The organism is Dyadobacter jejuensis (genome assembly GCF_003149085.1).
In the GTDB taxonomy this organism is placed as follows: Bacteria; Bacteroidota; Bacteroidia; order Cytophagales; family Spirosomataceae; genus Dyadobacter; species Dyadobacter jejuensis.
Genome location: NZ_QGDT01000012.1, coordinates 57,672 through 115,342, shown reverse-complemented (window position 1 = coordinate 115,342; position 57,671 = coordinate 57,672). Strand labels below are relative to the sequence as shown.

The window sequence follows — 57,671 nt, the reverse complement described above, 5'->3', positions numbered from 1 at the left end:
TAAGGCTCCCTTACAGCTCAAGGGATATAAGCTCGACTTCTGGCTTCAGCCCTACTTTACGGCCAACTTCGGGAATTTTGATAAACCCGTAGAGAGCAATACCAGCATAGCCATCCAGACTTCCCTGATGCTCTGGCCAGGTATGGCCCTACACACCGGGATCCTCTTTCCGATCACCAACGACCTCGACGGCCGCCCCCGCAACATTCGCCCCGCTCCGAGTTACCTCAATCAGTTTTGGGCACAGGGCAAGCATTTTATTAGTGCCTCCCTGGGTTTCTTTGCCAACGACCAGTATGGGCTAAACATCCAATACCGCCACGCCGACCTCTCTAAACCCTGGTCCATGGGCGTAGAAGCAGGCTATACGGGCTTCTACTACTATCCGAAGGGGGGCATCTATTACGAGTCGCTGGAACATCTGCTGCTACTCGCCGATGTTGCCTACCGCTTCAAAGGGCCCGACCTGACCGCCAAACTTACCGGCGGACAATTTATGTACCAAGACCGAGGCTTGAGAATGGAGCTAATCCGGCAATTTACCAGTATCGAACTGGGCCTATATGCCAGCAAAACAAAAAATGGCTCAACGGTAGGTTTTAATATTGCCGTCCCTATTCCTCCTGGCAAAATACTACAAGGCAAGCATGTGCGGCTCCGAACTGGTGACGAATTCCGTTGGGAATATACCTATACCCGGGGATATAAGATTGGCGAACGCTACCGAATGGGCTACAGCCTCGACCAAAAGTTACGTCAATACCAGGTCGACTATTTGAACCGTCAACAAAAACAATTGGACTAATTGAGGCAGATGGCCTCAATATAGGCTTCTATAACCGAATTATTTTAAATAGAACGATGCTATCCCGGCCTATCTATTCGAGCCTCGATTTCAGGAAAAACCTGACCACCGACAGCCAATTGATGGCAGCATTACCATCCCTTCGTGGGAGAGGTTAACGTATAGTAATAAAAACTTGAAAATAAACCTGAGTTACAACACAATAATAGATGAGAGAAAAATTTATTTATTTTGTTAAATTTGAAATGCAGAATTAATTTATTTTATTTGTCAAACGTTTTTTACAAACAAAGTCCCCGATATCTAATAATAGCCAGTCTTCATGGCCAAATTACTAAGGTAGGGGATCCTCGATATTGTATTTTTACTCAACGTTAAGCATAGTTTAAAGTCCGGAACCATCAGGTGTCGGACTTTTTTTTGAATATATTTGCAAAAGGAAGGGCCTACAAGCCAGTTATCATTATAATTCACCTATTCACTATATACCTATGAAAGGCCTCGTATTGGGAGCTTCAGGGCAACTTGGAAGTTGTCTAAAAAAAGTCGCCGCAGCGCGTCAAATCACCGACATCGTATTTCCTTCGGAAACGGAAGGCAATATATTGGACGAAGGCCTGCTATCGGCCTTAATGGAAAGGGAAAAACCTCAGTTTGTGATTAACTGCGCCGCCTATACGGCCGTAGATAAGGCAGAAGATGAACAGGAGCTATGTAGGAAGATCAACAAGGACGGAGCGGCTAATATCGCCAGGGTCTGTAAGACCTATCAGGCGACCATGATCCAGATCTCGACCGACTTCGTCTTTAAGGGGGATATTCCAAAGGCATTATCGGAAAATGACCTTACTACGCCCGACAATATGTACGGACTTACCAAGCTTGAAGGCGAAAAGGAGATCATCGACATATTGGAGCAGTATTACATACTCCGCACCAGCTGGTTGTATTCCGAATATGGAAACAACTTCGCCAAAACCATGCTGCGCCTGGGCAGCGAAAGAGAGGAGCTTGGCGTGATCGTAGACCAGGTGGGCTCCCCTACCTATGCCATCGACCTGGCCGGGGCTATCCTCGATATCATGCAGGCTCCCGCTCCTGCCTACGGACTATATCACTATAGCAACGAAGGGGCCATTAGCTGGTACGATTTCGCTAAGGCCATTTTCGATATTAAAAAGGTAGACATACGCGTAAAACCCGTGAAGTCGACTGAGTATATCACCAAGGCCACCAGACCAGCATTTTCGGTGATGGATAAGAATAAAATTAAGTCTACCTTTAATATGGCGATCCCCTATTGGAGAGATAGCCTAGAGGAATGCCTGAGCCGCTTATAAGCCAAAAGCCCCCGGTACCTATGGCGCCAATCGCCATAGGTACCGGGGTTGCTACGGCAGTAGCCCAAGGTCCTACTTCGAGGGCTCCATCCTTTACTCAAGCTCCCAGCTAAAAGGAGCTGCACTCTGAGCGCCCAGCCGGGTGACCGACACGGCGGCAGCCTGGCTGGCGAAGCTGCAAGCGGCCACTAGGTCGGAGCCTTTTACCAGGGCTGCAGCCAGGGCTCCATTGAATACGTCTCCGGCACCGGTGGTATCTATGGCGGTTACTTCCTGGGCTGGGATAATGGTTTGCTGGGTATCGTTATGCAGGTACACCCCATCCTTGCCCAAGGTGATCACCACCTGCTGTACGCCTCTTTCGCGGAACCATGCCGCCGCCGCTTCAAGAGAGGGACGGTCCACCGGCCTGATGCCCGTGATAATTTCCGTTTCGGTTTCATTGGGGGTGATCAAATACAAACCTTGAAGCATCTCTTCGGACAAGCCCATGGCGGGAGCCGGGTTTAACAGAACGGGGATTTGGCGTTGGAGGCATTGCTCATTTATGTACCGGACGGTTTCCAAGGGTATTTCACATTGCATCACCACCAGGGCTACGGCGTCGAAAGCGGCGTCGGGGATATGTTCTGGAAGCAAATCCATATTGGCACCGGAGGCCACCACGATCTGATTTTCACCCGATTCTGCCACGGTAATCAATGCTACTCCACTGGCATGTTCCTCCGAAAATGTAAGAAAATCGATGTCAAGGGACTCCTCCTTAAAGTTGATTTCTGCCTGTTTGCCAAAGATATCTTCTCCCAGACGGGCGATAAACCGGACCTGCCCACCCAGCCTGGCCGCAGCTACGGCCTGGTTGGCTCCTTTACCTCCCGGGTTCATCAAAAACTCACCTCCCAACACCGTTTGTCCAGGCCGAGGAAACTCGCTCGTCTTGACGACCATGTCGGTATTCGAACTCCCTACCACCAATATTGTATGCTTCATCATGAATGTATCGTTATCGATTAGGCTTGCTATATAGCAATTTTTAAATAAAAATCCAGCCCCTCTATGCCTAATCTTCCGACTTGTTTTTTAAATACATCAACAGGGCATAAGCCCCCTGCACCACCACCGTTTTGTCGGCAAGTTCGGGGTTCAAAACCTCGATACGACCCTCTATCAACGACCCGACCGTCACCGGCAGCATCCTATATTGTCCTTTAAGCTGGGGAACAAACACATAGGTCTGCCCCTGATAACTGACTACGGCATCCTCGGGGAGTGTTAGCGCCCTATGATCCTTCAGGCGTACTTCGGCATTCATATAGGTGCCTGGGACTAAGTCGGGGTCATATTTTTCGAAATGCGCATGAAGCTCTACCGTTCTTTCTGGCGAGAAGTCCTTCCCGATCAGTATCACCTTACAGTTGTAGAGGGTGCCCGGGTCGTTATTGGTAAAGGCCTGAATGCGTTGCCCAATCTGGAGCCTCTCGAGGTCCTTTTCAAAGACCTTTAGGTTGAGGTGAATGTCGGAAGGGTCTACCAGTTCGAAAAGCACGTCGGTGGGGCTCACATATTTCCCTAGCGTCATATTGGCCTGAGACACGAACCCGTTGATAGGGGAACGAACCGTCATGGTCCTGGAGATATGTTCTAGGGCCAGTTTGTCGGGGTCCACTCCTACCATTTTCAATCTTTCGTAAAGTGATTTATTAGCAATCCGCTGGCTTTGGTAGTCCGCTTCCGCTTGTTGCGCCATTTTCTGACTAGCGGCTTGGGTTTTGCTAAGTTCTTGTTGGCGTAAAAACTCCTTTTCCAAAAATACCAATCGGTTTTTTCCCTCCAGATACTGTTGTTGGAGCTGTATATACTGCTGGTCTTCGAGGGTGGCGAGCACCTGCCCCTTACGAACCCGAGCCCCAGGCAGCAGGTCGGCACTTTTAAGGTATCCGCCCATAGGCACCGACACACTGATTCTGTTTTTGGGTGGGACGTCTATCAAGCCATTGAGCCTTAGCAAGGGGGAACTTACCAGCCATGTAGGCTGAGCCGTTACGATATTGGCATTGCTGATCTGCTCCTCGTTCAATACCGCCAAGGTTTCGTCAACCTGCTGTTGGGGGCCTTCCTCGTTTTTTTCTGAATTGGCGTTACAGGCCCATAGGAAAAACAGGCCCAAAACGAATATTACTGACTTTCTCATGATCGTCTTCTTTTTATTGCTCCAAATAATAATTTAATGCGATAGCAGCATGATTGAGGTTAAACACCGCCTCTAGGTAGGCCTGCTCCACCTCCACCGACTGGTTGGTCAACAGGGTCCATTCCATCAAATTGATATTCCCTGTCTCCAGTTTTTGATGGGCCGACGCTAGGATGGCTCCCGCTTTCTGCAGCGCCCCAGATTCATAGCCCTGCACCATTTTCTGGTACTTGGCATAGGTGGCGGTAGCCAGGGCATATTCTTTGCTAAAACGAGCCTCTTCGGCCTCCTGCTCCTTGGCGGCTACCTCCTTGGCCAATACCGCACTGGCGATTTTAGCCTTTTGTCCACCTTGAAAAATGGGGATCCCTACGCCAAGCTGAACGGCTTGGAACCTTTTGCTGGGCGTATAGGTCCTGTCGTCGGCCCCCATTCCTCGCATACTCATATTAGCGTAAGACAGGTTAAGTTCAGGCAATAACTGCGATTTTTCTACGCCGATGGCGGCATCGGCAACAGCCACTCGCTGGCGCCAATAGGCGAGCTGCGGGTGGTCGTCGATGCCACTCCCCCCAGCATCGCCTACTGGCACGATATCGACGTACTCTCCCAGTTTTGGAAAAACGGTCCTAGGCGATTGGAGGAGGTACTGTAGTTGCATCAAGGCCATTTTCTGATCGGCCTCCAACTCCACCAGCAGGTTCTGCAGCCGTTGCAGTTGCAGCTCGGCAGTATATACCTCTATCCCCTCCGACTCCCCTACTGACAGACGTGCCTGTGCCCGTATTAGGAAATTCTCATACCGTTCCTGCATACGCTCTATCAACTGTTTTCTTTGATACTGGTACCCTAGCAATACATATACGCTGGACACCTGACGGCTCAGTTCTCGGGCCTTCACCTTCACCTGGGCACTGCTGGCAAGCAGTTCCTGGTGGAGCCAGGCGCGGCGCTTTCGATACACTCCTGGCAGGCTAAACGACTGCCCCACAGCGAAACGGGTGTCCATATAGATGCTGTTGATCTGCCCGACTTCGGTGAGCACATTGGTCTGTGGAAGGGTACGGGCGGTGCCCACCAAGGCTTTTTGATAATCGACCCGCTGTTTGTCGACGGCCATATCCAGATTATTTTGTTGGGCTACCCTGATGGCTTCCGACAAGCTAAGGCTGTCGGACTGGGCAGAGGCGGCAGAGGGAGCCAGCAGCCCGAAGCTCAGCAGCACCCACACCACAGCCAGGCCAGCGCTAGCCCCTTTGGGCTTAGAGAAGCCCCCAGCAAAGAAAATATAAAGAATAGGCAATACGAAGAGGGTAAGAAAGGTAGCCACCAATAGTCCGCCAATGACGACCGTCGCCAAGGGACGCTGTACTTCCGCACCGGCTCCATTGCTCAGGGCCATGGGCAGAAACCCTAAAGAGGCCACAAAGGCCGTCATCAATACGGGTCGGAGCCGCAGCTGGGCACCCTCCACCACGCAGTCGACTAGGCTGAGCTCACCCTGTTTCCTAAGCCTGTTAAACTCGGCCACCAATACGATACCGTTGAGCACCGCCACGCCAAACAGGGCGATAAAGCCTATCCCCGCACTGATACTAAAGGGCATCTGTCGGAGTGCCAGGGCCAATATCCCCCCCATAGCCGACAGGGGTATGGCCGTATAGATCAGCAGGCTATCTTTCAAGGATCCAAAGGCAAAAAATAGCAGGACAAAAATTAATAACAGAGAAATAGGTACCGCTATCATCAGTCGCTGGGTAGCGGCGTTCAAATTTTCGAAAGCACCTCCATAGGTCAAATAGTACCCCGAAGGCAGCTGCATCCGCTGTTCGGCCAATTGTTTCAAATCGGCCACGACCGACTGTACATCCCTCCCAGAAATGTTAAAACCCACTACGATACGCCTTTTGGCATCTTCGCGCTGGATCTGGTTAGGCCCTTGGCCGATCGTCACAGCGGCGACCTGGCTTAAGGGGATTTGGTTTCCACTGGCGGTGGGGATAAGTACATTCCGAATGTCTTCTAAGTTACGTTTGCTGGACGCACCTAACCTTACCATCAGGTCGAAGCGCTTTTCGCCTTCAAACACCTGACCGCTGCTTTGTCCCGCGAAAGCGGTATGTACCACCCGATTTACATCGGCGATATGTAGCCCATATTGTGCCATCAGGGGTCTATTGTAAACGATGGTGATCTGGTCGACTCCTGCCACGGCTTCTACATACAAGTCCTTGGCCCCTTCTACCTGGTTGACGAGTACGCCTAATTCTTGGGCATATTTGGACAGGGTATCGAGATCCTCTCCAAATATTTTACATACTACATCCTGCCGGGCTCCAGTCATCAGCTCATTGAAGCGCATCTGAACGGGGAATTGAAAGCCTGTTGTAATGCCGGGCACGGCTTTGAGCGCCGCACCCATTTTCTCGGACAGCTCCGGAAAGGTGGTGGCCGAAGTCCATTCGGACTTGTCCTTCAATATCACCATCAGATCGCTGGCTTCCATGGGCATAGGATCGGTAGGCACCTCGCCACTCCCAATTTTGGTGACGACTTTTTCTACCTCCGGAAATTGACTTTTCAAAATATGTGCTGCCTTTTGGGTAAAGTCGATGGAAGTCTGCAGATTGCTCCCCGTAAGCACCCTGGTGTCGACCGCAAAGTCGCCTTCCTCAAGGGCTGGTATAAACTCTCCTCCCAAGGTCGATAGCACAAAAAGAGAAAAAGTAAAAAGGGCCAAACTCCCGGCTACTATCGTTTTGGGCAAACCCAGGGCCCTGAGTAGCAAGCGCTGATAGCGTCGGGCCAGGCGGTCCATCCATCGATCCGACAGATTGGGAGCGGTCTTAATTTTTTTGCTGAGCACCAGCGCACTCATCATCGGAATATAGGTCAGCGACAATATAAAGGCGCCTAACAGGGCAAAGGCCACTGTCTGGGCCATGGGTTTAAACATCTTGCCTTCAATTCCCTGAAGGGTAAATATGGGCAGGTAGACGATCAGAATGATGATTTGCCCAAAAACGGCACTATTCATCATCCTACCAGCCGTGGTTTTCACTTCTTCATTCATTTCCTGCTGGCTCACCCTATCGCTCCCTTCTATTTTGACATGGTGCGCCATATGGTGCATGACCGACTCGACGATGATCACGGCCCCATCGACGATCAGCCCGAAGTCCAGGGCGCCGAGGCTCATCAGGTTACCACTCACGCCGAATAGATTCATCATAATGACTGCAAATAGCATGGAAAGAGGAATGACCGACGCCACGAGCAAACCTGCACGCAGGTTGCCCAAGAACAGCACCAATACAAATACCACGATCAGGGCGCCCTCCATCAGGTTTTTCTCTACCGTTCCGATGGCGTTATTCACCATTTTGGAACGATCCAGAAAAGGCTCTATCACCACTCCTTCGGGGAGGGTCTTCTGTATCTCAGCGATCCTGTCCTTCACATTCACGATTACCTCGCTACTATTAGCCCCTTTGAGCATCATCACCACCGCTCCCGACACCTCCCCTTCGTCGTTATAACACAGGGCTCCATAACGGGTGGCATAGCTCTGAGTTACCTGAGCCACATCCCGGACAAACAGGGGCTGTCCATCCGACAATTGCTTCAGGGGTATATTATTAATATCTTCGATATCGGCCACTAGGCCCTCGGTACGTATAAAGAGTACGGTAGGGCCCTTTTCTATATAGGCTCCACCGGTATTCTGGTTATTATTGTCCAGGGCCGTAAATACCTCGTCGATCGTCACTCCATACGCCATCAGCTTATTGGGGTTCACTTCTATGGCATATTGCTTGAGCTTGCCCCCAAAACTACTGACCTCGGCCACGCCCTTCACCCCCAGCAGCTGCCGCCGTACGATCCAATCCTGTATAGTCCGCAGCTCTGTTTCGTCATAACGGTGTTCGTACCCCTTTTTGGGGCGCACCACATATTGGTAGATCTCCCCCAGTCCGGTGCTGATAGGCCCAAGCTCTGGAATGCCTATTCCTTTGGGGATTTCGGTTTGCACCTTTTGAAGGCGTTCGGACACCTGCTGTCGGGCCCAGTATACATCCGTATCGTCGGTGAAGACGATCGTCACCAACGATAGCCCAAAGCGGGAGAAACTGCGGATCTCTTTGATACCGGCAATATTGCTATTGGCCTGTTCTATGGGGAAAGTCACCAATCTTTCGATATCGGTAGCCCCATACGAGGGAGCGATGGTGATCACCTGCACCTGATTGTCTGTAATATCGGGCACGGCGTCGATCGGCAGGTGTTGGAGCTCATAGCTCCCATAGGCGATGAGCCCAAGCACGAATAGCCCGATAATGAGCTTGCTTTTAACAGCAAACTCTATAATGGATTTTAACATATCAATTTCTAGGATTCCGTATTAAATAAATCGGAAAAAGCATAGAGAGCCCCTAATAAGGCCCCCTAAAAGGCTCTTTCACACCAATAATTAAACTGATGTGGCTTGAGGAGGCTGCCAGATGCTGGTGAGCAGGTGGGTGGAAGGGAAGACATTCTTATAGAAATACACCGGCCGCTGAAGGAATTGACTAAATCCCGTCTTAAACTGAAAATGAAGGATCGGTATGGGCAAGGAAAAGACCAATACCGTGCTTGTCAATTCGTGATGACCTTTAAAGGGAAGCTGGTTGTCCAGATCCTGGTCGGGATTCCCATCGGGATGGGTAGCATAATGATGTTCTAAAAAGCCCAAAAAAGTTGTATCCTGATTCCAGGATTTATGCACCTGGAAATGCTGCAGCAACACAGGCAGCTTGGTCAGCTCTTTGAGAGCAGACCCAGGAACCAGGTAAAGCACCATTAAGGAAATACAAACTAACTTTCTGAGCATGATAACCGGAATATATGGCAAAGTTAGGTTAAAATATGTTTACATAGGACTATGCAAGCCCACTCCAAGCCAAAATACCCAATATAGAATCAAACTAATACCAATTTTCAATAATGGCCTAATACCCGCTCCAAAAGGCTTCCAGGCCTAGAAAAAAACTTTTAGAGATAAGCTTCTTATTTTTAAGCAGATAGAAAAAACATTAAAAAAAAGAATTAGTAAAAGCTTTTATATTAAATTTGTGTGATTACTTTTGCACCACGATTTACGGATCTGGTAACGGAAAAGTAAAGCACGGTTTGGTAGTTCAGTTGGTTAGAATACATGCCTGTCACGCATGGGGTCGCGGGTTCGAGTCCCGTCCAGACCGCAAAAAGCTCAGAGAAATCTGGGCTTTTTTTGGTGTTTATGAGGAATTGCTAGATCCTGCCACAGGAATGCTATAAGCGGTAAGCCGTATGCTCTAAGCTATAAGCGTTGAATTTAACCTAACTTTCTATAGAATACATGTCTGTCATTCTGCCACGCCCCGCGTGGGCATGGGGTCGCGGGTTCGAGTCCCGCAGGAGGGCCTGCCAAAGGAATGCTATATGCCGTATGCTCTATGCTATAGGGCTATCGGTAGGTTATAAGAATTCAATCATTTCGGAGTCCGGGTTTTGACTCGCATGGGTTATAAAAATGTCATCCCTTCGGGATTTACGTTGGTTTCCTAGCGTGAGGTCTTGCCTCCTATTCTTTCTCGATTCCTCTTAGCCGAAAGCCGACAGCTGACCGCCGACAGCCGACCACCGATGGCCCAAAATAAATTTCCCATCCCCCTACCCAACATTATCCCAGCGGGATAAAACGTTTATAGAATTAAATACAAGGATTCGTTAATAACGATGCCGTAGGTATCGAACAACATAGGCAAAGGCATAATACCTATTCCGCACTAGGAGGTCCTGCTTCCTATTCTTTCTAGACTCCTTTTGGCCAAATGCCGAAAGCCGACCGCCAAATGCCGTCTGCCGACAGCCAAAAAGATAGCATGTTGGTTAGTTTATAACGTTTTGGTTCGACTGCCCTGCAGTCGGTATCCCATCGGATGGCTGTTCGGCTACAAACGTTAGATGCCGATGGCATCTAAACAGATTTTTCAAAATATATAATTTCAATCGAAACCTCTTGTAACATTATCCCAGCGGGATAAAACGTTTATAGAAACAAACACAATAAGAATGCTATAAGCCGTATGCTCTATGCTATAGGGCTAGCGGTAGGTTATAAGAATTCAATCATTTCGGAGTCCGGGTTTTGACTCGCGTGGGTTATAAATATGTCATCCCTTCGGGATTTACCTCGCTTTCCTAGCGTGAGGATCTGCCTCCTATTCTCTCTCGATTCCACTTAGCCGAAAGCCGACCGCCGGTGGCCCAAAATAAAATTCCCATCACAACCCCTCCAACATTATCCCAGCGGGATAAAACGTTTATAGAATTAAATACAAGGATTCGTTAATAACGATGCCGTAGGTATCGAACAACATAGGCAAAAGCATAATACCTATTCCGCACTAGGAGGTCCTGCTTCCTATTCTTTCTAGACTCCTTTTGGCCAAATGCCGACAGCTGACAGCCAAATGCCCTAGGCCGACAGCCAAAAAGATAGCATGTTGGTTGGTTTATAACGTTTTGGTTCGACTGCCCTGCAGTCGGTATCCCATCGGATGGCTGTTCAGCTACAAACGTTAGATGCCGATGGCATCTTTTCAGATTTTTCAAAATATATAATTTCAATCGAAACCCCTTGTAACATTATCCCAGCGGGATAAAACGTTTATAGAAATAAACAATATAAGAAGGCTATAAGCAGTATGCTCTATGCTATAGGGCTAGCGGTAGGTTATAAGAATTCAATCATTTCGGAGTCCGGGTTTTGACTCGCATGGGTTATAAAAATGTCATCCCTTGGGATTTACGTCGCTTTCCTAGCGTGAGGTTATGCCCCCTTTTCTTAATCGATTCCTCTTAGCCGACGGCCGATAGCCGATGGCCCCAAAAAAAATTCCCATCACAACCTCTTGTAACATTATCCCAGCGGGATAAAACGTTTATAGAAATAAATACAATAAGAATGCTATAAGCCGTATGCTCTATGCTATAGGGCTATCGGTAGGTTATAAAAATTCAATCATTTCGGAGTCCGGGTTTTGACTCGCATGGGTTATAAAAATGTCATCCCTTGGGATTTACGTTGGTTTCCCTGCCTTGGGTCCTCCCCCCTATTCTTTCTCGATTCCTCTTAGCCGATTGCCGACCGCTGATGGCCGACAGCCGACCACCGATGGCCCAAAATAAATTTCCCATCCCCCTACCCAACATTATCCCAGCGGGATAAAACGTTTATAGAAATAAACAATATAAAAGGCTATAAGCCGTATGCTCTATGCTATAGGGCTATCGGTAGGTTATAAGAATTCAATCATTTCCGAGTCCGGGTTTTGACTCGCATGGGTTATAAATATGTCATCCCTTCGGGATTTACATTCGTGTCCCAGCCTCAGGCCCTGCCCCCCTATTCTTTCTCGATTCCTTTTAGCCGAAAGCTGACCGCCGACCGCCGATGGCCCAAAAGCCCCCCCCCTCCAACATTATCCCAGCGGGATAAAACGTTTATAGAAATTAATATATGGATTCATCCTTAACGATGCCGTAGGTATCGAACATCATATGCAAAGGCATAATACCTATTCCTCAATATGAGGTCCTGCCCCCTATTCTTTCTCGATTCCTCTTAGCCGACGGCCAATAGCCGACCGCCGACCATCGACCGCCGATGGCCCCAAAAAAAAATTCCCATCACAACCCTACCCAACATTATCCCAGCGGGATAAAACGTTTATAGAAATAAATGCAAGGTTTCGTCAATAACGATGCCGTAGGTATCGAACATCATATGCAAAGGCAAATTACCTATTCCGCACTATGAGGTCCTGCCCCCTATTCTTTCTCGATTCCTCTTAGCCGAAAGCCGACCGCCGAAAGCCAACCGCCGACAGCCGACAGCCGATGGCCGACCACCGACCACCGATGGCCCAAAATAAATTTCCCATCCCCCTACCAAACATTATCCCAGCGGGATAAAACGTTTATAGAAATAAATGCAAGGTTTCGTCAATAACGATGCCGTAGGTATCGAACATCATATGCAAAGGCAAATTACCTATTCCGCACTATGAGGTCCTGCCCCCTATTCTTTCTCGATTCCTCTTAGCCGAAAGCCGACCGCCGAAAGCCAACCGCCGCCCGCCGCCCGTGCCATTGACATTTTTTGAGCTTTTACGAGTTTGAAATTAATATTTTTGCCTAATTTTAAACCTTTCCTTTTTTGGAGGAACTTACGGTTACTTGAAATTTGAGGCCGACGTCTCTTTTCAGCAGAGGGGATAGCCCTTACAACAGTTTAGCCGATATTTGTTAACTTGAATTCTTTATAGAGAACCTTAATCATAAACAGGGCTCCTCAAGATGTAGTCACTGCTATGGCTGAAGCTAGTGCCTATAAAATAATGGTTCGGTAATCACATATATCACTTTGGCGATTTGAAAACTTTTTCCTCTATAAAAGAATTACTGGCCGTTCTCAGTCGTGAGCAAAAGCTCATCACCGAGATCTTCGAAAAACGAAAGGTTCTATCGTACCGTTTTGACGATGCGCTGGAAGTGCTGGATTATAATGAGGACAAACTCCGTGCCCTGATTGAGTTCGCCGTTATCAGAGAAAATGGCCCATATCTGGAGCTGGATGACCAATTCCTACAGTTCTTCGAACAGATCCTTGAGGTAAACGAAGAAATTAATGTCTCCTACATTAATGAGAACCTTCAGAGCATCCGTCAGAATATCCTTTATTATTTACAGGAAAATAGCGAAAGTAGAAAGTATAATTACCTGCGACAGGTAAAGAGTGCATTGAGAAAAACGGGTATTATCGCCATTCGGAATGTAGTGGACTTAAAAAGAAATATAGACAATACCTTTAAAAACGAGCCGAATTACAAAATCAAAAAAGCCAAGCTAGAACATCTGGACATCAAACGAAATGATATAGCAGCTTTAGTGGCATTGACCGAGCATCTGATATCTGAGGAGGAGGAACAGACATTTTTCAAAACCGCAGCCGATGAAGAATTACAAAGAATAATTATAAGCCTGAAGAGCCAGCTAAATTCATGTAGACATAATCTGATTGACATTCAAAAGCAGATTATAGACTTTCTTAATCGGCTCAAATTTCAAAGCGGACTATTGGAGAAAGTCAGACAACTCAAGTATTTAAAGGACCAGTTTGAGCTCCGTAGTAAGACGGATATTGTTCAGGTATTGTCAAGCAACCATGCCCTGGTCTTTGAGCCAAATCCGGCCTACCCTTTAAAGCTATCGATAGACCAGCTGCAAAGCGATGATGATACATTGGAAATCATCAAAAGGGTGGTCAGTCGTGTGCGGTCAGGCCCCAGGGCCAAGCAATTGCTATCTGATAATAACTTAACGGATTATCTGGAGGACAATGTGGAAGAACTTGTCCAGATTAATCTCGAGGAAGTAAAAAATAGCTTCTTGGCCGGTAGTAATAACCTTTTTGACTTTTTGCAAGCCTATGATTTTGGAAAGCCCGTTTCATTCGAAGAGCTGCTGACGGTTTATTGCCAGTTAATTTCTCAATATGATGAGCTGTTTAGATTAACAGACGATTACCAGACCAAGGGAAAGACTGAATACTTATTGATTTATCCATTATAATATGACCGAGAACCCTAAGCAGTCCGCCGAAGTATACGATATATTGAATAAAGGCCAGTTTATCTGTTCTAATAGTAGCAATGATGCCGTTCGTAAGCTTTACAACGCTATCAACCAGGATTTTGATCATTACTACCGCTATTTCCAGGGCATTAACCTTATCTTAGAAGAAGGTGACGAGTATTATCACTTTACCAGGGTCGATAGCCGTGCTGACCTAGACCGTAAACTGGATACTGCCATGAAATGGATCGATATTGTCGATTTTTTAAAAACCTTTGAAAATAGCTTCGGGTCTGGGTTTCGTTTCCGCCCACAGGAAATACTGGTAAGATTGGGGGTAGATGCCGATCTGAAAAACAAACTGGAAGGCCTAAAGAAATATGCGCCGGGTAAGGACAGGCATGGCGATATTATTGAAAAGGTGCTAGACCATCTTGAAAAGGACAACTTCATCGAATTGGAAAATGCGATTGTCCAGGAATATAAAACACTGGCGTCATTTGCCTACCTTGAAAAACTATTAATGAATATCAATATCCCTGAAGATATACAGCATGAGATTCCTGAATAAGATTATTTTTATAAATAGTGCGAGTGTAGCGTATGCGGAGATAAATCTGGATGGAAACGTTCATTTTATTGGTACACAGGGTGTAGGAAAAAGTACAGCCTTAAGGGCGATTCTATTCTTTTACAATGCTGACAAACTTAAATTAGGCATAGAGAAGGGAAAACGTTCCTTTGATGACTACTATTTTCCTTATGGGAACTCCTATTTAGTTTATGAATTATCGAGGGAAACCGGCCCATATTGTGTGGTGGCCTTCAAATCGCAGGGGCGTGTTGCCTACCGCTTTATCAATGGCCCCTATAACAAGAATAATTTTATCGGTACCGAAAACAAAGCCCTAGGATGGGAGCAGGTACGGGGAACGTTTAATGGGCCTGCCAGCTATACCAGAAAAATTGAAAGGTATGAAGAATACCGGGACATCCTTTATGGCAATAATAAGGGTCTGCCTGCAGAGTTTCGTAAATATGCCCTTATTGAAAGTAGACAGTACCAAAATCTGCCTCGGACCATACAGAATGTGTTTTTGAATTCAAAGCTGGAAGCCGAGTTTATAAAACAAACCATAATCATGTCCTTAAATGAAGAGGATGTGAAGATTGATCTGGACCAGTATGCCTTCCACCTTCGGGATTTCGAACAGCAACTGGCCGATATTAGCAAATGGAGTGATAAAAATCGCAGCGGAGATGTTGTGGTACGGTCAGTAGCAAAGAGCATCGCAAAAGTTTACACGGAAATTAGCTTCCTTGATAAGGAAAAAGTAACGGTTGCACGTCAACTGCTGGCAACGCATGCGGCATTAGAAAAGTCCCTACCAGAAGCTTTGAAAAAGCTGGAAAAGGAGAAGGAAAAATTAACTTCGGCGAGTAAGAAAGTCGCTGAGGCAAGTCAGAAATTTCAGGAAAAGAAGGCCAAGATTGTTAAGGAGATTAATTTGCTGGACGGAAAAATAACGGAGGCCAGGCAGAAACTGGATGGATATACCCGGTTAAATATTGGTGATATTATAGCCCGGGTGAGTAAACGGTCAGAGCTGGAAAACAAAAAGGAGCACTTGAAAAAGGAAGAACATTTGCTATCCGCTCGATTCGCTGAAATCACTACGAAATACGATGCCCTGATCGTTCAGAACCAAAATCAGCTGAACGATTTTATTAATCAAAAGAACAGGGAGAAGATTAATCAAAAGGATAACTTTTACAAGATAAAGGAAGAGATTCAGCAGGTTTATGAGCGGATCATCCATGAAACAGAAGATGAAAACAGGGAGATAAAGATCAATGCAGAAGAGGCTATCCAAAAAAAGATCGCCGTTATTCATGACTTGAACCTTAAAAAAAAGGAAATCGAACTAAAGCGCTGGTTTGAAAAAGAGATTGACGAAAATAGACAGGCCATTGATCAGGCGAATCAGATCATACTGTCCTCGGATATACAGAAAAAAGGGGGCAAGGCCCAGGTCGAATCTCTTCAGAAACAGTGGGATCTGGATATAGCTAAATACGACACGGAATATAATCACAAAACAGCCCTTACAAAGGGCTCAATGGCTAGTTTAACCGAAAAAATTGAAAAGATAAATTCCCTCATCGCCCAGCGCAAGGACTCTTTATACGAGTGGCTTCATGAAAATAAGCCCGGATGGGAACAGACCATCGGTAGGGTTATCAACCAGGAACAGGTTTTATTTCATTCAGGTCTATCACCCAGACTGGCGAAGGCTGAAGGAACATTTTATGGTGTAGAAATTAATCTGGAAGAAATCGCCGTAGAGGTAAAGACCGTCACGGATTATGAAAAGGAATGCCTGCAAATCGGTATCGAAATCAAAAAGGCGCAAGCTTTGCTTGCTGCCATGGCAGAAGAAAGGGTAAAAGAACAGGAAAAACTCAAAAAGAAGTATCAGCCTCAAATTAAGGCTTCTAAGAACGCCATTGACCTCCAAGAATATGCCTACCAAAAGGCGTTGTTAGATTTAGAAAAGGCCACTATCGCACTTGAAGAGTTTCAGCGAAAAGGAGTTACTGACCGGTCCAATGCCCTTGAGGCCATTAATCAGGAGCTTTTGCTCGCCAATGAAGAGAAGCAGACTGCTCTGGATCATTTATCGATGATAAACAACCAGGTCAGGAGCCTGATCGAAAGGAAAAAGAAGGAAAGGGATCATAAAATTGCGGAGGAAAGTGCCCAACTTCATGCGTCGCTCTCTGGACTTGACAAGGATATAGAAAAGGAAACAGTAGCCATTCAAAACCGAAATGTTGAGATTAAGGCCCAAGAAAACCGGGTGTTAGAACGCGAAGGCGCAGATACCAAACGGATTTCAATTATTGTTAGTGAGTTACTGGAAGTAAATGCCGAGCTCCGTTTTATAGAAGACAACAGGAATATTGTATCCGATTATTATAAAGATAAGCGAGAATTATTCGACCTGGTCGACGAGTTTAAGGCGAATAAAAAACTTGGTGTTACTCGCTTACTCACCCTAGAGCAGCGCTATGAGCTAGGTAAAGAAAAGCTTGTACAGGAGGTTGACAGGCTAAACACTCTGATCCATGAAATGGATTCCACCCTCCGCGAGACCCAGGAGGACCTAGAAGAGTTCAATCGGTTTGTCCAGACAGAAGTATTTTTAAGACTCAACCCCGATGACCTACCAATCAACGATGGACATAAGGTCGATAGACGGCTAAAGACCCTGATCGCAGAGCTGAATGACAAAAGCTTTTCCATCAGAAATAAGACCGATGAATTGCGTGCGGCAATAGGCCGGTTCCTTAGCTATTTTTCATCCTCGAATATATTTGGATTTAAGACCAATCTGATTGAAAATGAAGATTACTTCCTGTTTGCTGAAAACTTAAAGGAGTTTATAGAGGAGGACAAAATAGCCGAGTATGAAAAGCGAACCAATGAACATTTTGCCAGCCTAATCGCTCAGATCGGTAAAGAGACCACAGAATTAGTCTCCAAAGAGGCCATTATTCAAAAGGTGATTGCTGATATAAACAAAGATTTCGAAGAGCGAAATTTTGCCGGTGTCATCAAGAGCATTAACCTTCGGCTATCCTCCAGTGCGAATAGAGTTGTGATGCTTTTATCTGAAATCCGATTATTTAATAATGAATATTCAACTACGCTTGGAGCTTCAAACTTATTCAGCACTGCCGATAGCGAGCAGAATAATAAGAAAGCAGTGGGGTATTTGAAGAACTTCGCAAATGAAATCGCCTCATCTAAGCAGACTGAAGTTAATCTTTCCGACACATTTGAATTACAATTTAAGATCGTTGAAAATGACAATGATAGCGGTTGGGTCGAAAAATTGACCAATTTCGGTTCCGAGGGCACGGATATCCTGGTGAAGGCCATGATTAATATCATGCTCTTAAATGTGTTCAAGGAAAGTGCTTCAAAGAGGTTTAAGGATTTTCGTCTGCATTGTATGATGGATGAGATTGGCAAACTGCACCCAACCAATGTAAAGGGGATTTTAAAGTTTGCCAATGACCGGAATATTCTACTGATCAACAGTTCCCCGACCTCTTATAATGCGTCGGAATACCGGCATACCTATAAATTGTCCAAAGACAGTAATAATATCACCAAGGTAGTGAAGCTGTTGACCAATCATTAATTATGAGACTTAGCAAAGCATTAGCAGAGAAGCTACTGAAAATGTATGACGGAGAGCGCGTGCCAGCCAGCAAACTGAAACATCCGTTAATTGCGGAGCTGATTGCAGAGGGCGTTATCATTGACCTTAGGTCTGGTCGTTCCAAAAGTTTGTTATCCATTCCCTTGCCCGCTCATCTGGATGCCTTTTTGTTTAATCGCTTTGCTATTGCCAATTTGAAGGATTACATCGATGTGTTAAATCAAGAAGAACTGTCCAGAGCCATTTTGGTGCAGCACACCTCGGATTCCAAGACAAAAAATGTAAGGGTATTTAAGGGATTTCTTGTCAATTGCTACCAGCCTATCCAAGCCGAAATAAGAGGCAAGCCAATTGTCATCCATCCAGCTGCAGGAATGTTTCAATTTATTTATGATTTTGAAAACTTTATCCCCCAACAAGACGTCACCATTATAAGTGTAGAGAATGCCGAGAACTTCAGCCAGATTGACAAACAGCAATACCTTTTTAAAGATCTCAAAACCTTATACGTAAGCCGCTACCCTCAAAATAAGAGTAAAGATTTGATTAAATGGCTCACTGGCATCCCAAACGCTCATCTGCATTTTGGAGATTACGACTTTGCAGGGATCCATATATATTTACAGGAATACAAGCGGTATCTCGGCGACCGTTCAAGATTTTTTATCCCCCCCGATCTGGAAGATCTGATTGCCAGACATGGAAACAGGAAAATATATGATAATCAGAAGGCCAACTTTCAATTAGAATCCATAGAAGAGCCGGAAATCCTGCAACTTATTTCTCTTCTGCACCAGTACAAAAAAGGACTAGAGCAGGAAGTTTTAATCACGAAGAAAATGTAGGGCTGCTCATCAGTCTTGCAAATTATGGTTATTCTCCCGTTGGGGCCTCTTGAATAAGAATCTAGATAACTCTTGTTGGGAAGGAAACCTTCCGTTCCCTGAGCGGAGCCGAAGGGGTCGGCACCCAATCCTCCCGTCCCCTGAGCGGAGTCGAAGGGAACAGTACCCAGACCTCCCGTTCCCTGAGCGGAGTCGAAGGGAACAGTACCCAGACCTCCCGTTCCCTGAGCGGAGTCGAAGGGAACAGTACTCTTCACTTAAAAACTGGACTAATTACTCACTAACAATTGATCTTCATACATACTACCCCGTATTCCGCTTATTAACCAAGGAAATACTCTGACTTTTTTTGAATATTATAATAATTATTATTTTTTTTATAAAATTTGTAACCCATCGACTCAAACAATGCAAATACTATCCTCTACATCATTTAAACCCAAATGCTTTGACACCGTCCCTTAACCTACACCGCCGTCTTTGCTTGATACGCTGGACAAAAAAACCATATACCTATCCAACAAAAAAGGAGCTATCAGAACGGCTAAATGATCTAGGTATTGGTGCAAATAGCTTGCGGACTATCGAACGTGACATGGAAAAACTTCGGGATGAATACAGCATCGACATCAGACACGATAACGTTAAAAATGGTTATTATTTGTATGTGCCATCAGATGAAGATGTTGAAGATTTCAACCAATTCGTTTCATTACTCGAACGTCGGGAACGGCTTGATTTTTTGCAATCTGCCGTTACTAGCATTCGCGATGCTGGTAACTACTTGCAGTTTGAACGAAATGAGCAGTTTATTGGGGCTGGCTGTCTCCCAGTTTTATGGGAGGCCCTTCGATGCCAGAAAGTAGTTCAGTTTGAATACGCATCTTACGCAGCAGAGCATTCAATTCCAACCATCAGAAAGGTTGAGCCCGGAATCCTATTTGAATATCGAAACCGATGGTATCTTGATGCTTGGGATATTGAAAAAGGCGGTATCCGTACTTTTGGTTTGGATCGAATGGGTAATCCTATGGTTGTTGGACAGACCATTTCGACCAAGCGAACCGCTGTGTATAAAGCACTTCGTAAGCAAGTAATCGGTGTTACTATTCCCACAGGAGCAATGGCAGAGCAGGTAGTGCTTCGATTCAATAAGCTAGAAGCTAAATATGTCCAGTCCCTCCCCCTTCATAGTAGTCAACGAACCGTCCAGGAAACAAACTCCCATGTTGACATTGCCCTACTAGTCGTTTTAAATCATGAGTTGGAACGTGAGATTCTTGCGTTTGGAGAAGCGGTGGAGGTGCTGGAGCCAGCATATCTAAGAGAGACCATTACAAGGAGAGTGAGTCAAGTCGGAAACTTTTACAGTTGATAGGTTTAGGAGATATAGTGAAATTTTGTTCCATTTTATGGAGTATTTAGATACCATACTTTTTCTTTATATCCTGTAACCACAAGTTAATTCGAAATTGAAATATAGAGAGGACTTCGCAGAATTCTCAGTCGCAGTTCTAATTTTTATAGGTATTAAAAAAATTCACTTTTTCAATAGCAGCGTCAACTTCTGGCGAACCCCTAAAATACATTTGTCATAATCAAACCGAAATCTCTATGCGCATCAGATTACAATTAAGTCCGAATACGGAGCCAGTGCCTTTTAGCCATTTGTATAGCCTAACAGGAGCATTACATAAATGGCTGGGTAAAAACTCCATTCACAATGGTGTAAGCCTTTATAGCTTCGGGTGGCTTCATGGCGGGAAATCCAATAAAAAAGCACTGTCCTTCTCACAAGGAGCTGACTGGAATATTTCCTTTTTTGATGACGAACTTGCTCGCCAATTGATTAAGGGAATTCTGCGAGAACCATCGGTCGCCTATGGTATGTATATACGAGAAATTCAAGAGGTTGAGCCATTAGCCTTCTCAACGCAACATATTTTTCATACGGACGGATCGGCGATCCTGGCCAGACAAAAAAGAGTAGATGGCTCACAGGAATATTTATCCTGGGATAGCCTGGCTGCGAATGAAGCCCTGACCAATAAACTCAGATGGAAATTAAGTCAAGCTGGTTTTAATGGTAACCATCTTAACGCACGCGTAGCTTTTGACAGGACATATTCTACTCCAAGGAGTCGCAAAATAACTATCAAGGGTGTCGATCATAAAGGAAGTGAATGTCCGGTGATTGTTGAAGGTACGCCCGAAGCCTTACATTTTGCGTGGCTTGTAGGTTTAGGTGACCTGACTGGGAGTGGGTTTGGAGCATTAAAATAAACTAACAAACTAATGAAGGAACAACTTTTACATATTGTTACTTATACCGGCCCTTTTGGATTTATTAAGCCATGGACTGCGGTTCGAGACGAGCGAACCTTTAGCCAACAATTTTTGACACCTAGTATTATCGAGGGTATGCGGATAAGGCTTGGGGTTACAGAAATCGTAAGACACAAACTCACTTACGCCAAAATTGATCAACAACAGGAAAGGACTCAATCAAGGGGATTCAAGGAAATTAAAAAAAAAGCAAGTCGTGAACAATCAATTCTGATACGCGGTGTGATGTTAAATCCAATACTGAAGCTGGCATTCACAAATCAAAAGGATGCAAAACTTGCATCGGAACAACATATTTGTTTATGCAGAAATGAAGATATCCTTTTGCCAGAGATTGATATTCAGAGCATGTCAGAAGGTGACTTTGAGGAGGTTACTGGATTTGAATTACTTTTCCAGGGTGGTTCGAATACAATCTTGGTAGGATACAACCGCTACCAGGAAAACAAGCCAATGTTTGGCGTCTTGAAAATTACTGGCAATCCGGTTGGATCTGACCCTTTCGAATAATGGAACTACTCGCTAAAAGCCCTCAGCAAGGAGGATTGACACTATTGGCTCATACGCAACAAGTAGCCGATGTAATTTCAGTAATGGCCAGTCACTACGGTTTTGATCGCCGATTGGCCAGAATTGGTGCCTTACTTCACGATTTGGGCAAAGCTCATGATTTCTTCCAGCGCACCGTAAAAGGGGAAGTGGATGAATCAGAACGAATTATTTCGGAACCACATCGTCATGAAATTTCATCCCTGCTTTTCTTACCTCTTTTTAAAAAAGAAGATTGGCCGATTTTGATTGAAATGGTAGCAGCCCATCACAAATCGGCCCTAGGCGATGTGCGGAATCGAGGTATAATAGATTTGGTCAAGCGTAATGGAATTGATGCATTGATTCTTCGACATGCAGAGCATTGGGAAGTATGGTCAGCGATGGTAAAGCCTATCGTTGAACATAAAGATTTTAAAATCAAATTTCGTCCAATTCATCTTGAAGAAGCAAAAACTGCTCTTCTGTTCGCTTACGATTATTGTTATCGAATGAAGTACGGTTGGTCAAAATGGCGGGGTATACTAATGGCGGCGGACCATTTTGCCTCTGAGTATATGGAGAAAGCAGCTCCTCTTGTCAGAACATTTTATCAAGTACCAGACCTAACTTACTATTCACGTAAGTCCGATTTACACCCACTATCACTGTTGCGTAGTGACCATCGCTCGCGCCATACATTTGTAATAGCACCTACCGGTGCGGGAAAAACCGACTTTTTATTGCGTCGTTGCCGTGGAAGAGTTGTTTATACTTTACCCTTTCAGGCGTCCATCAATGCCATGTTCGTACGAATTGACGAAAATTTAAATGGCAAAGGGGAAAAGCGACTTCCAAAAGAACGTCAAACGGACGTCCGAAGAGCGCACGCGGCCTCTAAAATTCAGATACGTGATGAAAAAGGAAAGCGGGTAGAAGAGGAAATTTCGCTGCAACGAAATCCGGGTGCAAGTATCAAAATTACCACGCCCCACCAAATTGCTTCAATTGTGTTTGGCATCAGTGGTCACGAAGCTGCTAAGTTGGACATTGCTGGCTGTGATGTAATCCTGGACGAAGTACACGTTTACGATGACATGGCTCGGGCAATGATGCTTGAATTGGTAAGAGAACTAGTAAAACTTAATTGCAGGGTACACATTGGTACCGCCACTATTCCGACCTCCTTAGGGAATGAACTCATTAACGTACTGGGTGGCAACCGTCGCGTTTATCGGCTCAGGTTTGGAAAAAGAGCATTAGAAAAATTCAATCGGCACGAAGTCGAAAAACTTAACAATGAAGAAGAAGCTCTTAGATCGGTAGAAAATGCCATTAGCAATCAAGAAAAGGTGTTATTTGTAGGCAATCGTGTAGCTACTGCTCAGCAACGATACGAGTGGGCAAAAAGGCAATTCCCAAACCTTAATATTTTACTGATACACAGTCGTTTCCGTCGCGGTGACCGTGCAGCACTCGAGGCAAAAATCAGTGAATTTGATAAGCAGAAAGGACCTAGTTTAGTTATTGCCACGCAGGTTGTGGAGGTAAGCTTAGACATTTCCTTTGACCGTTTAGTGACTGATGCTGCTCCACTGGACAGTTTGATTCAACGCTTCGGACGTGTAAATCGCCGCCGTAACTATGAGACTATTGGTAAATATCGACCTGTTTGTGTGATTGCTCCTTCTCAAACTGACAAAGACATTTTGCCTTATAACCCCGATGTTGTACGGCGAAGCTATGAGATGTTGCCCAATGGATTATTACACGAAAGTGAGTTACAAGGCTTAATTGATATGGTATATGGCGACATCGCAATTCCTTCGATTGACGTTCATTTAGCGGCGGGCAACAGTGCACCTTTACGGTCTCTTTGCCACCGTCCTAAATCGGTCTTGATTGATGCACTGGAAATTGAGGGGACAGTTTGTGTTCGTCAATCAGATAGTGAGACTTATATAAATGCTTTTGGAGAAGATCGCCAAAATTTAGAGATACCGGTCCCATGGCGATCGATTGCCCCTTATTCCCGAGCCTGGAAGAGATTGGAAACAGGCAGTTATCCCACTGTTATACCCGATAACAACTATGATATGATCCTTGGGCTGGTCTTAAAAACGGCAGGCTCGAATCAAGCAGAATCAACCATTAACCGAATCATTTGATATGTATGCAGCTTATATTGGAAAAAAACTTATTGAGTTGGTGAACAAACGCGAAGGTAAAAACCGAAGCACTCAGGAGTTCTATGATGAAGTGTATATACCCCTGTTTTTTTTAAATGAGCGGTATTTGCAACATGTGAATAACTCAAAATTTGATCAAGTATATAAACAAAAGAGAAAAACTCCATTGACCTCTGTTGTTTTAGCAAGTGCCCTAACAGATCAGCACTCAAAAATACAGACGGACGCACCGGATGGATCATTTTTCTTAGGTGGAGCTGCCGCAGAAATCTCGGCGGGCACATCGGGTCAAGTAACAGACATACTTCCTCCTATTACAACTGATGAAGTATATGCCTCTTGGATTGGCGCAGCTATGGGCGTTGGAGTAAGTGGAGGATTGAATCTACTAATAGATTCTGACGAAGTATTATTGGCTTTGTATGATGGTTGGTTTCGGTATCGTGAGTACCTGACACAAACGCCTAACCTGAAACCTCATCAGGTCAATACGTGGAATGGATACTGGGTCACTAATTTTTTTGATGACCTTTACGACGATAATTACCCTTTTGCTAATAAGGAGCCTGAGGTCAAAACAGACTCTAAAACCGGCATCGCAAGCGTAGAAACGACACCATGGATAAAAGTTATTTTTGCATTGGCTGAAAAAATGCCCAAACAAATAATTAATACATATGTCTACTCCTTGAGTCAAAGGAATACGACTATTGGGTTTATTTCATTGGAATTACCCGCTGTTTTATTTCTTAATGAGTTATATAAAAAAATCAGTAAGGAGGAATCCATTATTACTAATACAGAATCTTTGGCAACACTTTATGATACAGCTCTTGGTTTTCAAAAAGCTTGTGAATTAGGGAAAATCGGAATCCCCGCGCTTGAGCCCAAACAATTGCGTGAGCATATTCCAAGTTTTCATCGTGAAGGGAAGCCGTTCAAAACACCTAAAAATCAAAACGATAGTATTCTTTTAACGTACAATTTTTATCAAACCTGGATAATCGCCATGTTAAACAACCAACAACTTATTGATTTGACAAAAAAGTTTGCTTCGGCTCTGAACGATTTTTCCAATCAAAAAGATCGTTCTAAAACCATCAAGAGCCGAAGTGTCGATGAACTTCTCAAAGCTTCTAATCGTCGCTCATTTATCGAGCAATTAGCCAAATTAGTAACAGAAAACGAATCACAGGAAAGCACCTTTTACCAAACTGTTGATGAGCTCGCAAATATTGTGATAACGATTCCTTTAACTGATTTTCCTCTTTTTATGGCATTGCTCAAACTGAAATACGCATTGCTCCAACCCAAGAAATAAACTAATTATAAACATAGACAAAACATCATTATCATGAAATCTTACTTTTATTTGCGCGGTTTGAAAGTTGTAGAACATACAGTATTTGCTGTACAAGACGGCCAAAAGGAGTACTGGGATCCAATACACAGCAAAAAAGTGGCTTACTCCAGCGGCCAACAAGTAAAGCGCTCTGTCTTGGATTTTTTGTCAGAGGAGTTAGATGAGCCACGTGCGCCTATCACTTTCAATTATGAAATCAATTCAAAAGACGCCATTGAAAATAAAGAACCTTGGTCGCCGTGTGACCCTTCTTATGCAGATCAATTAATTGGAGGTTGGATGCGGGCAAGACCCAACGTGGTGACACTCAAACGCCGAAGTCCTTTATCTATATCGGCTATGCGTCCTTTGCACCCATTATTGGTAAGTCGAACATCCGAAGATCTTACTTTCGATCGTAGCGATAAACCAAGCCAACACCCGGTGCGAGTATTGAATACTTCTGGGGTTGAACTAACCGAACAGCAAATCGATGAGTATCTGCAAGGAAAACAACGTACACTTCCACGTCGTAACTGGATTCCCGAAAACATAAGAACCACCGGTTTATTTGTATACGATATTGCCATAGACAGATCACGCCTATTTAGTATTTCTATAAATCAACATGAACCGGAAGTTGATAAAGTAACTATTGAGCGCTTAAAACAAGCAAACTGGATCTTGTCTGGTGATGGAGAGCGATTAATATGTCCTGCCAGCCGCAGGAAAAAGCTGATTCCTTCACTAGCGAAGGCATTAGTAGAATGGCATATCACCAGCAATCAAGCTCGTACCTATAGCCCGCAAACTACCTTAGCATTGGCAATAAGTGAAAATGCAGGACTAATCGCTTCTGCGATTCGGGCTGACCTTAGTGAAGAAGAAGCTCGAAGAGCAGATCCGGTAGTAGACACGTTTGAAGGAGTTGATACCTTTATCTCATTGTCTTGTAAAGGGCACGTAAGAGGTGTCGTCGGTGCTGCGGATGCAATGAATCAGGCAGAGCAAGCAATTATTAACTTGTTAGAAAACTACGATTACGAAAAATGATTCCGAAAAGTCTCCGCATCGGCGGAATGCTTATTGGCTACTATCGTTTGTGCCCTCGCAAGGCCTGGTGGTCTTTGCGAGGGATTGCCATGGAGCAGGAATCCGATGCAGTTGCCTTGGGCCGATTGTTGGATGAGGCCTCTTACGGACGGTCTGATAAACAGCTCGAAATAGAAGCCGAAGCCCCTGACGGAACCCCATTGGTTGGAAAAATTGACCGGGCTAATTTGAAACATGGTGTTTTACATGAAACCAAAAAAGGCCGGTCCTGTGAAGACGCACACCGTTGGCAACTCAGGTTTTACCTTTGGCTGCTGTATAGGAACGGGGTGACACGCCCAGACGGTGTACCATTCAGTGGCCAGCTTGATTATCCGCTCTTGCGCCGAACAGAAGCTATCTTCCTTGAAGCTGAACATTTCATTGAACTTGAGAACAACGTTGCTGCAATAAGTAGCCTTGCAATCCAGGAAATCCCCCCTCCTGTTTTAACCCAACGAAGCTTTTGTGCCAAGTGTTCTTTTGAGGAATTGTGCCTCGGTTAATCCGTTTTTATTGAATCAACAAACTTCAACAGTGAATGAAACGACCGTATTATTTATTTTCGAGCGGACGATTAAAGCGGCAGCATAATACGCTGGCACTGGAAAAAACTGCCGGTGAACGACTCCCTGACGATGCCCCTGAGGACGAAGGTTTACCGTCTTCGCATCCAGACGGAGGACGGACTCCATTTCCAATAGAGAGCGTGGATAGTTTGTTTTTGTTTGGAGAAATAGACATCAATTCCAAACTGATTACTTTTTTAGGACAGCAAGGAGTGCCCGCTTTCTTTTTTGACTATTATGGTAATTATTCGGCCACCCTTTATCCGAGGGAGAATCTACTTTCCGGACGATTACGCGTTCAGCAAGCAAAGCATTATTTAAGTCCAAAAAAGAGACTGACCCTTGCGAGAACCTTCGTGGAAGCTGCTTTGTTTAACATTGAGCGCGTAATCAAGTACTATCAACCACGTTTAGTCGGCGAGGCTCAGCAAGAAACACAGGTTACTTTGCAGGCTCTGGTTCGGGACCGTGACGCGCTGCCCCTTACCACGGATATTTTCACGCTTATGGCCGTTGAAGGACGTATACGGGACAGATACTATAAGTTGTGGCCACATTTTCTGGGAAAGGAAGTGGCCTCAAAATTCCCTATGAACAAACGCGAACGACGGCCACCTTCGAACGAGCTTAATGCATTGATTTCGTTTGGAAATTCTCTCTGTTACAGCACCGTCGTAAGACAAATCTATCGGACGGCCCTTGATCCTACGATAGCGTTTCTACATGAACCTGGAGATCGTAGATTTTCTCTTTCTCTGGATATTGCGGAGATCTTTAAACCACTTTTGGTAGACCGAGCTATTTTTCGACTACTTAAAACAGGTGAAATAAATTCTAAGCATTTTGAGAAGCATCTAGAAGGATGCTACTTATCCGACGCTGGTCGTAAAATTTTCGTACAACACTGGGACGAACGACTAAGCAAAACGGTACATCATCGTACACTAGATAAAAAAGTTTCCTATGAGCGGTTAATACGGCTGGAATGTTATAAATTGGTTCGTCACCTCAGCGATCCGGCCGGCAACACTTATCAGGGATTGCACATGTGGTGGTGAATCCAAATCAATATAATAAGTAGAAATGTTCTTTGACGTACTGAAACATATTATTGCTTTAGACCTATGCCGTACTATATTGCTGTTTATGACGTAAATGAAAAGCGTGAAGGGAAAATGCTTAAACTTTTTCGGAGATATTTGACGTGGATTCAAAATTCTGTCTTCGAAGGAGAGCTTACTCACGCTCAGTTCAAATCATTAGAAATTGAGGCCGATCGACTAATGAAAGACAGTGATGGGGTGATCTTTTACCAACTCAGAGATGAACGATATGTAGATAGGATTGCGCTCGGAGAAGAAAAGGCTGAACGCACTCGTTTTCTGTGAGTTAGAACAATGTCTGATCGTCGACCTCAAAATTGCCCCCCATTTTTTGTGTCTTAAGAAATTTACCTTTCTCGAAACAGCCAATTAAATGTATAAAAAAACGCTTTGTAAGTCCTGAAAAGGCATGTCGTCATCCTCGGGCGTTTCAAGCGCTATTAAGGGATGACGATTTTTTTTGTTCTTTTTTGTCATAAAAACATTATTTACAAGCCATAATCCATATTTTTGCCCCGGCTCTCAATCGCACCTGTTGGTATTGAAATGATTACAGGCGTAGGTGTCCATTCGTTTAGTGAGCTACTCTCAATCGCACCTGTTGGTATTGAAATAACAGTTCGCCAAAGTGGTCGCAAGCGTCTTTTACTCTCAATCGCACCTGTTGGTATTGAAATTCTTTGTCGGTATACTTATCGGTCTTGATTGACCCTCTCTCAATCGCACCTGTTGGTATTGAAATTTGTCTGCGAGTATCCTTTTACACTCCTTTGCCCATCTCTCAATCGCACCTGTTGGTATTGAAATAGTTGTTACCCACACTCTTTCAATACCAAAATCAGTCTCTCAATCGCACCTGTTGGTATTGAAATCCAAAAGTAACTTTCTGTAGATTATATTGAGCGCCTCTCTCAATCGCACCTGTTGGTATTGAAATCTATATGATTATCAATTAGTTATGGAAAATTTGGAAGCTCTCAATCGCACCTGTTGGTATTGAAATTTCCATATTATAAAGTTCCAGCTATTAAAATTTTAGACTCTCAATCGCACCTGTTGGTATTGAAATTAACCATGCCTGAATTAATACCAGTGATAAACCCTCTGCTCTCAATCGCACCTGTTGGTATTGAAATCGAGTTCTGATTTCTTAGCTAAGAAAACCGCACTAGACTCTCAATCGCACCTGTTGGTATTGAAATAATTAGAAGTGTAGCCGTTTGGGTTACTAGAGTTACTCTCAATCGCACCTGTTGGTATTGAAATACGGAGCTAGCAAAGGAAACCAGAGGTTAGAGTACCTCTCAATCGCACCTGTTGGTATTGAAATGGAAGTGGTCCGGGCAGCAATAAACAAGATAGTAAACTCTCAATCGCACCTGTTGGTATTGAAATTGCCAAAAGTGGAGAGGTACTTGTTACCGCCAATGCCTCTCAATCGCACCTGTTGGTATTGAAATTCCAAACATCTATTTTACATTCTATTACCAATCCCCCTCTCAATCGCACCTGTTGGTATTGAAATCCTTAATTGCAGGTATGCGAATATACCAAGGTATGCCTCTCAATCGCACCTGTTGGTATTGAAATGTAACTAGGTCTTGGGGCGACCTTGTTACCTAGTACTCTCAATCGCACCTGTTGGTATTGAAATCAATTACCTCGGCTTGGGTTACATTGGGGCGGTCAACTCTCAATCGCACCTGTTGGTATTGAAATTCTCATTACAAGACATGGAAAGATTTTCGAGACTTTCTCTCAATCGCACCTGTTGGTATTGAAATAGCCAATAAGTGACTCTCTTAGTTGCGCACTAAGGTCTCTCAATCGCACCTGTTGGTATTGAAATTTTCTTCGGGCCTTGATGGTTTCTTAAGCTCTTTCTCTCTCAATCGCACCTGTTGGTATTGAAATTTGGGGCATCAAGAGGAATCGCAACGCCGCCCGAGCCTCTCAATCGCACCTGTTGGTATTGAAATCCCAAAGAATTAAGCGATTGTACCAGCGCGCTGAGAATCTCTCAATCGCACCTGTTGGTATTGAAATCCCGTATTTCTAGATGTGCCGCCAATGTATTTTCCACTCTCAATCGCACCTGTTGGTATTGAAATTGGATTAACCTACACGGGCTCTTAACCCCTATCAAGCTCTCAATCGCACCTGTTGGTATTGAAATCCATTATACGAGGACGGCAATACATGCCATAGCAAAACTCTCAATCGCACCTGTTGGTATTGAAATGAAAAGGATTAAGATATCCTTAGCCGACGTCGAAGCTCTCAATCGCACCTGTTGGTATTGAAATGGTATTGGGCCGCAATGATTGGCCCATTTTCTGGCCTCTCAATCGCACCTGTTGGTATTGAAATTAAGACTGCATATGGCCTTGGAACATCTATCTTAGCTCTCAATCGTACCTGTTGGTATTGAAATTAATAACCTGCTGCTTGGGCTTGTGTTAATCCGGGCTCTCAATCGCACCTGTTGGTATTGAAATTTGCTTCTGCTTGGTCGTTGAGCGGAGCCGAAACGCTCTCAATCGCACCTGGTGGTATTGAAATACGTATTTGGTCTATCACAGCTCAGCTCTGCATGCCCTCTCAATCGCACCTGTTGGTATTGAAATGAGCGGATGAAGCACCGGCTTGTTATAAGAAATTATCTCTCAATCGCACCTGTTGGTATTGAAATTAGGTGGTTTTGCGCCAATCTTATATAATTTCAAGTCCTCAGTTGCATATTTTCGTATTGATATATATTGTTCCCTTCGACTCCGCTCAGGGTACGGAATGGCGCTCTATCGTAATTGTAGGTATTGATATAGCGTTCCCTTCGACTCCGCTCAGGGTACGGAATAGCGCTCTATCGGAATTGTGGGTACTGATATAATGTTCCCTTCGACTCCGCTCAGGGTACGGAATGGCACTCTATCGTAATTGTGGGTACTGATTTAGTGTCCCCTTCGGCTCCGCTCAGGATACGGAATGGCGCTCTATCGTAATTGTGGGTACTGATATAGCGTCCCCTTCGGCTCCGCTTAGGGTACGGAATGGCACTCTATCGTAATTGTGGGTACTGATATAGCGTCCCCTTCGGCTCCGCTTAGGGTACAGTGGGACTTTAATTGCTAAAATTCACTTCAAAAGGTCCTAAAGGGAGTCGGGCATTATTGTACAATTTTAGGGAAGGAACTGGAAAGGGAGTCCAACCGTATCGTAGTTTTTGGGGAGACTCTACCGTCGACTGGAGGTGGATGGTATCGGCGCCCGATATTTGGGCCTTTACTCTATGAAAAATGCCATCTTGACCCGCTATTTCAAAGCCAGTAATGGGGCCTTCTACCGGTAGAAACCCTTTTCCGAACTCCTTGAAATAAAGCTGAATGTCGCGCCCGTTGATCCTCCATTTGGATAGTTCGGGGAAGCCCAATAAATTTTTCAACTCATACACATTTTTGAGGGCCAAGTGGGCAGCACGTTCACCTACTACTTGCTTATCTTTGGGGTGAATATCCTTTTCTTCGCCCAAGTCGAGGGTTACGACCATCTCAGTATGGCTTAGTTGCTTCTGGGTGAGGCGTTGTACTTCTCTAAAGGCAGGCCAATTTTTATTATCAAACCCAGGCAGTTGTACGAATACAAACGGCAGCTCTGCCTTATCAAAATAGTTACGCCACGCGTTGACCATCATGGGAAAGAGTTCTTTCGCTGCAGTGACCATTTCTGGCTCGTCGGTATCCGACTCCCCCTGATACCAGAGCACCCCACGGAAGGACAGGTCTTGGAGGGGGGCAATGCCTGCTTCGAAAAGAAACCCCGGTTCGCACAGCCAACGATATTGAAATTGTCCTGGCAAATAAGGCTCATCGGGCTTCAGCACATGCTGAAAGGCGTCTTTAGCCCTTTCTCGGTGGGCCAGTTTGACCGATTCGTTTCGAAGCCAGTCCGTAGTCAGTAATGATGAAGTCTGTGGATTGGCTTTCAAAGCCTCCGCAGGGATCCAGTTATTCATGGCCGAGCCACCTAGGGCCACCTGAATAATGCCTATGGGCACATCGAGTCCTTGATTTAAGCCCTGGGCGAACAACCAAGCCACTGCCGAGGCCTTGGAAGCCGAGGAAACGGTACTCGGCTCCCAGTGTCCTTGATAAAAATCCTGGGGATTGCATCTAGCCAATTCTTCGGTTGTATACCCTCCTTTGGCTACAATACGTATGGCTGTTTGGTTAAACAAACGCAGTTGGTTGTTGGGCAGCTCCTTTAAAACGGCCTGATAGGTTTGCATATTTTTTAATGGAAACTGCATATTCGATTGTCCGGAACATATCCAGACCTCCCCGATCACAATATCCTCTAAACGGATATTGTTGACGGTTAATATTAGGGGATCCAAGGAGGCCTCCCTAGCAGGAAAAGTGACGAGCCACTTCCCCTCTTGGTCTGCTTTTGTATTTTGCTTCTCCTTGCCCAGCTGGACATAGATGGGCGTATCCGCCTCGGCAAGACCCCAAATACGGATGGGCTCCTTTTGTTGCAGCACCATATGCGACCCAAAGATCGATGCCAACTTTACAGCTCCAACGGGAGTGCCTCCACTTTGGCTTTTACCTTCCATGGATAAAATAGCAAATGGTACCCATAAAAAGTATTTAAAAAAGAATTTCATCTGGTAATCTATTGTATAATGTTGGAAATGTTCTTTGGCTAATCATTCTACTATTACTCTGTCTGAGAAAGTACCCTTATTTTTTTGTAGGAAACAGGTCGTTGGGGGTAAAATAGGGCTCTGCACCCAGTGGGCGGGCATTCCGTCCACGGTGGTCATAGTCTCCAATGTCTTTAATAGCCCATGCTGCCTCTTTGAGTAATTCAGCGACCACTTTTGGATTTTCCTTGGACACATCCATACTTTCCGCTATATCCTTTTCCATATCATATAGCACGGGTTGCAATATCATTACCCGGTCCTCGGGCGCTATATGTGCCGGCCAGGTGGTATAGATAATTGATTTTGAATCGGGGTGGTTGGGTAAGTGCAGCTTCCATTTACCCATCCGTACCGCCCGTAACTCCTGATGTTGGTAATAGAAATAAGGTCTTTGCAGCGTATTTGAATCACCATGGACTACGTCCGTAATATCCAGTCCGTCAATCACCCGGTCGGTAGGCAGAGGAGCTGCGGCCAGCTTAGCCAAAGTAGGAAGCAAGTCTATAGTAGCCACAATCAAATCGCTAGTGGTGCCTGCCGGTACCCGGCCAGGGGCTCTGATGATAGCGGGCACCCGAGAGCCTCCTTCCCAGGCAGAAGTTTTTGCCCCACGCAAGGGTTCGGCATGGCCGGCATCTTTACCTTTGATCCACCAGGGGCCATTATCACTTATAAAAACCACGTACGTATTACTATCCAGGCCCTTATCTTTTAAGGCCGACAGGATACGCCCTACATGATAGTCAATTTCTTCCACCACGTCGCCATAAAGTCCCCCTTCAGACTTCCCTTTAAACCGGGCGGAAGCGGCCAGTTTGACATGGGGCATGGTATGGGCCAAATACAGAAAAAAAGGTTGTTGTTTGTTTTTCTCGATAAAAGCCAGGGCTTCATCGGTGTAGCGCTCTGTAAGGGTCGACATATCGGCCTGGCGCTCGACTAACACTTTATTTCTTAGGAGATGTACCTGGTTATCGTTGCTCGTCGGTGTAAAAAAGGAGTAATCAAACCCCTGATTCCAAGGCAATAAATCAGCATTAAACTGCTCCTGACTATGACCTGCCAGATCCCACTTTCCGATCATACCTGTAGCATATCCGGCAGGTTTTAGAACTTCGGCGATGGTAACTTCGCTTAAGGAAAGTTTGGGATGAGGCGCTTGTCCATCATCGTTGCGGGCATTGCGCAAGGGATAACAACCGGTCATCAGCGCCGCCCTTGACGGGCCGCAAACGGTTTGAGCGTAAAAACTACTGAATTTCATTCCCTCTGCGGCCATTCGATCCAGATGGGGTGTTTTTATGCGAGGCGAGCCAAAGGAACCTAAGTCCTGGTAGCCTTGATCGTCGGTGAGAATAATAATAAAATTAGGTTTCTCTCCCTTACCCGTTTTCGGTGGACTATATGAACTCAAGAAAAGCATACATCCCAAAAGGATCATTTGTCTCATAAATCAATAAATACTAAATCTCATGAATCGATAGGTCTCCAACAGGGCCTTGCGTCCTATTGGGTATTTTAGCGTAAAGCCATAAACCACCACATTATAGCTATCCTTTACACACAGCCCCCCTTCCCTATTTGATAGCATCAAACAAAGTAACGCATGAAGTCGAGATGTATCAACAACATTTCGCAATTTTCTAGAAATTCCGCTGAGTCAGCAGTTCAGGGTGACAGGCTTCGGCGAGACCCGTCACGCTCTGCGTGATCAGCCTACCAGCTTAACCGTGCGACGGACCGCTTTAACCTTTTTAACTTTTGCCCTTTCAACTTTAAACCCCTAAAAAAAGCACCCTCCCTAGAAATCCAGGAAGGGTGCTTGTACATTACACTTATAGCCATTGAAATGACTAAAAGGAGGGTATTATTTGCGAACTACTATTTTATGACGACTTACCGAGCCATCTTTCATTTTGAGTACTATTACATAGACATCGGAGGAAAGACCAGTAACATCGATACCAGCTGAGGATACGGAATCGACAGACATACGGCGTACTCCTGAATGGTCATAGACCAATACCCGATCGATTGTATTTGGATTAAGATCCTGGAACATCAATCTATTCGATACTGGGTTTGGATACAACACTACCGAAGCAACTGCATCCATGCGTAGAGAACGTATGCTGCTATAGGCAAAACTACCATCCAGATCAACCATTTTTAGTCGATAGTAATTGATACCTGCATAGGGTGATGCATCGCTGAATGAGTACTTCAACTCTTTCAAAGAAAGCTCGGATGCATTTACCTGGCCTATTTCATTCCAGTTTTTGGCATCGGCACTACGCTCAATCACAAAGACGTTACTGTTTTCTTCGTTGGCTGTCGACCAATTTAACAAGGCCGATTGCTCATCACGCGACACGTTAAACTGTGTCAGCGTAACAGGTAGGGGCGAAGCTTCGGTTGTCGATAGGTAGATAAAGCTGCTGAAAGCTGAAATGTTATGGAACTCCACATAGGCGACGCCATCTTCCATTCCAGAGGCTGCTGGGGTAACCTCCACGGCTTTGGTGGGGTCTAGCACACCGTCGGCATATACATCAGCCAGGACTTCATCGGCATCTCCTTCGTACTTGAACCAACCGTCCGAGACATAACCACTCACTACTGCCGCAGCCATTTCGGCACTGTCGTAGTAGACTCTCACCTTTCCAGTCGAAAGCGGGGAGCTATTACCATCGGTCACGGTGGTGATTCTCGGCATCAATTTGGTGATGGTACTGCCATTTTCATATTCAACACCTTCAGGAGTGATGGTCACTTCGAAATTGTCTTTCTCGGTGGTGCTGAATCCTGACACTCCCAACAGGTTCTGATCCTGTACTCCGGTCCTATGGTAGAACGTCCATTCGCCAACCCCACAGGTACCATATTCGCTGGTTACCTCTTGTGTAGTAGGCAAATAAGCCGTTCCTGGACTTAACGGCGTAACCCTACCAAAGGTAAAGTAGCTGTAGCCATTCGGGAAAGTATGCACGGCTTCATAATTGGTTTCGTTTACGGTAAGAGGCATGGCCACCACATTGGTGGTAAAGGCCGCATCGGACGCATAGATAATGGCAAAGTCGGCACAGGCGTCATTGAGCAGAGTGGTAGTGCCTACCGAAGCCACAGGGAAGCGAATAATCACCGGCTGTCCTACATTAGTATTTTGCACTTTCCACACCCGATTCATCCGGCGGGCATTGTCTACACTACCGGCATACTCGAAGGCGGTATAGGTGCTACCGGAATTGGTCATCGCCTGGGTGTTCCCATTATCGCCCCATAGTAGGTACTCATCCTCCGACAAGTTATTGAGGTTTTCGGCGTTGGTAGAGGCAATCTCTCCTAAACCTATTGTCACTTGATTGTTGGAATTGGCAATCTGACTACGGCTCTGTTTCTGATGCAAAGCCGATATCTCATCTCGTCCTAAACCGGCTACATTATTATAGTAAGTGGCATTGGCTGTAGCATCCCAAACAACCTGATTCTTGGAGGTGGTGTAATTGGCACTACTATGGAGGGTAACACCATATTTTATGGCCAGATAGGTATCCACCTTTTTACGCTCGTCAGGGGTGATAGTCCCGGCTCCGTACACGATCATCTCTCCAATATGCCCAATAAAGCCACTATCATCACCAGAGGTAACAGCCCCACTGTTAGCGCCGAATATATGTCCGCCCGTAGCGGCCCCTCTAGAAGGATGAGAATAGGCAGAGCCTAAGTCAGCACCATTTAATCCTTTGCTCATAGATAAATCGCTGAAAGTATAATACATGACGCTAGGTGAGTTACCAGCGAAATTGACAGATCCTGGGTTACTTATTCTCGCATCGCCCCCTGTATTATTCCGACGGGCAATATTCCCATTACCATACAGCCCTGGATGATCCCAATTATTACCATTTAGGGTGGTATTGTCCATCCCTACATTAAAGAATCGACCAGAGGACATCCCTTCTTTGGTAAGGGAGAACATGTCAAAATCGAGGGAGTAGAGGGTCTGCTCGGTAATATTTCCAATTTTCTGGGATGCACTGGTAAAATTAATACCCGGATTGAAATTGAAATATTCGGCGCCACCAAGCTTCAACTTAGGTAATTCCACGGATTCAAACTGCGAGGAAACTACCCCTGAAGTAAAGTCGGTCCAAGTTTTCACGTCGGCGCCATCCCCTGCAGCTTCGGCAAAAATATCGGCCCTATACCAATGCGTCAATCCGTTGGTAACCCCGCCTGGAGCCTGTACATAGGCCGCAAAGGTAAAGTATTGCCCGTCGGTTAAGGTCACATCCGAATAGGCATATTCCACTCCATTGATCACCTGAACTCCAGCCATATCCGTAATTACATCGGAGGAGTTGATCACATCATCAGCACTTTGGATCAGCTTCAAGTGTGCATAACCCTTTGGCCATGCCACCCGTACTTGGCCTACCCCACTGGTATTCTGCACCTTCCAAATAGAAGCGAAGCGATGGTTAACGTTGGCAATTCCAGAGATCGTTACGGTAGGCACCTTAGCCAACCCGTTATCTCCCCAGATCAAGAACTGACCATCACTTAAAACGCCTGTGTTCGATGCATTCGTATTTGCCAGGCCGGTAGTACTTATCAGCACTTGCTTACCAGCGTCAGTACTCCAGGATTGTTTTTGATATAAGGATCCTTGGTCGTCTCTGGCAATTCCTGCGATATGAAAATGGTAGCCATTATTAGTACCGCTTGCCCATACCGTATTACTGTTGGCATTCTTATAGTCTCTCGTTCCAGCCGCATAAGTACTACCATACTTAAGTGCCAAATACGTTTCCACTCGATCCATTTCGTCTGTCGAAAGCTTATTTTCAAACACAACAATCTCGTTCAATTGGCCGCTAAATTTCCCATAATTGGAGTCTCCACCAATCAAAAGATCCCGAGCACTGGTAGTTAAATTGGCATTAAGTAGCTCCGATCCCGAATAACTCTTCCTTATCCCATTAAAAGAAACGGTTGCTGCGGCATAACTAGTCGTAGCTCCAGCACCATTTTCCCAGCCACTACCAGCGGTAAAATATGATTTTGAACTGACTACATCGTCGGCCAGCCCCTGGTACCCGGGACCTCCTGTAAAGAATAACAACTTACGTTGAGTTCCACTGGTGTTAAACATATGCAAGCCAGGATAGTCCATGGTGGCGTGAAAACCTAAAAAGCCGCTGTTTTTGTTGGAATTATAGTACCCAGCAGCATAAAGAGATCCGGACGCTCTATCGATCACATCGACGCCTGAAGCAGGAGAAAAACTCATTTCGTCATTACTTCCATCGAAAGTTACGGTTGGGTTAAAATTAACCTGAGTACTTAAGTTGGAAAATACAGGACGAGCACTAGAGGTATTCTGCAACAGATTATAGCCAGTTCCTTTATACTCATTCCACTGATAAATGGTTTCGTTATCATTGGCCAAGGTGTTTCCAGCATCTGTAAACTGCTGTCCGGCGGCATCGGCCCGGTACCAGGCTGCTGAGGCAACTCCCCCTGGTCCTAACACATAGCCTGCGAAGGTAAAATATTGCCCATCATTAAGGGTTACATCGGCATAGTTATAGGTTTCACCGGCGATCGTCACGGTGTTGGCCGTCATATCGGTACGCATATCGGTGTCATCGATCACCTCGTCGGTGCTTTGAATTAGGGTGAGTCGAGGTGTTCCCGAGGGCCAAGCGATCCGAACCGTCCCGACTCCCCCGGTATTTTGAACTTTCCAGATGGCGCCAAACCGTAGGTTTAAGTCAGGAACACTAGAAAAATTAAATGAAGTTGCGAGGGTTTTAGATAAGCCATTATCCCCCCATAGAACTGCTTGTCCATTCGAGAGTGTCCCACTATTTTCTGCATTGCTGTTGGCCAGGCTACCTAGCCCAATCAACACATTGGAAGCTTGGTCGGTGCTACGGGATTGTTTTTGGTACAAGGAACCTTCATCGTCCCGGGCAATTCCGGCAATATTATTGTTGTAGCCCGTATTGGTGCTTTGGCTCCATAACGTGGTAACTCCATCACTGGCAATGTAGTCATGAGGTAGGCTAAACCCATATTTAATGGCCACATAAGTACGAATACGCTGCTTTTCGGCCTCTGTCAAGTCCCGCTCATAGGCAATAAACTCACCGATATATCCGTTTCGGGGCTCCGATTGAGCGCCCAAAATACTGCCATCGGCATGACGAATATTACCTGCTGACACGGTCTGATTGACCGTTTTGGTCACCCCATTTTCCCCATACTTAATTCCGGAAGTCCCTACTGTAAACGACACGTCGTTTAAATACAGTTTATTAATTTCAATGCTAGGATACCCCGGATTCCCCGTATACGGATAGATCACAATTCTATCGCCCAATTTTGTTAGGGTTGGGTAATTGGCCTGAATCAGACTACTTGTTGTAGTGGTAGCTCCAAAACCAACTATATCGCTATAGCCTCCACTAGACTTATTTAAGGACGCGGTAAATATGGTACTATTGGTACCGTTGGCGGCGTAAGGCTTCCCAGCCGGAACGGCCATAAAACGTGCATCGGTGCCGGTGGTTCCAAAGTCAATAACCGGATTAAAATTATAGCTGGATGAAGCTACAAAGGGCTGTCTGCTGGCATTGGTTTGGGTGTAATTATTAACATTTCCAGAAAGGTCCTTCCATTGGTCAGGAGCAAAACCTTCATCGGACCGCAGCCATACTCTTAAGTCGGCAGTAACTCCCCCAGGAGCCACCAATTTCGCAGCAAAGGTGAAGAATTGTCCATCGGTAAAGCTTACGTCCGCATAGTTATATACTATCCCATTGATGGTCGTTTCATTGGAACTCATGCTGGTAACCACATCCGAAGCGTCAAAAACATCGTCAGCACTTTGGATTAGCGACAGGTTACTCAAGGCTTTAGGCCAAGCAACCCTTACCGTACCTACCCCGTTCTTATTGGTTACTTTCCAGGTAGCTGCAAAGCGGTGACTAATATTGGCGATACCAGCGATGGCCACTGTGGCACTCTTAGGCTGTCCATTATCGCCCCATATCAGGTATTGATTGGCGCCCAAGCTAGTACCATTGGCAGCGTTGCTATTGGCCAAGCCCGTGGTCGACACCAACACCTGTGCTCCAGCATTGGTACTCCAGGATTGTTTCTGAAGCAAGGCTCCATGATCATCACGGGCTATACCGGCCACGTTGTAGCGCCACCCAGCATTCGCCGCGGCGTTCCAAACGACCTCCCCAGCCGAGTTTTTGTAATCTCTAGTGCCATCAGCATAAGTGGTACCATACTTCAAGGCCAGATAAGTCTCCACCCGGTCGAGCTGGTCTACGGTGAGTGCATCCTCAAATACTAGCACTTCATTGAGCTGCCCACTGAATGAGCCATAATTGGAATCGGCTCCTATCCGGAAGTCTCGAGCTCCGGTGCTTAGGTTGGCGTTATTGAGCTGACTTCCGTTATAATTTACCCTCGTTCCATTCAAGGAAACCGTAGCGGAAGCATAAGATGCGGAGCTACCTCCCCCGTTTACCCATCCGGTTCCAGCCGTAAAAAAGGTGTTAGCCGCAAATAAATTGCTACTTACTCCCTGATATCCAGGCCCTCCTGTAAAAAATAAGAGCTTGGAATTGGAAAACAAATGAAGGCCAGGATAATCCATAGTTGAATGGAACCCTACAAAACCACTTCTTTTCAGGAGGTTAACCTTACCAGCAGCCATCAACGTCCCTGTAGCCCGATCGATCATATTAACGCCTGTTCCTGCACTGAACTGCATCCAATCGTTGACCCCATCGAAGGAGACGGTAGGGTTAAAGTTAGCCAATTCGGTGGCATTGGAATATACTGGGCGGTTTCCAGAACTTGTTTGTAACAAATCGAACCCATCGCCGGTGTTGGACTTCCAACGATACACCGTAGCTTGATCCGAAACTGCTGAACCTCCAGCATCGGAATGTAAAGTACTCGTTCCATCGGCACTATACCAGGAAGCGAGCGGTACACCTCCAGGATAGTTTTGTGCCATCGATACATGGGCTCCGATCAGCATCACCCCCAGCCCAATCGTAGGCAGGAAAGGTTTCCTCTTCCCTAGCAGGGCTAGTAATGGAGTAAAAAAAATCAAATAAAGTCTGTACATAATGGTTTTTTAAAGTTTACAATAGGACAATTAGAATAACTTGCGGATGGATCCTAACTTTTAGATTACTTATGTGGTGTCTCAAACCACGAAGTAACAGATCCACGATAGTCCCCCCTCCTCTTTTAAGTGATGTGTAACTGGTGAAACTTATGGGCATCTTACTAGTCGGATAGATTTAATTTGATCATTCTTCCCCTTAATTTAAGCCGGCTGCCTTCTGCCTTAAAAAGAAGTAGTCTATTCTTAGATTAGGCTTCCAGTCCTAACAGGCCACCTCGTGTAGGGGCTCATTTGAACCTTCTCTAAAGTATGGTATAAGTAAACGGAGGGTATCTTTAAAATTTCTTTGCAATTTATCTAGACTATCGACTACGGTAGGGGTAATTTCTTGTCGATTTTCGGCTATAAAATTGTCGATAGCACCAAAAATGTATCCACTTGAACCGATATCCTCATTGAAAAGATACTGGCACTATCTAAAATTCAACCTTTATGGCTTTGTAGATAAAATTTGTAATAATTCTTGAGTTTTATCTATTAAAACCATCGAAGAAAATTCAGATATAATTATCATAAATTTTTGAACACAAGCAGTTTAATATTAAAACTACCCAGCGATAAGCAAAAGCTAATACCCATAAACTTCTACAACTGTTACTCCAATCCTGCGAATAAACATTATATCTCCACTTCGATTTCAGGCTCATCTGCCCCAAAATCCCCCCGGTTAGGGGGATAATCTTGTCGTTTTAGTAGGAATATTTTAGTACTGTAGAATTTTTACAATTTGTGTAAACAAAATTTGATTTGGGTCTCCTATGTTTGTCTGACTATACATTCGAATAAAACTCAATTCACTTTGTGAGACACTTTTTTTTAATATTATGGTGCACAACATTCATAGCTTGTTGGGTCCACTCACATTCAATAGGACAAACTTTTCGACACTTTACAGAAAGGGAGGGAGCCCCTATTACCTCCGTAATTGGTATTACCCAAGACAGAGAAGGGCGAATGTGGTTTGCGACCTCCAGAGGCCTTTACCAATATGATTCTAGGGTTTTCAAAAAATACGGCCAGCATCCTGAGAAATCTCAGTCCTTACCCTCCGACTATATAGAGAACGTATACTGCGATACAAAAGGAAACCTATGGGTGGGCACGCGGTTTGGACTCAGCTTGTACGACCCAATCAGCGATTCGTTCCAAACTTTTATTCAGGATCCTTCTAATCGTAATTCTATAAACAGTAATAGAATCAATTGCATAGCCGAAGATGCCCAAAATAGAATTTTGGTAGGGACAAATGAAGGATTAAATATTATAGATAAAGATGGCAGCCATCTCAAGTTCACCCAATATCCTAGTAAGAATTTGGACGGAATGAGTAAAGAAATTCGGTGTATCGCCGAGGGACTTGACCAAGACTTATGGCTAGGAACCTATGATGGACTAGTACATGTGACAAAAAAAGGAGGTAGCCGCTTATTCAAAATGGAGCAAGAAGGTCGGGACTCCAACTTCTGGTCCATATATGTGGATCGCACTAATATGATTTGGTTGGGCAGCCTACACGGGCTGGTCCAATACAACCCTTCTACAGGAAAATTTAAAAAAATCGACAAATTTGGATCACCAACCGGACTGCCCTTAGAGATTTCGAAGATTATTCCTGATCCCAAAGGAGGGTTATGGATCGCTACCAGCGCCGGTCTGGGTCACTTTGATCCTCACACCGAGGAATCCGAATGGTTCGTTGGGCAGGCAGGGGATCCGGGCAGCCTGGCCGACAACGTACTATATGCCATGCACCTAGACCCTCAAGGAGGACTATGGCTCGGGGGGTATTACCTGGGGATCAGCTATATGAATACCTTGTCGCCTCATTTCAGCGACTGGTTTGAGGCCAGCCATCCCAAGAAAAAGAAATTCTTGAATCCTAAAATTGGTCAGACCAAAGACCGTCGTATCTGGATGGTTTCTGATAGTCAAGACCAAATAATATTCAGGAGGTCCTATGACCAGAGCACCTACGCGGTCGATCTTCGGCTAGAAGCTCCAGGGTCTTACAGTTCCTTCTTTGTCGACGACCAAGATTTGCTCTGGTGCGGTGGAAGCGCAGGGCTCCGCCGGTATAATTTAAAAACTGGGGCACAACAATGGTATCCTCTGGTAGACCAGAAAACAAAAAATACGAGTCCAGGAAACGTCTATGGAATGTTAGAGGATCAGCAGGGCCGATTCTGGGTTTATGGCAAGTTTGGACTTTTTCGATTCGACAAATCCAAGGGACATTTTATCAATATGGGCTACACTCAACGAACCTATGTGGCCTTAGAAGATTCGAAGGGGAACCTATGGTTTGGAGGGCGAGCACAGGTGCTGGTTTTCGACCATGATTCAAACAAGGCGCGACTATTAGCCATACATCAGCCAAAGGATCAGGGAAATTTTCTTAGTGTCAGAGGAATAACAGAAGACCTCAACGGCCGTATATGGTTTGGCTGTGAAGAATATCTTCAGTATTACGATTCGGTCAAGAAGGCCATCGTAACGCTCCCTGAAAGCGAAAATGCGAAGTTAGATTATGTTTTGGACCTTCAATCGGACTCTAGAGGCTATCTATGGATCAATGGGGAATCAAAATTAATGAGGTACCATCCCGCATCAAAAACCATTCAGGAATATGATCAGCAGGATGGCCTACCACACAGAAGCATTTTACAGTTGAGCGGTTCTTTAAAAGGAAATCAGGGTATGCTGTATTTCCCAACAACCAATGGACTATTCTATTTTAACCCCAATGCTATCGTAACGAATGACGCTTCGGCCCCTTTATCCCTAACCTCCTTATTGCTTTTTAATAAAAAGGTAGAAATTAGAGATAAATCTGGCATTCTCAACAAAGAAATTGGACAAGTCGATCAATTAGAATTTAGACACGATCAAAATATTTTCACCCTGAATTTTGCCCTACGCAGCTATTTCAGGTCTGAACGTAACCAATATGCCTATAGGATGGAAGGCTTTGAAAAAAACTGGAACTATGTAAAAATCCCTTCGGCCACCTATACCAACCTTCCTGCAGGTACGTATACTTTTCTTGTAAAAGCCGCTAATGGAGACGATCATTGGACCGAAAATCCGCTCTCAGTAAAAATTATCGTGTTAAACCCTTGGTGGAAAACCTGGTTTGCATATTTGATTTATGGGATATTACTAGGCCTTTTAGCGTACACGATTGCTCGTTTTTTTTGGATCAGAACGAGTTTTAAAAAGGAAAGTGAATTGCATCAGGCCAAATTAGATTTTTTTACGAATATCTCACACGAAATTCGCACACACCTTTCTCTGATCAATGGCCCCCTTCAAAAAGCGGCTCAAAATCTAAAGGACAACGCTAAGGTTAACAGTTACCTCTCACTCGCTATCACCAATTCGGACCGGCTAAAAAGCTTGGTTGACGAGTTGCTCGACTTCCGTAAACTTCAGAGTGGTAGTAGTCCATTACGAGTGGGGAACCATGATATTCTCCCTTTGATCAGAAGCGTCGTAGCCTCCTTCGAGCATAGCGCTGCCGACAAAGAGGTAAATCTAACCTGCTCCTTACCCGCAGGACCTATGATGCTCTGGATGGACCAAACGCAAATTCAAAAGGTCCTTTATAATCTACTGAGTAATGCATTGAAATTTACCCCTAAAGGAGGAAAAGTAATGGTAGAAGTAATAGATCAGCCGAAAGAGGCCGTTATTAATGTGATCGATAACGGAATCGGAATTGCTCCTGAAAATAAGGCGCAAATATTCAAAAGTTTTTTTCAGGTCGGTAATCCCACCACCAATGAGACGGGCTATGGCATCGGATTGGCCCTTTCTAAGGAGATCGTCGAGCAGCATCGTGGGGGGCTAACAGTTAATAGTTCATCAGACACCCAGGGAGTTTCTGGCCATACCTGCTTTTCTGTTTTACTAAAAAAAGGACAGGAACATTTCCCAAAAAGTCAATTCACCTCAGAATCCAATATATTAACCGATAAAAATTATACGGTCGACCAGGTAATTCCCCAGCCAAATCCGGCTATCAAGGATGCTTCACTTCCCACCCTTTTGATTATTGAAGATAATGACGAACTAAGGACTTTTACCAGTGAGGCGCTCTCCGACAAATACAAGGTTTTGCAAGCCAATGATGGCCTGAAAGGTCTAGCTTTGGCTCAAACTGAATTTCCCAACCTGATCCTTTGCGATATCATGATGCCAGGAATGAATGGCTATGAAGTATGCCGCCGTGTTAAAAACACTCCAGAAATAAGCCATATCCCCTTTCTGTTGCTCTCAGCCAAGAGTACCATTCCTGACATGATTGAAGGGCTTGAACTCGGCGCTGATGACTTCCTGCTAAAACCCTACGACCTTAGGGCTTTGGAATTAAAAATTCAGAATCAAATTCAGATGCGGGAACTACTAAAAAATACGACCAGTATTTCCCTGGAACCCAGCCACCGAACTGTTCGAGATGTCGATGGTGTATTTATTCTTAAATTGAAAAAATTGATCTTCGATAATCTTTCCAATCCCGAATTCGGAGTCAATGATATGGCCTTCCAAATGGGCACCAGTGTTTCGGTACTCTATAGGAAACTAAAGACCTTAACGGGCATGACGGTGAATGATTTCGTTAAAACGCTCCGCATGAAAAGTGCTTTGCAACTTTTAGAAACCGGTACGATGAATGTCAATGAAGTGGCCACCGCTGTGGGGTATAACGACACCAAATATTTTAGCAGGGAATTTAAAAAGGTGTACCACAAAAATCCTACCGAAATTAGAAAACAGGCTGTAGAGGGGTAAGAAGTAGGTCCTCTGCTGTTACTTTTAACCAAGCGGCAAATCACCCTGCACCTCCCCCTCCTAACACCTCACTCCTAAGAAAACGCTAGCCATCAACAAAAAAACGATCCCCGTTGCAGATCGCTACAAATCGACGCTCAACCAGCGATTGAATATTCTTTAATAATCGATCGATTAAAACGGTGCACTCAACGATTCAAATCCCTCGTTCGGCTAATGTGAATTGCCTAAGACGATCCGGTTAACTATTTTTAGTAGGCCGATAAAACGGCCTGCCAACTGACCTAAACAATTTGATGCGTATCCGTTCACTGCTCTACTACATTTCTGCTGGTTTTGTGCTTGGTACCCTAGCCATGGTGCTGGTGTATTATGGCAATCGCCGCAATGTGCTCCAACTGATCCATGGCAACGAAAGTGTCCTCAGAGAGTACAGGCTTAGCAATCAACTCATGAAGTTAGAGAAAGAGCTGATCCTACTCGACAATACACTAAAAAATGGGCCAATATCCTCAGATAGCAAGCTAAGGCCAGAAGTACTCAATAGCCTTGAGAAGATAAAATCGACCACCCAGCGGATCGTCACTGCCGACTCCATCAGTTTACCTGCGAAATATAAGTCGGAATTAGAGGGGCTCGTCGAACAAAAAATACAGAATACGGAAGGACTTTTGGGCGCATTTACCCTACCACAAAAAGCAGCATCCTCAGGGGCGGCCGACAGGGGGCCCGCACTTTCGGAGAAGATCAGGTCGTTGGTATACAGAATAGACCGGAGCGACCGAATCGCCCTGGCCCATACCATAAAACAGTCGGACCGACAGGGCCAATTGGTATTGCAATGGAACCTGTATATCATTGCGATTGCTCTAATTTTGTTCACCCTCGTGTTTCTAATCATTGTCGGTAGGATGAAACGGCAATCGGAACTAATATTACAGCTTAACCGCAGCGAGAAAAAGCTAAAAGAGGCGGCCTGGGTTAAGGAAAATTTTCTGGCCAATATGAGTCACGAAATCCGTACACCGCTGAACGCCATCCTAGGCTAAACGAATTTACTATCGAAAAAGGCCCAACTAGATGAAACATCACGTTTATATTTAGCTACTGTCGAGCAGTCAGGAGAGACCCTACTGGCCATCGTTGAAGATATTCTAGATCTCTCCAAGATTGAGTCGGGAATGTCACCGAGCAATTTCTAACCCTATTGCCCGAGTCTCATGCCGCACTGACCAAGGCCAAGGAGGAGGATGACCGATTAAAAATCCAACGGGTGGCCCACCAAATGAAGACCAGTATTTCCATTATGGGGCTCGACAGCTGGCTGATGCCTAAGCTGGACCTACTAGAGGACCATGACCGCGGCAGTCAAGAAATTCAGGAGACAGTCCTGGTAGTAAGGACGATCTGCCAAGAAGCACTTCAAGAAGCACAGTCGTTCTATAACCACGTAAAGCGCACTGCGTCCCCGACCTAAATGAGCCCAGCTCCTACTCCCTTGTTTTCCAAAGCAATCCCGATGGCTTTCAGCATGGACAAGCCCCCAGAATGGTACTGGTTGGAGACGTAATTGGATTCTCAAAAAAATTAATTGGCAACTAAAAGGGCCTAGCGATTATTTATTTAACTTTCAGTGTCCAGAGTTTTATATGCTAATCTAACCCTTATTTCAATGAAAAGGCCCCTGCTATCTGTTGTCTTGTTAACATTAGGCTGCATATGCTGTGCACTGAGGGCCTGGTGCACAACGGTATATAATTCCCCTACACTTACCATCGAACCCATAAGCTCCAATACCTTCGTTCATATCTCTTATTTGAATAGCCCGACTTTCGGACATGTACCCTGCAACGGACTGGTGTTTATAGACCAACAGGAGGCCATCGTCTACGACACACCCATCGACAATGCGGCAGCGGCCGAGCTGATCGACTGGATAGAAAACGTTAAAAAATGCAAGATTAAGGCAGTCATTGCTACTCATTTTCATGACGACTGCATCGGTGGGCTCGAGGAATTTCATAAGCACAAAATCACCTCCTATGCCAGCCGGGCAACGATCGCCTCCATAAAAAAGAAAGGTGGGGAACGCCCTAAGAGAGGATTTAAAAATAGATTGGAATTAAAGATTGGTCAACAGCCGACCATCACGCAATATTATGGTCCTGGCCATACCCTAGACAATGTTGTAGGGTATATTCCCAGTGAAAATATCCTTTTCGGTGGATGCTTGGTAAAGGAAATGGAGGCAGGTAAAGGCAATTTGGAAGATGCCGACACCGAACAATGGCCCTTCACGATTGAAAAAATTAAAATGCAACTGCCTAACCTTACGGTGGTGGTACCAGGACATGGCAAATGGGGAGATAGCGAATTATTGGACTATACGATAGCCCTTTTTTCCAAACAAGCAAAATGACTGGAGACGCCCTATCCACGAAATGAAGGGGCGGTGTGCCCTTGAATCCTGGTCAAATTTAAGTATCTTAGGAAGGTTATCTCTTTGGGGATACCTTCATCGAAAAATTTGAATCGGATATGGATACTAAACTAAGACCCGAGAGCTTGATGATGTCCTATGGCTATAAGCCAGCCCTGTCTGAAGGAGCCATCAAATGCCCTATTTTCCAAACATCCACCTTTGTTTTTCAAACGGCAGAAGAAGGCAAAGCCTTTTTTGAAGTAGCCTATGGGCTTCGGGAAAAACAAGAAGGAGAAGAGCTGGGGTTGATCTACAGCCGTATCAACAACCCCGACCTGGAGATCCTCGAAAACCGGCTGACGCTCTGGGATGGCGCTGAGGACTGTGCCGTTTTTGAAAGTGGTATGGCCGCCATCACCACCGTGCTTTTGGAGTTTCTCAAACCCGGCGATTGCATTCTGATCAGCAGCCCCTTGTATGGGGGAAGCGATCATTTTATCCGAAAAATACTACCCAAATTTCATATTCGTGCCCTCACTTTTACCGTGGGCCAAAGCAAGCAAGACGTAATCCGACTCGTAGAACAGGCCGGTTGTGCCGAATCCCTGGCAATGGTTTATATAGAAACCCCCGCCAATCCGACCAACGACCTGATCGACATTGAAGAGAGTAAAGCCATAGCCCAACATTTTTCTAATCAAGACAAGGAGGTGTATTTGGCCGTCGACAATACCTATATGGGTCCGTTATGGCAACACCCGCTCCAGCATGGAGCCGACCTGGTGCTCTACTCCGCCACCAAATACCTGGGAGGCCATAGTGACCTGATCGCCGGCGCATGCCTCGGCTCGAAAAGCTTGATGACCAGAGTAAAGGGATTGCGAACCTTTTTAGGAAATATGGCCAGCCCTCATACGGGCTGGCTCCTACTCAGGAGCTTAGAAACCCTAAAAATACGGATGGACCAACAAGCCCGGAATGCCGAAATTGTCGCTGACTTTCTCAATGGCCATCCTAAAGTAGAAAAGGTGTATTACTTGGGTAATCTGACCGCCGCCGACGGGCGTGCTATGGAAATAAAGGATCAGCAATGCCTCTCCAACGGAGCCATGATCTCCTTCGACATTCAGGGTGGTGCGCATGAAGCCTACCAGTTTCTAAACTCCCTTAAGCTTATCAAACTCGCCGTAAGCCTGGGTAGTACTGAAAGCCTTGCCGAACACCCCGCCACCATGACCCATATCGACGTAGACACCGACCTAAAAACTCAGCTTGGCATCAGTGAAAAAATGATTAGACTATCCATAGGGATTGAAAACGCAAAAGACTTGCTTTGGGATATTAATCAGGCCCTAGGCGGCTAGTCTTCTAGCACGCGCTCACCCACCAAAATACCGCTTACCCCCCAGTGGCTAAAGCTGTTGCCCTGATCGTTGCCCTGCTGAATGTCCACTTGGATACTATGGCTGCCAGCTTCTAAGGAAGGCAAGGGCACCACATACGGCGCCGTCAGGGTGCCGGGACACCAATTGGACCTGCTTAGGTCGCTTGACGACATTCCATTCCCAAAATTCCCAGAAGCAGGATTGTAAGGCCGGTAGGTGGCACAGTCGGTACGCCAGGGCACCATGTTGAATTGCAGCTGCTGGTTCACCCTGATTTGGTTGAGGATGGGCGTAAACTCGTCGCCTGTACCCCAGCCCCCATGCCCAGTGGTGGTATACAAAAGCTTTAAATTTTTAATATTCTTAGGAAGTTCAAAGTCTACATGCAGACTGTCCGTCTTGAATAGTCGGCCATAATTTTGCCCAGACATCTCCATGATATTGATGGTATTGAACAGGGGCATGACGAACTTTTCGGTTTTTTGAGGCTTTCCATATCCAGGATAAAAATCTAAGTTTAAGGAAACCTTGTGCCCACCCTTATCATAATTCCCTATAAACACACCAATCCATACTTCTTTGCTGGTGGTGGGAAATAGGTCGGTAATATCCTGCTTATAGGTAGCGGCTTGCTTCCAGTCGTAGCCGGCAATAGGCCGTAGATTATTGAAATACCTTACTCCAAAAGACGTAAAGAAACGCATCAGCTCGATTGGGGTAGTATAGCCCCCTTCAGAACGGATCCCTTGGTAGTCCTTACCAGCCTTATCGGTGTATACGGGCAAACGATCCAAACCCTGTACCAAGGCTTGCAACATGCCCGGTTCGGCTCCATCGGCAGGCAGCATAAATACCGATCCAGTACGGTCATAGGCATCCCCATCCGACCAACATTGCATATCTACAAACACCTGATCGCCGTTTTTGACATAATCGGGGATGGTAATTTTTTTAAGAATGACCGAACCCTTCGAAAAACGGTAGGTGGTGTTAACTTCAAAAGTTGGCCCTTGCGGTACGGGGAGGCTAGGATCAAAATTCACCCGCTCTTCTTTAAACACCGGAAGGGTATGGTATCGTGACTTTATTTTTAGTCCTTCCAACTCCGCACCCGACACCAGCTTGGCCTGGGCAATGGGATACGATAATGCTGTACTATTGTCCTCCTTTTCTATAGATATAGCTTCTAAAGTCCGTCCCCCATTGATCATCACTTTAAGGACGAGCGCCTTCGCACTCGGCAAATACGTGCTGTAGGGCGAACCAGGAACGGGCGCGTCTTCGGTGTACCAAACCTCTATCGTATTCGAAAACGAACTAAAAACGGCATATTTGCAGTCGTAACCCATGATCTTCACCCGTTTCTCCCCGAACTTGGGTTGAGGCAGACTGTCGAAAGCCTGGATATGCGCATATAAACCGTCGGCATTGGTAAAGATGCTGGCGATCCGTCGTTTAGGATACTCTATAAAACTTTGCACCTTAGCGTCAGGCTCCGAAAGGTAAAGGATACCGTCCTTGTAAATCGTTTTGACTTTTACCTCCTCCGACTTCTTTCCGGACTGCACCGAGGCGTAGCCCACCGTGGTCGTCTGGGCATTCGATACGGCGTTCGCTAATATTATAAAGATAAGGGATAGGAATAATTTAATTTTCATAGCTCATAGGTTTGGAATACAAATAAACCCAAATTTTCATTAATCACCCTGTAGTTTTTAATTTATTTTAATAAACTAAGCAAGAATATAACCGACACAGAAAAGGCCAGGTCCTACTGATGCAGCGACCTGGCCTTTAATGGTTATACTATTTAGCGAATTCCTCTAGATCATCTGGAAAAACTTAACCGTTCCATCTCCTTCGTTGCTGGTGATCAGCAACCCCATTTTGTTAGGGCTCTTTTCGGCAGGCACGTATATGATTCCTTCCGGTGCACTACCGGTCTTAATCAGCTGTAGGAACTTCGGGGCCGAGGGGTCCGTAAGGTCGTAAATAGCCACGGCATTCACCCTTTCCATGGCTACAAAAGCGACAGGCTTATGGTTGATCCAACCGATGGTTACTCCTTCTGGCTCTACACCTTTATCGTCGGAGCGGTCGTCGTCGTACCATCCAGCGGCTATCACCTTTTCTTCGAGCTCCTTGCCCGACTCATAGATCATGGTTCCCGAGTTGGCGTTAAAAATACTAAATCCACGGCCACCGAAGCCATATAATACATCAAAGTCCTTATCACCATCGGTATCGCCAGCCGTAGTGGTGATCTTTAAGCGACCTAGCTGAGCATCCTTCTGCAAGGTTGAAGCCGTCGGGAAGGTGGTAGGGTCCAACGTTAGGTTCTTAACACGCTCCTCTTCGACGAATCCTGTATACTCTCTAGCGTCCCCTTCGTTGGCTGTTATAAAATAGCCGTTCCCGCCTACATTAAAATAAGCGATGGCATCGGGCATCAAGAAAGACTTTACAGGCCAGGTACTCAAGGCAATTTTACCATCCTTATCACTGGCATCGATGGCGTTCATAGCCAAGTTATAATCCTTCGTTCCCAGGGCATGGATCCGAAGGATAGCCCCATTGATCAGATCGACTTCTGCTACCCCATTATTCTCTTGCAAAGTTACGTATGCCATTTTGGAGTCGTCCGAAATAGCCACATACTCAGGCTCTATATCTTGAGCGAATGAGGCTCCTGGACCGAATATGCGGAAACCATCCTGCATTAAGGTCGCCTTAGCACCTTCCAAATGGCTAAAGTCCAGTGTCTTTACCGAAAAACCATTTGGTATATCGATAATAGAAATCGTCCCCAGCGGATCGACCGTATAGGCGTCATTGGGTTCCCCTTCGTTGGCCGAAACAATATACTTCCCGTCCGGACTAAAAGTGACCATATCGGGTAAGGCACCCACTTCAATGCTTTTGAGTACCTGCAGGGTAGCTAGGTCGATCACGACGATATGACCGTTAGCCTGCTTGTTGGTCGCTTCTACGGCAATAGCCAAGTACTGACCCGACACCGCTACACTGTTGGCAACTCCACCCAAGGCCGACACGTCGATTGGCGACTTTTTGGTAATGGCCGGAAAAGCCGATAGATCCATCACTTCGACCAAGGCTTGATTTTCGTTATTGACCGTAAACAAACGCATGTGGGTAGGGTCGTAAGCCGTAATTTCGGAGGCTGCTTCACCACCCAAATCGATGGAAGCTATTTCCGTAAATTTGCTCGGGTCCTCCTGAACGGGGTTGCCGATTTGATGATCGGTACAAGAATTGAAAAACAGGGCTACAGTGCCCAGAAGTGCGATAGAATTTAATAGTTTCATAGAGTTCGGTTGAATTGACCCCCAAATCTAATAAACCTGATAGCCGCTAATGGACACATTTTTAACACTTAACAAATAAATAATAAAAGGCTGAGAAAGGGTCAGTTGTTTAGTTGACATCCGATAAGGCCTCCATAAATAGGATCACGCGCTCCATCTCATCTTGGGTGAGATCGAGCTGGTCGGCCGACAGGGTTTGGTTGGGTACAGACAAGCCCAGTCCCGCTCCCCCTCCTTGATTATAAAATTCGAGCACTTGCTGCAAACTGTTATAGGACCCGTTATGCATATAGGGCCCAGTGGCGTCTATATTCCGAATGGTGGGGGTCTTGAAGGCATACTGCCATTGAGGGAAGTCGTTATAGGCACCACGACCCCTGTCGGCATCTAGCCGTGGGTGTTGCCAGTCGGCATCTACGGTCACTCCCAAAACTTCGGATTCGGTATTTTGATAATCGGGAGGAACGGTACCATTAAAAAGCGGTATAAAATGACAGGTCCCGCATTGGGCCTTGCCCATAAATAGGTTGAATCCGGCGCGCTGATCGTCGGTAAGGGCTTTTTTATCCCCACGCATAAATGCATCGAATGGCGAATTAAAGCCTCCCAAAGAACGAACAAAGGTCGATAGGGCATTTTTAATATGAATATCGCTAACGGCTTTCGCCTCTGGATAGGCCTTCGTATATAACTTTTGATAGGCTGGGTCTGCTTTTACCAGCGATACAATATGATCCATGACTCCATGCATTTCCTTTTTGTTATGGATCACGTCCGAAGCCTGATCCTCCAAAGAAGGGGATCGTAAATCGTAAAATAGGGCTTGCTGATAGGAGGCATATAGCAATGTAGGGGCATTGCGCTGAATAAAAAGCTGATCGATCCCTCGGCTGGTCTTGAGTCTATCGGTAAAAGCCAAGTCGGGCCGATGGCATGTTCCACAGCTGGTCTGCCCATTACCAGAGAGCCTGGTATCAAAAAACAAGGTTTGACCCAGCAATACCCTGTCAGGAGTGGCTTTTAAGGCATCATTGAGCACCAAATTTTCGGGGTCGAAGGCTCCTTTTTCAAATAAGGTAGCGGCATCACCACGAAGCAGACTTCCCGTCATCATAAAGGGTATCTGGGCTTGGCGCTGGTTCTCATGCAAAGCCTTAGAAATAGGGTTGATATAATCGACAATAAAAGTAGCCCGGTCGAAGGCATTAAAATCATGTTGGCCCTTCAGATATCCCAAAGCCCGGTCGGTGAGTACCTTGATACCATCGACATCGGGTAGCACGGAACTATAAGCGGTAAGATAGGATTGAAAGCTTGCCAGTACGACCTCGCTCTCTCTGATCGCATTGCCCGAAGCTGGGGTATCGAAACCGGATATTCCTAGGGTAATTAGCCGAAACAGCGAGAGCCTCAATGCATCCAAAACCTGGGTGTCGGTGATGGAAGTATCCTTCCACAAGGCTTTAATGCGCTTCAAATGAACCTGTAACTTGCGCACCTCCCTGATTAACTCTTTTTTCTCTAGGGGTTGGTCGGTATATATATACGTTTCGATGACTTGTAAGCCACCGGGCTCAAAAACTGCGTTTTCTGAATCTTCTATTTCGTCTAGAGGCGCACCATTCACAAGCCTTACCGTGGTGGGTGTAAAATAAGCCGCAAAAGCCTCCACCTTTTTGTAGCTTAGCCGTAGCTGTAAAAAATCATTATGGTACCTCTCCAAGGAGCTTTCGTCCCGAATGGTTTGCAAAAATTGATCGTTAAGGGCTATCAACTCCGAAAGCTCCCGGTCGAACTGGGCATGTAGACCTTCTTCCTTCTGCTGGCTACAAGCCAATAAAAAGAAAACCAGTACCCCCAAAGACATAAAAGAAAATCTATTCATGTTTTTTTACGATAAAATAACGCCAAAAGGCCCCCAAAGAAGGCCTTTTGGTGTATTTCTAAAGACTATTAACGAGGAATACCCTGAACGATCACGGTTTGTCCGCCTTCTTTATTGGTAGAGAGACCACTGCCATCTACATCTAAGAATTTGTCATCCACCCAAGTATGAGGATGCAAGTTAATCATAAAGGTACCTGGAACGCCGATAACATCCGAAATATCGATCATGGCTCCATATTCCCAGGAGCTCAATTTCAAGAAGTTGGTAGGGTTATATTTGGCGTTAAAAGCAGCGTCGGTACGACGGTGGTTCATTTCGATCATGGGTTTGCTCATTTTGGTCGCCATAGTGTATTGCCATATTCTACCATCGTGCTGGGTATCCCGATAAAAAGAATCACCATCCTCCTGAACATATACATAGTTTTCTGTCACACAGATATTGTCAGGGTTGACAATAAAATTTCCTGGATCATCAGCGCCATCCATAATTATCTCCAGCTTTCCTTTTAAAGGGTCGGTATCATTTAAACTAAGGTGGTATACTCTACCCCACATCGTTTTGCCGGCTACAGGTGTCACTTTATCCGACTGACTTACACCCGTGGCGGTGAAATAAATGTTTCGACCAGCCCCATGCCCGCCTTTTTTGTAATCCACATCCTCTACCCGAGCAAACTGTATCATTTTTTTATCGACTGTCTGCTGTTGTAGTTCTGCACCGGTACTCGTTTTTACATCGTCGAAAGGAACGAATTCAACATCATACACCGTACCCTTAGCCATATCGGTTTCTACAGGACTTGGCGTGGCTCCCGTACGGCGTAACGCATAAAGCTTACCGTTGTTCAAATCGCCCACGGTTTCGGTCACATAAGCCACCAATTGCCCATCCCCATCGTCTTCTCCAATAATAATCACGGTTTTGCCCGGGAAGGCATCCTTAGGGAGCGGAACGGCATTTTCGGCACTCCATTTACCAAAAGCGGCAACGGTTCTGGTCTTATTCTTTTTGTCGGCAGGAGCCAATATGTCGATAGCATGAGTCATCGATTCGGCTCCACTTTCCCCGGCCGTCAGGAAGAGGGGGCCAAAGCCATGCTCCTCCTTAGTGGCCAAAGTAGCGGAGCATAACCTCCACTGACCGCCTTCAAAATCCACGATATACTCCCCTTTTACGGGTTTCAATTGGTTGTCGAGATATACCCGCGATACAGAACGGTGGATCTCATGGTTGTTGATCATCATATAACCCGATCCATTGGGGTTATTAATAAAAGCGCCTCCATCGGGTTGGGCACCGTAAATAAAGTCTGGAGAATCAGGCAACACATCGTCAGAACTAATCAGGGTCGTAATTTTCAAACTGCTGAAACCATCCAACGATTTGATCAAGGACTCGTTTACCGAACGGTCTACGATTTGGCTAGGGGCTACCGGCGGATTGGTATGATCGGTAGTACAATTTGTCAGGAGCAGTCCACTGCATACCATGGTGGCCATAGCAGACTTAGCGGTGAGTTGGAAATTTTTGGACATTTTGTGCGCGTTTATTTTTGGACAAAGCTAAGCGCACGCGGTTACAAAAATGATTACGCTATTATTAACATACAATGATGTAATTATTGCCGGCACCAACCGTATAGGATTGGCCGGGTCAGGAACGGCGATTAACGAGGGATACCCTGAACGATTACCGTTTGGCCCCCTTCTTTATTAATAGACAAACCACTTCCATCCACATTCAGGAATCGATCGTCGATCCAGGTATGGGGATGAAGGTTAATCAGAAACGTGCCTGGAATACCTACCGCATCCGAAATATCGATCATGGCTCCATACTCCCACGAGCTCAACTGTAAGGAATTGGCAGGATTATATTTGGCGTTAAAGACGGGATCGGTACGCCGGTGATTCATTTCGATCATGGGCTTACTCTCTTTTGTAGCCATATTGTACTGCCATATTCTACCATCGTGCTTAGTTTCGCGATAGAAGGAATCTCCATCTTCCTGAACATAGACATAATTTTCAGTCACGCAGATATTGTCAGGGTTGACGATAAAATTGCCGGGGTCATCTGCACCGTCCATCAGTATTTCCAATTTACCTTTAAGTGGATTGGCCTCATCCAATGTCAGATGATACACCCTTCCCCACATGTTCTTACCGGCCACCGGGTTTATCCGGTCTCCTTGGCTAATGCCCGGAGAAGCAAAATAGATATTTCTGCCTGCACCACGCCCCCCCTTTTTATAATCGACGTCTTCTATCCGCGCAAATTGGATCATTTTTTTGGCAACCGTCTGGGCCTGCAGCTCTGCGCCAAGGCTCGTTTTGACGTCGTCGAAAGGGACGAATTCCACATCGTACAGCGTACCATTGGCCATGTCGGTTTCTACAGGACTAGGAGAATCCCCAGCACGACGGAGGGCATATAGCTTGCCATTATTGAGGTCTCCTACGGTTTCAGCCACATATGCTACCAGCTGGCCGTTGCTGTCGTCTTCGCCGATGATGATCACCGTCTTTCCTGGGTACGCATCTTTTGGAAGGGGAACGGCGTTTTCGGCACTCCATTTCCCAAAGGCGGCAACGGTTCTCGTATTATTTTTCTTTTCGGCGGGCGCCAATATATCGATGGCATGTGTCATCGATTCGGCTCCACTTTCCCCGGCCGTCAGGA

The 57,671-nt window shown here is 45.5% G+C and carries 31 protein-coding genes, 1 tRNA gene, 1 pseudogene and 1 CRISPR repeat array (2 of these 34 cut by a window edge); of the genes and pseudogenes, 21 read left to right on the top strand and 12 right to left on the bottom strand.

What is annotated here, in order from left to right; translation table 11 throughout:
* A protein-coding gene (locus CLV98_RS18790; RefSeq protein ID WP_109676831.1) for a YjbH domain-containing protein crosses the window boundary here: on the top strand, positions 1–805 show its 3' portion. The gene continues 326 nt to the left of window position 1, outside the view; the window shows 805 of its 1,131 coding nt (coding positions 327–1,131); its start codon lies off the left edge, out of view; its stop codon occupies positions 803–805.
* Between the two features lie 491 nt (positions 806–1,296).
* A complete protein-coding gene (gene rfbD / locus CLV98_RS18785) occupies positions 1,297–2,145 on the top strand; it encodes a dTDP-4-dehydrorhamnose reductase (protein WP_109676829.1) in 849 nt (282 codons plus the stop codon).
* A gap of 93 nt (positions 2,146–2,238) precedes the next feature.
* On the opposite strand, the gene rbsK is transcribed toward rfbD, so the two are convergent.
* From rbsK to CLV98_RS18765, 4 genes are all read right to left on the bottom strand, one after another.
* Positions 2,239–3,138 (bottom strand): ribokinase, encoded by a 900-nt coding sequence (gene rbsK, locus CLV98_RS18780; RefSeq protein ID WP_310588738.1) that lies wholly within the window; start codon positions 3,136–3,138, stop codon positions 2,239–2,241.
* A gap of 67 nt (positions 3,139–3,205) precedes the next feature.
* Entirely contained in the window at positions 3,206–4,336 is a 1,131-nt protein-coding gene (locus tag CLV98_RS18775; RefSeq protein ID WP_109676827.1) for an efflux RND transporter periplasmic adaptor subunit, read from the bottom strand.
* 13 nt (positions 4,337–4,349) lie between these two features.
* Entirely contained in the window at positions 4,350–8,717 is a 4,368-nt protein-coding gene (locus tag CLV98_RS18770; protein WP_109676825.1) for a CusA/CzcA family heavy metal efflux RND transporter, read from the bottom strand.
* Between the two features lie 90 nt (positions 8,718–8,807).
* Positions 8,808–9,209: a hypothetical protein gene (locus tag CLV98_RS18765; RefSeq protein ID WP_109676823.1), complete on the bottom strand. Its 402-nt coding sequence runs from the start codon at positions 9,207–9,209 to the stop codon at positions 8,808–8,810.
* A gap of 296 nt (positions 9,210–9,505) precedes the next feature.
* On the opposite strand from CLV98_RS18765, the gene CLV98_RS18760 reads away from it, so the two are divergent.
* From CLV98_RS18760 to cas2, 14 genes are all read left to right on the top strand, one after another.
* A tRNA-Asp gene (locus CLV98_RS18760) sits at positions 9,506–9,579 on the top strand.
* A 3,217-nt stretch (positions 9,580–12,796) separates the two neighbouring features.
* Entirely contained in the window at positions 12,797–13,996 is a 1,200-nt protein-coding gene (locus CLV98_RS18750; protein ID WP_109676819.1) for a hypothetical protein, read from the top strand.
* 1 nt (position 13,997) lies between these two features.
* Entirely contained in the window at positions 13,998–14,570 is a 573-nt protein-coding gene (locus CLV98_RS18745; RefSeq protein WP_109676817.1) for a condensin complex protein MksE, read from the top strand.
* Positions 14,554–18,210 carry an ATP-binding protein gene (locus CLV98_RS18740; RefSeq protein WP_109676815.1) on the top strand — a complete coding sequence of 1,219 codons (3,657 nt, stop codon included), beginning with the start codon at positions 14,554–14,556 and terminating at the stop codon, positions 18,208–18,210. The genes CLV98_RS18745 and CLV98_RS18740 overlap by 17 nt, the downstream gene beginning before the upstream one ends.
* Positions 18,211–18,212: 2 nt before the next feature.
* The gene (locus tag CLV98_RS18735) at positions 18,213–19,076 is read left to right on the top strand and encodes a DUF7281 domain-containing protein (protein ID WP_170120688.1); all 864 of its coding nucleotides are present in this window, start codon (positions 18,213–18,215) and stop codon (positions 19,074–19,076) included.
* A gap of 484 nt (positions 19,077–19,560) precedes the next feature.
* Entirely contained in the window at positions 19,561–20,451 is an 891-nt protein-coding gene (locus tag CLV98_RS18730; protein ID WP_229203459.1) for a helix-turn-helix transcriptional regulator, read from the top strand.
* A 239-nt stretch (positions 20,452–20,690) separates the two neighbouring features.
* The gene (cas6, locus tag CLV98_RS18725; RefSeq protein WP_109676813.1) at positions 20,691–21,359 is read left to right on the top strand and encodes a CRISPR-associated endoribonuclease Cas6; all 669 of its coding nucleotides are present in this window, start codon (positions 20,691–20,693) and stop codon (positions 21,357–21,359) included.
* 12 nt (positions 21,360–21,371) lie between these two features.
* Positions 21,372–21,932: a hypothetical protein gene (locus tag CLV98_RS18720; protein WP_109676811.1), complete on the top strand. Its 561-nt coding sequence runs from the start codon at positions 21,372–21,374 to the stop codon at positions 21,930–21,932.
* Positions 21,932–24,118 (top strand): CRISPR-associated helicase Cas3', encoded by a 2,187-nt coding sequence (cas3, locus tag CLV98_RS18715; RefSeq protein ID WP_109676809.1) that lies wholly within the window; start codon positions 21,932–21,934, stop codon positions 24,116–24,118. Before CLV98_RS18720 ends, cas3 begins: the two co-directional genes overlap by 1 nt.
* Before the next feature lies 1 nt (position 24,119).
* Positions 24,120–25,460: a hypothetical protein gene (locus CLV98_RS18710; protein WP_109676807.1), complete on the top strand. Its 1,341-nt coding sequence runs from the start codon at positions 24,120–24,122 to the stop codon at positions 25,458–25,460.
* Between the two features lie 33 nt (positions 25,461–25,493).
* Positions 25,494–26,534, top strand: a complete 1,041-nt coding sequence (locus CLV98_RS18705; RefSeq protein WP_109676805.1) for a CRISPR-associated protein Cas7 — start codon at positions 25,494–25,496, stop codon at positions 26,532–26,534.
* A complete protein-coding gene (locus CLV98_RS18700; protein ID WP_109676803.1) occupies positions 26,531–27,079 on the top strand; it encodes a CRISPR-associated protein Cas4 in 549 nt (182 codons plus the stop codon). The genes CLV98_RS18705 and CLV98_RS18700 overlap by 4 nt, the downstream gene beginning before the upstream one ends.
* Positions 27,080–27,114: 35 nt before the next feature.
* On the top strand, positions 27,115–28,200 hold the full coding sequence (cas1b, locus tag CLV98_RS18695; RefSeq protein WP_109676801.1) for a type I-B CRISPR-associated endonuclease Cas1b: 1,086 nt from the start codon (positions 27,115–27,117) through the stop codon (positions 28,198–28,200).
* A gap of 66 nt (positions 28,201–28,266) precedes the next feature.
* Positions 28,267–28,530: a CRISPR-associated endonuclease Cas2 gene (gene cas2, locus CLV98_RS18690; protein WP_109676799.1), complete on the top strand. Its 264-nt coding sequence runs from the start codon at positions 28,267–28,269 to the stop codon at positions 28,528–28,530.
* A gap of 234 nt (positions 28,531–28,764) precedes the next feature.
* A CRISPR array of direct repeats spans positions 28,765–30,937; the repeat unit is 29 nt; unit sequence CTCTCAATCGCACCTGTTGGTATTGAAAT.
* Positions 30,938–31,366: 429 nt separating this feature from the next.
* Here cas2 and CLV98_RS18685 read toward each other — a convergent pair.
* From CLV98_RS18685 to CLV98_RS18675, 3 genes are all read right to left on the bottom strand, one after another.
* Positions 31,367–32,860, bottom strand: coding sequence for a sialate O-acetylesterase (locus tag CLV98_RS18685; protein ID WP_158281289.1), 1,494 nt, complete (start codon positions 32,858–32,860; stop codon positions 31,367–31,369).
* A 127-nt stretch (positions 32,861–32,987) separates the two neighbouring features.
* Complete coding sequence (locus tag CLV98_RS18680) at positions 32,988–34,403, bottom strand: sulfatase family protein (protein ID WP_229203458.1); 1,416 nt, start codon at positions 34,401–34,403, stop codon at positions 32,988–32,990.
* A gap of 417 nt (positions 34,404–34,820) precedes the next feature.
* Complete coding sequence (locus tag CLV98_RS18675; protein ID WP_109676796.1) at positions 34,821–41,111, bottom strand: T9SS type A sorting domain-containing protein; 6,291 nt, start codon at positions 41,109–41,111, stop codon at positions 34,821–34,823.
* 1,017 nt (positions 41,112–42,128) lie between these two features.
* Here CLV98_RS18675 and CLV98_RS18670 point away from each other — a divergent pair.
* The 5 genes and pseudogenes from CLV98_RS18670 to CLV98_RS18650 all read left to right on the top strand — a co-directional run bounded on the left by CLV98_RS18670 (position 42,129) and on the right by CLV98_RS18650 (position 49,751).
* Positions 42,129–45,965, top strand: coding sequence for a hybrid sensor histidine kinase/response regulator transcription factor (locus tag CLV98_RS18670; protein WP_109676794.1), 3,837 nt, complete (start codon positions 42,129–42,131; stop codon positions 45,963–45,965).
* Positions 45,966–46,261: 296 nt separating this feature from the next.
* Positions 46,262–47,167: pseudogene (locus CLV98_RS24080) on the top strand (sensor histidine kinase).
* 5 nt (positions 47,168–47,172) lie between these two features.
* Positions 47,173–47,442, top strand: a complete 270-nt coding sequence (locus CLV98_RS18660) for a hypothetical protein (protein WP_109676792.1) — start codon at positions 47,173–47,175, stop codon at positions 47,440–47,442.
* Positions 47,443–47,637: 195 nt separating this feature from the next.
* Entirely contained in the window at positions 47,638–48,384 is a 747-nt protein-coding gene (bla, locus tag CLV98_RS18655; RefSeq protein ID WP_109676790.1) for a subclass B1 metallo-beta-lactamase, read from the top strand.
* Positions 48,385–48,503: 119 nt separating this feature from the next.
* The gene (locus CLV98_RS18650; RefSeq protein WP_109676788.1) at positions 48,504–49,751 is read left to right on the top strand and encodes a cystathionine gamma-synthase family protein; all 1,248 of its coding nucleotides are present in this window, start codon (positions 48,504–48,506) and stop codon (positions 49,749–49,751) included.
* Here the strand turns inward: CLV98_RS18650 and CLV98_RS18645 are convergent.
* From CLV98_RS18645 to CLV98_RS18625, 5 genes are all read right to left on the bottom strand, one after another.
* On the bottom strand, positions 49,748–51,430 hold the full coding sequence (locus CLV98_RS18645) for a PNGase F N-terminal domain-containing protein (protein WP_109676786.1): 1,683 nt from the start codon (positions 51,428–51,430) through the stop codon (positions 49,748–49,750). The genes CLV98_RS18650 and CLV98_RS18645 overlap by 4 nt on opposite strands.
* Before the next feature lie 165 nt (positions 51,431–51,595).
* On the bottom strand, positions 51,596–53,098 hold the full coding sequence (locus CLV98_RS18640) for a choice-of-anchor I family protein (RefSeq protein ID WP_109676784.1): 1,503 nt from the start codon (positions 53,096–53,098) through the stop codon (positions 51,596–51,598).
* Between the two features lie 109 nt (positions 53,099–53,207).
* Positions 53,208–54,983: a cytochrome-c peroxidase gene (locus tag CLV98_RS18635; RefSeq protein ID WP_109676782.1), complete on the bottom strand. Its 1,776-nt coding sequence runs from the start codon at positions 54,981–54,983 to the stop codon at positions 53,208–53,210.
* A gap of 68 nt (positions 54,984–55,051) precedes the next feature.
* Positions 55,052–56,524, bottom strand: a complete 1,473-nt coding sequence (locus CLV98_RS18630; RefSeq protein WP_109676780.1) for a PhoX family protein — start codon at positions 56,522–56,524, stop codon at positions 55,052–55,054.
* A gap of 131 nt (positions 56,525–56,655) precedes the next feature.
* Positions 56,656–57,671 carry the 3' portion of a PhoX family protein gene (locus CLV98_RS18625; protein WP_109676778.1) on the bottom strand. The gene runs 457 nt beyond the window's last position, so the window shows 1,016 of its 1,473 coding nt (coding positions 458–1,473); its start codon lies beyond the right edge, outside the window — the gene reads right to left on this strand; it ends in the stop codon at positions 56,656–56,658.

Bases quoted from the DNA above. Each gene is read 5' to 3' on its own strand.
- rfbD (WP_109676829.1), top strand. From the start codon at position 1,297: ATGAAAGGCCTCGTATTGGGAGCTTCAGGGCAACTTGGAAGTTGTCTA.
- rbsK (WP_310588738.1), bottom strand. From the start codon at position 3,138: ATGATGAAGCATACAATATTGGTGGTAGGGAGTTCGAATACCGACATG.
- CLV98_RS18775 (WP_109676827.1), bottom strand. From the start codon at position 4,336: ATGAGAAAGTCAGTAATATTCGTTTTGGGCCTGTTTTTCCTATGGGCC.
- CLV98_RS18770 (WP_109676825.1), bottom strand. From the start codon at position 8,717: ATGTTAAAATCCATTATAGAGTTTGCTGTTAAAAGCAAGCTCATTATC.
- CLV98_RS18765 (WP_109676823.1), bottom strand. From the start codon at position 9,209: ATGCTCAGAAAGTTAGTTTGTATTTCCTTAATGGTGCTTTACCTGGTT.
- CLV98_RS18745 (WP_109676817.1), top strand. From the start codon at position 13,998: ATGACCGAGAACCCTAAGCAGTCCGCCGAAGTATACGATATATTGAAT.
- CLV98_RS18740 (WP_109676815.1), top strand. From the start codon at position 14,554: ATGAGATTCCTGAATAAGATTATTTTTATAAATAGTGCGAGTGTAGCG.
- CLV98_RS18735 (WP_170120688.1), top strand. From the start codon at position 18,213: ATGAGACTTAGCAAAGCATTAGCAGAGAAGCTACTGAAAATGTATGAC.
- cas6 (WP_109676813.1), top strand. From the start codon at position 20,691: ATGCGCATCAGATTACAATTAAGTCCGAATACGGAGCCAGTGCCTTTT.
- CLV98_RS18720 (WP_109676811.1), top strand. From the start codon at position 21,372: ATGAAGGAACAACTTTTACATATTGTTACTTATACCGGCCCTTTTGGA.
- cas3 (WP_109676809.1), top strand. From the start codon at position 21,932: ATGGAACTACTCGCTAAAAGCCCTCAGCAAGGAGGATTGACACTATTG.
- CLV98_RS18710 (WP_109676807.1), top strand. From the start codon at position 24,120: ATGTATGCAGCTTATATTGGAAAAAAACTTATTGAGTTGGTGAACAAA.
- CLV98_RS18705 (WP_109676805.1), top strand. From the start codon at position 25,494: ATGAAATCTTACTTTTATTTGCGCGGTTTGAAAGTTGTAGAACATACA.
- CLV98_RS18700 (WP_109676803.1), top strand. From the start codon at position 26,531: ATGATTCCGAAAAGTCTCCGCATCGGCGGAATGCTTATTGGCTACTAT.
- cas1b (WP_109676801.1), top strand. From the start codon at position 27,115: ATGAAACGACCGTATTATTTATTTTCGAGCGGACGATTAAAGCGGCAG.
- cas2 (WP_109676799.1), top strand. From the start codon at position 28,267: ATGCCGTACTATATTGCTGTTTATGACGTAAATGAAAAGCGTGAAGGG.
- CLV98_RS18685 (WP_158281289.1), bottom strand. From the start codon at position 32,860: ATGGAAGGTAAAAGCCAAAGTGGAGGCACTCCCGTTGGAGCTGTAAAG.
- CLV98_RS18680 (WP_229203458.1), bottom strand. From the start codon at position 34,403: ATGAGACAAATGATCCTTTTGGGATGTATGCTTTTCTTGAGTTCATAT.
- CLV98_RS18675 (WP_109676796.1), bottom strand. From the start codon at position 41,111: ATGTACAGACTTTATTTGATTTTTTTTACTCCATTACTAGCCCTGCTA.
- CLV98_RS18670 (WP_109676794.1), top strand. From the start codon at position 42,129: ATGTGGTTTGCGACCTCCAGAGGCCTTTACCAATATGATTCTAGGGTT.
- bla (WP_109676790.1), top strand. From the start codon at position 47,638: ATGAAAAGGCCCCTGCTATCTGTTGTCTTGTTAACATTAGGCTGCATA.
- CLV98_RS18650 (WP_109676788.1), top strand. From the start codon at position 48,504: ATGGATACTAAACTAAGACCCGAGAGCTTGATGATGTCCTATGGCTAT.
- CLV98_RS18645 (WP_109676786.1), bottom strand. From the start codon at position 51,430: ATGAAAATTAAATTATTCCTATCCCTTATCTTTATAATATTAGCGAAC.
- CLV98_RS18640 (WP_109676784.1), bottom strand. From the start codon at position 53,098: ATGAAACTATTAAATTCTATCGCACTTCTGGGCACTGTAGCCCTGTTT.
- CLV98_RS18635 (WP_109676782.1), bottom strand. From the start codon at position 54,983: ATGAATAGATTTTCTTTTATGTCTTTGGGGGTACTGGTTTTCTTTTTA.
- CLV98_RS18630 (WP_109676780.1), bottom strand. From the start codon at position 56,524: ATGTCCAAAAATTTCCAACTCACCGCTAAGTCTGCTATGGCCACCATG.